Source organism: Pseudoxanthomonas daejeonensis (genome assembly GCF_010093205.1).
Classification (GTDB): Bacteria; Pseudomonadota; Gammaproteobacteria; order Xanthomonadales; family Xanthomonadaceae; genus Pseudoxanthomonas; species Pseudoxanthomonas daejeonensis.
In genome coordinates this window covers 170,422-225,861 of the sequence record NZ_PDWN01000005.1, presented here as the reverse complement: position 1 = coordinate 225,861, position 55,440 = coordinate 170,422, and the positions used below count along the sequence as shown (strand labels likewise).

Below are 55,440 nucleotides of genomic sequence, written 5' to 3'. Positions count from 1 at the left end.
TACATCGGTGCAGCGGTGCAGGAACAGGTATCGGGCAGCCTGATCGAGCGCGGCATGCAAGTGGTCGACGGTGTGCGCACCTATGATTTCGGCCCGGTGATCTGGTTCTGGATCGGATCCTCGGTGGTTTCCATGCTGCTGGCGGCCAGCCTGTGGCGTACCCGCTTGCGCGACTGATCCGTAGCGCGGCTGAACAGCGATCGAGGCGGTGAAGTGATGAGCGACGTGCTGCAGGCTTCCGACGAACTGAAGGCGATGATCCAGGCCGCGCAGGCGGCCGGTGCCGGGCTGCAGGCGCATTTCGCGCGCCTGTCCGAGCTGGGCGTGCGCGCCAAGAGCGGCCCGGCCGACCTGGTGTCGATCGCCGATGAGGAGGCCGAGCGCACCACGCGCGCGATCCTGGCCCAGGCGCGCCCGGATTACGGCTTTCTTGGCGAGGAAGGCGGCACCTTCGGTGGTGGCGATACACGCCATCTGTGGATCGTCGATCCACTCGACGGCACCACCAACTTCCTGTTCGGCAATCCGCTATGGGGCGTCAACGTCGCGCTGGCCCGCGACGGCCAGGTGATCGCCGGGGTGACCTGGCTGCCGATGATCAATGAGCTGTACGTGGCCGAGCAGGGCAAGGGCTGCTGGCTCAATGGGCAGCGGATCCATGTGTCCGGGCGGGGCACGCTGATCGAGTCGGTGCTCGCCTGCGGCATTCCGTTCGCCGGCAAGCCCGACCATCCGGTGTTCGCGCGCGAGATGGCCCTGCTCAGCGCCAATGTCGCCGGCATCCGCCGCACCGGTGCCTGCGCGGTGGACATGGCCTGGGTCGCGGCCGGGCGCTGGGATGCCTATTGGGAACGGGCGCTCAACGCCTGGGACATGGCACCAGGCGTGATCCTGGTGCAGGAGGCGGGCGGTGTGGCCACCGCGGTGGATGGATCGCCGCTGGACCTGCACGGACAGAACGTGTGCGTTTCAAACGGCGCCGTGCATGGCGTGCTGATCGACGCGCTCAACCAGGCACGGGACGGGCACGCATGAAGGTTTCCCGACGTGGTTTCGCCAAACTCGGTGGCCTGGGTGGCTTGGTTGCGCTGCTGGGCCCATGGGCGCGCGCGCAAGCCGAAGCGATCGGCTATCCGCGCGCGCTGCAGGGGCCGATGATAGGCGCGCCCGGGCCGGATCATTTCAGCGTGTGGGTACGCGCCAGCGGCCTGTTCGACGTGAGCCTGGAGTACTCAACCAATCGCGACTTCGCCACGTTCGTCACCGGCCCGACGGTACGCGCCCGCGCCGACGACGAAGCCTGCGTCGTGCTGCGCGCCACCGGCCTGAAACCCGATACCGCGTACTGGTACCGGCTGCGGTTCGACGGCGAGCTCGATCGCTTCCAGCCGCTGCCGCACCGAACCCGCACTGCGCCGGCCGGTGCGGCCGATTTCAGGATTGCGTTCGGCTCATGCTGCCGGCTGCAATACGACGCCGACCAGCGCATCTGGAACGCGGTGCGCGCGCTGGAGCCGGACATGTTCATCTGGTTGGGCGACAACATCTATGCCGACAGCGACCAGGTTTCGACCCTGGTCGACCTGTACGGCCGTGGCCGCGCGGTGGAGCGGCTGGAGCCGCTGCTGCGCTCCACCCCGCAGCTGGCGACGTGGGACGACCACGACTTCGGCTTCAACGATTCCGACGGACGCAGCCCGTTCAAGGCGCAATCGCTGCGCGTGTTCCGCAACTTCTGGGCCAATCCGTCGTATGGCGAGTCCGACAACCCCGGCGTCTACTTCAAGCAGCACTACGGCGGCGTGGATTTCTTCGTACTGGACGGGCGCTACCACCGCGACCCGACCGACCAGGTCGACGACGCCAACAAGACCATGCTCGGCGCCCGCCAGAAGGCCTGGCTCAAGCGCGAGCTCAAGGCCTCGCGCACGCCGTTCAAGGTGCTGGCCATCGGCGGCGGCTGGTCGTCGGCGGAGAACGAGGATGGCGGCGATTCGTGGGGCGTGTACCTGACCGAGCGCAACGAGATCTTCGACTTCATCCGCGACGAGAATATCGGCGGGGTGGTGTGCATCTCTGGCGACTCGCACATGGGCGAGCTCAACTGCATCCCGCGCTCGGAGCAGGGCGGCTACGACATCTACGATCTGTGTTCCTCGCCACTGGCGCAGATGCCGGCCAACAAGAACATCCGCCAGGTGCCGGAAGTGCGCGTTCGCGACACATGGACACGCTCGGTCAACGTTGGCCTGATGCGCTTCGACATGACCGGCGATACGCCGACTCTGACCTACGCCCTGCACGACGTGATGGGCGAGGCGGTCTGGGATCCGCTGGTGCTGACCCCGGACGACCTGCGCAACGGCGTGCGCACCTGGGACCGCAAGTCCGATCCCAAGGAGCTGGAGCGGCTGCAGCGCTTCCGCCAGGGCAAGGGTTATTACGGCTTCGATCCGCCCGAAGGCTGGCCTAACCGCCCACACTACGGCGGATCGTCAGACTGACCGTTCCCGGCGAGACGCGCTTGCGCAGCTCGGTATCGGCCACCGGCCCGTCGGCGCGGGTGTCGTCCCAGTTCCAGCGCTGCTCGCGGAAGTCGCGGCCGAACAGGTCGGTGACTTCGGCGCGCAGGCGCCAGTGTTCGCCCATGCGGTGTTCGGCGAACAGGGTCCAGCCGGCATCCTCCGATTCGCGGGTGACGCGGTCGTAGCGGTACTTTGTTTCGCGCTCGCCCAGGTGTTCGAGCAGGATGCCCCAGTTGAGCCGCAGCGAGGCCAGCTCCTGGTTGAACTCGATTTCGCCTTCGAACGGTTTCTCCTCGGAGATGCCGCGCGCCTGCCAGGTTACCGGGTCGGTGACCGTGCTGGTGCGCCACAGCGCGGTGGTGCGCAGGCGCGCATTGGGCAGTACGGCGATCGGCACCGACAGGTCCAGCGAGAGGGTGTCGCGACGTCCGTCACCGATGTTGCCGGGCGCATCGAAGATCTCGTCGCCCTGCTGCACCAGCACCCGGTCGACCACATCGCTGATCCGGTCGTGGGTCCAGCCCAGGGTCAGCGCCGCGTCCTCGCTGAAGTGGTGTTCCCAGGAAAACGCGGTGCGCCAGCTGCTGTCCGGCTTGAGTTGCGCATTGCCCGCGCTGACCGTGCCGCCTTCCAGCGAGGCCGACGCGGCGAAGTCGGAGAAGTCCAGCTGGCCCACCTCGCGCGAGACCGACAGGCGCCACTGGTTGGCCTCGTCCGGATTCCAGCGCAGCGCGACGCGCGGCTTGGGATAGGTGAAGCGGCGTTCGAGGTCTTCATCGCCGGTCTGGGCCAGGTCCGATTTTTCCTGGCGCATGCCGGCTTCCAGCGTCCAGTCGTCGGCCGGCTGCCAGGTCAGGCCCACGGCCGCTTCGATGCGGCGCTCGGTCACGCGCACCTGCGATCCGGGCACCTCCACGACCTGGCCGTTCTCCAGCAGGCGGTTTTCGCGTTCCAGGAAATTGTCGGCGCCCTCGATGCTGGCGTTGAACGCGAGCGTGTCGGAGGTCGCGTGGGTCAGGTCCAGGCGGGCGATGGTTTCGCCGCTGCGTCCGTTCTCGTCAAAGCGCTCCTCGTCATCGCCCTCGCGCGACTCCTCCACGTTGTCGATGTCGGCGCGCTGGCGGCTGGCCATCATCTCCAGCGTGCTTCGGCCGCGCATCTGCAGCACGTAGCGCGCTCCCAGCTCGGTCTCGCGGTAGGTCTCGCGCTCGCGGCTGATCTGGTCGTCCTCATTGCCGCCGCTGATCGTGCCGTCGGTGTCGGTGTACTCCGCGCGCGCGGCGCCGACCAGGCTCAGCTGGCCTGTGCCGAGCGGGCGCCGCCAGCTCGCGCTGGCTTCTTCCTTGCGCTTGGTAGTGCGCGTGTCCCAGTCGCTGCGCACGCTGTCGCCGCCGACCTCCTGCTCCACGATGCTGCCCTCGCCGGTGTCGTCGTCCAGTTCCGGTTCCAGCTTCAGGCTCAGGTCCAGCGCCTGCTCGTTCCAGCGCCGGCCGTACTCCAGCTCGCCCTGCGGTGCGGTCCATCCGTTCGGGGACGCGATCATCCCCGCTTCCAGCGCCAGCTCGGTGCTGGCTTCGCTGCGGCGCACGACATTGGCCAGCACCGGATAGCCGCCCATGTCCACGCCCGGGGTGCCGGCCTGGATCAACTCGATGCGCTCCACCGAGCGCGCCGGGATGCGCTTGAGCAATCCGGACAGGCTTTCGCGCTTGCTGGTGGGACGCGTGCCGTCGAACAGCACATTGCCCGATGCGCCGGCATAGCCGCGCACGTCGGCATCGGCTTCGACCAGGGTGAAGCCGGGCAGGCGCAGGACCATGTCGTAGGCGTTGGCGGGCGCCGCATCGGCGAAGTAGGCGGCTTCGTAGACATTGCTGCATTCGTCCGCGGCGGCCGCTGCGGTCTGCGCCTGCGCCGGAAGCGCACAGGTGGCGACCAGACAAAGGCAGGCGTGCAGGTGGAAAGGAAGCGTGTGCTGCCGCATGGCCGGCGAATTCCCTGGAGAATGGCCGGCAGGCTAGACTGGCCCGGCTGACATGCCGTCGACGCCGCATGTCAGGTCGCTGTCAGCAAGCCTTCCCCATGCTCGGCGCCATGAACACGACCTCCCTGATCCGACGCCGCTATCCCCTCCTGCTCGCCGCCGTGCTGCTCGCCCTCGTGCCCGCGCACCACGCGATGGCCGACAAGGACGACCACATCGAAGCGCGCGAACTGCTCCAGCGCGGCGAGATCCTGCCGCTTGCGCGCATCCTCACCGTGGTCCAGCAGCGCGTGCCGGGCGACGTCATCGAAGTCGAGCTGGAACGCGAGGACGGCCGCTGGGAGTACAAGGTCAAGGTGCTCACTCCGACCGGACTGGTGCGCAAGCTCTACCTGGATGCGCGCAACGGCGCGGTGCTGAAGATCAAGGATGATTGATGCGCTGCCTGGTGGTCGAGGACGAACCTGACATCCGTGCCGACCTGGCCCGCGCGCTCGAGTCGGCGGGGTTCTCGGTCGACGCGGTCGGCGACGGCGAATCGGCCTGGTTCCAGGGCGACGTCGAAGACTACGACGCAGTGATCCTCGACCTGGGCCTGCCGCGCCTGGACGGCCTGAGCGTGCTCAGGCGCTGGCGTGGGGCAGGGCGTGCGTTCCCGGTGATCGTGGTGTCCGCGCGCGGCGACTGGACCGAGAAGGTGGAAGGTATCGAGGCCGGCGCCGACGACTACCTGGCCAAGCCTTTCCAGATGGGCGAGCTGGTCGCACGCGTGCGCGGTCTCGTGCGGCGCGGCGCGGGCAAGCTTTCGCACACCGTGGTGGCCGGCCGCCTGCGACTGGATACCGTGCGTATGAGCGCGACCTTCGACGGCGCACCGGTCCGCATTTCACCGCTTGAGTTCAGGCTGCTCGACCACCTGGCGCACCAGTCCGGACGGGCGGTGTCGGCCGGCGAACTGGCCGAACATCTCTATGGCGTGGATGGCAGCGGCGATGCGAACGCCATCGAGGCGATCGTCGCGCGCCTGCGCCGCAAGTTCGGCAACGACCTGATCCGCACGCGCCGCGGCTTCGGCTACCTGCTGGAGGACTCGTGATCGCGCGCTCCCTGCGCTGGCGGCTGTTGCTGGCCGCGGCCGGCGCGATCCTGCTGGCGCTGGCCCTGGCTTGGGTGTTCATGACCCTGCTGTTCGAGCGGCACCTGGAGCGGCGGCTCGAAGCGGAGATGACGCGCGATGCGCTCGGTCTGGTCGCTGGCCTGGCATTCGACGCTTCGGGGACCCTGCTCCTGGATCGCCAACCCGGCGACGCGCGCATGGAGAAACCGGCGGGCGGCTACTACTGGCAGGTGTCGTCGGCCAGTGGCGCATTGCGCTCGCGGTCGCTGTGGGACAGCGCGCTGCCCGTGTCCCCCGATGTTCCCGGCGACGCCTGGCGCCTGCAGCGCCGATCCGGTCCGTTCGACCCGTCGATCATGGTGCTGGAGCGCAAGCTGGTCATCGACTCCGATCGCCCTGCCGTGGTGGTGCAGCTGGCGCAGGACACCGCGCCCCTGTCCACTGCGCGTGGCGAATTCGGTCGTGAGCTGGCGCTGTTCCTGCTAGTGCTGTGGGGGGTGTTGACGCTGGCGGCGTGGCTGCAAGTTAGCGTCGGCCTGCGTCCCCTTCGGCGCATTCCCACCGAACTGGCTGCGCTCGAACGCAGTGCCGGTGCACGCCTCCCGCCGCAGGTCCTGCGCGAGGTACAGCCGCTGGTCGATTCGATCAACGCCTTGGCCGATGCGCGGCAGAAGGATCTGGAGCAGGCGCGCCGCCGCGCCTCGGACCTGGCGCACGGATTGAAGACGCCGCTGGCCGCACTCGCTGCGCAGAGCCGTCGTGCGCGTGAATCGGGCGCACCCGATGCGGCCGACGGCATGGAACAGGCAATTTCGGCGATCAAGCTGGTCGTGGATGGCGAGCTGGCGCGTGCGCGTCTGTCGCGGCTGGGCAGGAGCCGTGGTGCCAGCGCCGATGTCAGCGAAGTGGTGGAGCGCCTGGCCAGCGTGATCGAGCACACGGAGAAGGGCGAAACGCTGGCGCTGGGGATCGATATTCCTGCAGGCTTGCGCCTGCCGTTCGAGCCGGAACAGCTGTCCGAGATCATGGGCGCGCTCATGGAGAACGCGGCCCGCCACGCCGTCCGCCAGATCCGGGTGACGGCCGAAAGGGCCGGGGGCAGCGTGCGGATGACCGTGGAGGACGACGGGCCGGGCTTGCCGCCGGAGCGGCTGCAGGCCCTGCAAGCCGACGCCGGCGAATCGCTGGATCGCAGTGGATATACCGGCGGCGGCCTGGGCCTGCTCATCGCGCGCGACCTGGTCCGTTCGAGCGGGGGGGTCTTGCGCTTCGGTACCTCGTCGATCGGTGGCTTGCAGGTGGCGATCGATTGGGCGGCGACCGCATCGGAACCGCCGCCGGCACGGCGCTAGCAGCCGCGTTGCGGCGAAAGGCGATCCATACAAAAAAACCCCGCGCTGGCGGGGTTTTCGGGTCTCTCCGGAGTGGTGGCTATGGGTGGACTCGAACCACCGACCCCAGCATTATGAGTGCTGTGCTCTAACCGGCTGAGCTACATAGCCACGCGGAGAACCGCGAATTTTTCACCTTCCGGGCCGCGCTGTCAATGCGCCGCTTGTCGGCCCGCCGGGGGCATGGCAGAGTCGGGTCAGTCGAAAATTTCTGGAGTCCGCATCGTGATCGATCCGGACGGATACAGGCCGAACGTCGGGATCGTGCTGATGCGCCCGGATGGCCAGGTGTTCTGGGCGCGCCGTGTGCGCCGGGACGGCTGGCAGTTTCCGCAAGGGGGAATGCGCAGCGACGAGACTCCCGCCGAGGCCATGTACCGTGAGTTGCATGAGGAGACCGGGCTGCTGCCCGAGCATGTGGAGTTGCTCGGAGCGACGCCTGGCTGGCTGCGCTATCGGCTCCCGGGGCGGGCCGTGCGCCGCGGCGACGGGCCGATCTGCATCGGCCAGAAGCAGGTCTGGTTCCTGCTGCGGCTGGTGGGCGATGAATCCCTGGTGCACTTCGATGCCACCGAAACGCCGGAATTCGACCATTGGCGCTGGGTCGACTTCTGGTATCCGGTCGAACATGTGGTGACCTTCAAGCGGGGTGTTTACGCCCGTGCCCTGCGCCACCTGGCCCCTCTTGCCGAGGGGAGCGGCGCAGTAGTGCGTGAGATGCCCACCGCCGCACAGGAGGCCTGGTTGCCGGGCAACACCGCCGGTAACGACCGTCCGCGCAGGCGTCCGAATAACCGGGGCCGCCGTTCATCTGCCTGAACGAAAAGCGGTGCCGTGGGCTGGGATGCGATCACCTCGCAATTGACAGCCATTCTCATTCTTGATGGAATGGCGGCGTTACTCCAGCAGGACCCGCCCGTGTACGTCTGCCTCTGCAACGGTGTCACCGATCGTCAGGTTCGCGAAGCCGTGGACAACGGCTGTGGCAGCGTCGGCGAACTGACCATGCGTACCGGGTGCGGCGCCAATTGCGGTTCGTGCCTGGAGATGGCCGCCTCGATGATCGCCGAGATGCAGGCCGAACTGCCGCTGCCGATCCTCGCCTGCGCGGCCTGACAGGCTGCCGCGCCCGGCGCAGCCGAAATGAACACGATTCGCGTTACTTCGCCTTTGCCCACGGCGCGCTAGAGTGCGCCCGATTCCGGAACATGGAGCGGGCCAATGAAGGGCGACGCCAAGGTCATCGAATTCCTCAACAAGGCTCTGTACAACGAGCTCACAGCGATCAACCAGTACTTCCTGCACGCCAAGATGCTGAAGAACTGGGGCCTGAAGGAATTGGCCGAGCACGAGTACAAGGAATCGATCGACGAGATGCGCCACGCCGACTGGCTTGCCGAGCGCATCCTGTTCCTCGAGGGCCTGCCGAACTTCCAGGCGCTGGGCAAGCTGCGCATCGGCGAGACGCCACGCGAACTGCTCGAATGCGACCTGGCGCTGGAGATGGAGGCATTGCCGCTGCTGCGCGACGCGATCGCCCACGCAGACTCGATAGGCGACTACGTCAGCCGCCAGTTGTTCGTGAAGATCCTCGATTCGGAGGAAGAGCACGTGGACTGGCTGGAAACCCAGCTCGACCTCATCGCCCGCATCGGCGAGCCGAACTACCTGCTGAGCAAGCTCGAGGACTGAGTGGTCGAGGCGGTCGTCGAGAGCCAGCCCTGAAGGGCCACGCGCGCACGCGCGTACTCGGCGATCAGCAGGGCCACCGCCACCGCGGGCCGCTCCAGCGCATGCGCGCGCGCGCCCAGTTCGATGCGCTTGGCCGCGGCCGAAAGCGCCAGTGCGCCGACATTGGCGGCTGACGATTTCAGCGCATGCGCGGCTTCGCGCATCACTTCCAGGTCGGGCATCGCCGACGCCTGTTCCATCAGTCGGACCAGGCGCGGGGCATCCTCGAGGAACAGGTTGACGATCGAGATGGCCTCGTCGCCAGCGATCTCGCGCAGCTCATCCAGCATCTCCGGTTCCAGCACCGGCGGCGGTGGGGCCTGTGCGGAGGGCGCTTCTTCCATGCGCACCTCGGACGTTTCCGGCGGCCTACCCGCGGCGGGGACGAAGATGGGCATGTCCGGTGTCATGGCCACGGCCGGTTTCTCGCGTGTCGCCGCCGGTGGCGGTGTCGGCAAGGTGGCTACGGCCCCCACGACGGGTGTCGCGGGTACTGGCGGGGTGGCCGGTGCGGAGGGTGGCGCGACGGCTTTGGCAGGGGCGGGCGACGGTGACGGGACTGGCGCGGATGGTGTCTCCACGACCGGCTCGGCTGCCGAGGGGGCGCCAGTCACCGCCGTGGATGCGCGCGTTGCGCTGCGCGCCGGTGCCATGCGCAACCAGCGGCGCAGGCAGGTGTCGAGCTGGTCGCGTGCCACCGGCTTGGAAAGGTAGTCGTCCATGCCCGCGTCCAGGCAACGCTGGCGGTCGCCGGCCATCGCGTTGGCGGTCATCGCCACGATCGGCAGGCGCTTGCCTGGTGCCTGACCGGCTTCGTGTTCGCGCCAGCGGCGGGTGGCCGAATAGCCGTCGAGCACCGGCATCTGGCAATCCATCAGGACCAGGTCGTAGCTGCCACTGGCCATGTGCGATAGCGCCACTTCGCCATTGGGCGCCGTGTCGCATTCGTAGCCAAGCACCGAGAGCAGCTTCTGCGCCACGAGCAGGTTGACCGGATTGTCTTCCACCAGGAGCAGGCGCGCTGGCGGAGCCGGATGGCTCGGCTCCAGGGCAGCCGGATCCGGTGCCGCGGGTGTCGGCGCGCCGAAGAGTTCCTTCGGGCTCTCCGCGACGGGCTGCGGCTCGAGCAGGGCGCCGCGCAGGTCCGCGTCCGGCGCCAGCCGCGGCAGCAGGCCGGTACCCTCGCGCAACTCTTCCGGAATCTCTTCTTCGCCGTACAGCCAGAGCAGCTTGACGTCGGCGTAGGCAGGGGTGCGCAGCAGCGCCCGATGGAGGGCGCGTGCGCTGTGGCGCAACCCGTCGTAGTCGGCGATGACGGCCACGAAATTGGCGGACTGCCCGGGCGCGGTCTGTTGCCGCAAGCGCTCCAGCGCTTCCTGTGTGGTCTCCACGATGCTGACGGTCATGCCCCAGTTGGGCAGCAGCAGGGCAATGCGCTGGCGCAGGCGCAGGTTCGGGGTAATGGCCAGCACGCGCCGGGCGTCATGCGCGGTCTGCCGGATCTGTACGTCGCCGATGACCTTCAGCAGCGGAGCCTCGAACCAGAAGGTCGAACCCTGGCCAGGTTCGGACTGCACGCCGATGCGTCCACCCATCAGGTCGACGATGCGCTTGCAGATCGCCAGGCCCAGGCCGGTGCCGCCATACAGCCGCGTGGTCGAAGCATCGGCCTGGGTGAACGCGCTGAACAGGCGCGCCTGCTGCGCGTGGCCGATGCCGATACCGGTGTCGCGCACTTCGAAGCGCAGCATGTGCTGGGCCGCGGTTTCGCCCAGGCGGCGCACGGTGAGCTGGATGCCGCCGCGCTCGGTGAACTTGACCGCGTTGCCGATCAGGTTGGTCAGTACCTGGCGCATGCGGACCGGATCACCGCGCACCGGCAGTCGCACGTTGGGGTCGATCTGCAGTTCCAGGCGCAGGCCCTTGCTCTCGGCCGGGCGCTGCATCAGCTGCAGTACCGCCTCGAGCAGTTCGCGCAGGTTGAAACTGGTGATCTCCAGCTCCAGCCGGTTGGCCTCTAGCTTGGAGTAGTCGAGGATGTCGTCGACGATGCGCAGCAGCTGCAGCGAGGATTCGTGCGCGGTGCGCAGCATCTCGCGCTGGTCCGGGGCCAGGTTGCCGCGCGCCACCAGGTCGAGCATCGGGATGATGCCGTTCAGGGGCGTGCGGATCTCGTGGCTCATCGTGGCCAGGAATTCACCCTTGGCCAGCGCCGCCGACTCGGCCGCGCGCTTGGCCTGCAACAGCTGCTGCTCGAGCTGGTCGTGGCGGTTGACGTCGCGCTGCAACAGCGTGCATTCGTCCTCGGCAGCCGCAGCGCGTGCATGCGCTTCGTTGAGGTCGCGTGCCTGCGCGCCGCTCGAGAACAGCGAGCCCAGCGCGAACGCGACGGTCAGCAGCGCCAGCCCGGCCGCCACCGTCCACCACGACGGCGTGGCGTTGCCGCTCAGCACCAGTCCGACGGCCAGCAATGTGCACGCGCCGGCCATCGCGGTGAGCACGGGCCACACGCGGCGCTGCGCCGGGGCTGCCATCAAAGCACCGCGTTCTGGAAGTCGAAGTCCAGGTCGGTGCCGACCGAATGCACCAGGTTGCCCTGGATGTAGTCGATGCCGCCCATCCACATCGCCGCGGCGGCCTGCGGGTCTTCGATCTGCTGGCCGATCACCTGCAGGCCGAGGCGATGGGCCTGGTCGATCACGCCGCGCAGCTGGTCGCGCAACTGCGCGTCCGCATGCGCACCGGCGAAGCGCGCCGCCATGCGCACGTACCCGAGCGGCAACTGGTTGAGCAGCGCATCGGCCTCCGGGCCCGGCTCGAATTGGCTCAGGCAGAATTGCACGCCTGCGCCCATCAGGCGGCGACAGAACTCGGCCAGGGTGACGCTGTGGATCAGTGCATCGCCCAGGCGGAGGTCGATGACCACCGAAGTGCCGTCGATGCTGCGCGCAGCGATGGTCTGCAGCAGCCATTCGGCGAAGACTTCGCGCGCCAGCGTGCGCGGCGACTGCGAGACGAACAGGCGCAGCGGGGTGCCACTGGCGTTGCGCTGGGCGATCATGTCCAGCGCATGCTCCATCACCTGCTGGTCCAGGTCGGCGATGCGGCCGCTCGCCTCGGCGGCGGGCACCACCTGGCCGGCGGACAGCAGCGTGCCATCGGGCTGGCGCAGACGCAGAAGCACCTGGTACTGGGCCTGTTCATTGCCGGCGACCGCCACGATCGGCTGGTAGGCCAGCTCGAGCTGGCCTTCTAGCAGCGCCATGCGTTCCTGCGCCTCGGTATCGCTGGGCGGCACGTAGGCGGCGACGCCCTCGCTGTGCAGGCGCGCCTGCAGCGCGCTGCGTTCGGTCGCCTCCAGCGCCGGACCAGCGCCTTCGAAACCGATCGACAGCGCGGTGTAACCGACCGCGCTGCGCAGTTGCACCTGTTCCTCGTCGCGCACGGTGAAGGCCTGCTCGGCGAGGCCGGCGCGCAACCGCTGCGCGTGCTGATCGAGCCCGGACTCGTCGAGGTCGCGCATCAGGGTCAGGAAGCTGTTGTCGTTCAGGCGGGCCACCGGTGCCGGTGCGCCGATCCGCGCCAGGCAGCTGCCGGCCTGGGACATGAGGCGCTCGAACGCTGCGTAGCCGTAGCGCTCGCGCAGGCCGAGGGCGCTGGCGATCTCGACGAAGAACAGTCCACCGACGGTGCTCTCCTGCAACGCCTGGTCGACCTGCTGCAGCAGCCAGCCGCGGGTGGCCAGGCCGGTTTCCGGGTGGCTGCGCAGCATCGCGTTGGCTTGCGGCGCGGGCTGGCGCAGCTGCGCACGGGTGCGCTGGATCCGGTTGGAGACCGCTGCGATCAGGTGTCGCGGGCGGATGGGTTTGGTCAGGAAGTCGTCGGCGCCGCTCTCCAGCACCTCGAACTGGCGCTCCGGGTCCGGATCGCCGGTCAGGAACACGATCGGCAGCAGCTGGAACTGCGGCTGCTGCCGGATCAGCGAAGTCAGGCGCATGCCATCGAGGCCCGGCATGTGCAGGTCCATGAGGATCAGGTCCGGGTCGAAGCGCTGGATCGCGTCGATCACGCCTTCCGGTTGCATCTGCACTTCGGCCTTCATGCCGGCGCCATGCAGCACGCTCTGCGCGAACAGCGCCTGGGTGCGGTCGTCCTCGACGATCAGGATGCGATAGGGCGATTCGGCGGCATCTTCGGGCGGGCCCCCTTTCGCCGTGGTGGCCGTGGCCTTGGCCTTGGCGGGCAGGTCGCTTCCGGCCGGCGGCTTGCCGCTTGCCATGGTGGTGGCTTCGTCCTTCGCATCCTGCGTCCAGCGACGCCAGTAATGCGGTGGTGGCGTTTCGACGCGCGGACGCTGGCGCGCAGCCGGATCCTCCGGCAACGAAGCGGGTTCTCTTGCGGCCATCAGTATTCCCCCTGCTGGGACCGCATTATGTGGCCAAGTACGCTCACGAGGACAAGCCTGTACGACATCGCCGGTCAGGCCGGTGGTGTTGCGAACAGGCGGCGCACCCCGCGGCTGAGCGTGCGCCAGATCCACCACACCAGCAGGGCGCCGAGCAGGCTCGAGCCGACCACCAGCAGCAGCGCGACCCACGGATGCGCCATGGCCAGTGCCAGGCCACCGATGACCACGGTGTCCTCGGCGGTCGATGCGACCCAGTTGCTGGCAGGCTCGGGAGACGTGTTGAGCAATGCGCGCGAGCCGGCCTTGAGGCCGTGGCTGGCCAGGGCCACGCCGGCCCCGGCGACCAGCGCCCCGGTACCGAGCTGGCCATCGGGCGACAGCGTGGCCGCGGCCAGGAAGGCGCCGGCAGGCACCCGGGCCAGGGTCTGCACCAGGTCCCACACCGAGTCTACGCCCGGGATCTTGTCTGCGAAGAACTCGGCCAGGGCCAGTGCGCCCGACGTTCCCAGCACCCACCACGACTGGGTGGCCTGCAGCGCCGGCGGCAGGTCGACCCAGCCCAGCAGGCCGGCCAGTCCCACGCCGAACACGGTCAGGTAGGCGCGGATCCCCGCCATCCAGGCGAGCAGGATTCCGATCACGTAGATGTGGGCCTCGGTCATGAGGCGATCCTCCCTCGGCCGCGATAGCGCGGGTGATGTGGCCCCGCATCGGGCGGACGCTACACTAGCGGACCCGTCCGAACCGCAGTATAGGCAGAATCGGTCCGATGCCGGCCCGTGCCATCCCGCCATGACAGAACCCTTGTCCCGCTTCCGTGTGGTGCCGCGCCAGCCCGGTTTTTCGGGCCGCGGCTGGTTGATCGCCATCGTTGTCGCCTGGCTGTTCTCGCTGGTGGCGGTATGGGCACTGGCGACCTGGCGCGCCGCGCCGGGCCTGGGCGATACCCGCGGGCAGCTGCGCACCGCCGAACGCACGGCCGCGCTGCAGAAGCGCCAGCTCGACGAGGTGAGCCAGCGCCTGGTCACGCTGTCGCGCTCGGACCAGATCAGCCGCGCCGCGAACAGCGAACTGCAGTCCTCGCTGGCCGAGCGCGACGAGGAGATCGCCGCGCTGCGCGCCGACGTGGCCTTCTATGAACGACTGGTCGGCGCAACGGCCCAGCGCAAGGGCCTGAACGTCCATTCGATCGAGTTCGCACCGACCGAGGCGGGCACCTGGAACTACCGCGTGATCCTGACCCAGAACCTGAATCGCGGCGCGATCAGCCAGGGGCAGCTGCGCTTCTCGGTCGAGGGCGTCCGCGCCGGCAAGCTGGCCACGGTCAGCTGGGACGACCTGCACCAGAAGCCATCCAGCCCGGGCCAGGAGTATTCGTTCCGGTATTTCCAGGAACTGGGTGGCAACGTGATGCTGCCCAAGGATTTCACCCCGCAACGTGTGCGAGTCTCCCTGCGAGGCGGCGCGGGGGGCACCGACCAGACTTTCGACTGGAAACTCGCGGGTAGCGGGGGAGGTAGATGAACGTGTTCAAGAACAAATCGACCCAACGTGACGGCTTCGCCATCGATACCCTGATCGGCCCGGACGTGGTCATCCGCGGCGACCTGGAATTCAGTGGCGGCCTTTACGTGGAGGGCCGCATCGTCGGCAAGATCACCGCGGCCGAGGGCCGGCCGGCCAGCCTGGTGCTCGCCGAGCAGGGTTCGGTCGAGGGCGAGATCCATGCCCCGGTGGTGATCATCAACGGCACGCTGGCCGGCGACGTGCATGCCAGCGAGCGGATCGAACTGGCGCAGAAGGCGCGCGTCGAAGGCAACGTCCACTACACCGTGGTCGAAATGAGCGCCGGTGCCCAGCTCACCGGGCGGCTGGTCCACGTCCAGGCGCAGGCGCGCGTGCTGACGGTGCCGGAAGGGGCCACGCCGATCACCGCCGCCAAGGCCGCCAAGGCTTGATCGAAGGGCTCCCCGGCCCCATCTTGGCTCCATGGATATCCTGCCCAGCTACCAGCAACTCGAGCAGCCGTTGCGCTTCAGCACGGCCGCGGCCTCCAAGGTGCGTGAACTGATCGCCGAGGAAGGCAATGCGGAGCTGAAGCTGCGCGTCTACATCCAGGGCGGCGGGTGTTCCGGCTTCCAGTACGGTTTCGAGTTCGACGAGAACCGGGCCGAGGACGACATGGCGGTCAACACCGACGGGGTGACCCTGCTGGTCGATCCGCTGAGCCTGCAGTACCTGATGGGTGCGGAAGTCGACTACAGCGAAGGCCTGAGCGGCGCGCAGTTCGTGATCCGCAATCCCAACGCGCGTACTACCTGCGGCTGCGGCAGCAGTTTCAGCGTCTGATACCGCCGGGCCGGCGCCATGCCTTACCCGGCCACCCTCGAGGGTTTCGCGTTCCAGTCCATGGGGCTGGATCGCGCCGACGCGTTGCGCGGCGATGCCGGCGCCTTGCGTGACCAGTGGCCCGATGCGTGGCTGATCGTGCTCGATGGCGAAGGCCGCGCGGCGGCTGGTGCCGACGGCATGCCGCTTCCGTTGCGGGGTGCGGCCTTCGGCGGTGGACCCGGTACCGCCATCTTCCTCGGCCGGACCGACACCCAGGCGTGGTTCGCCCTCGAGGCCTCCGCACTTCCGGCGCTGGACGTCGCGCAATGGGTCGACCTGCGCCGGGCGGCGGCGGACTGGCCCGCCGACCTGGCCAGTACCTTCGCCTACGCCCGCGGCATGCTGTACTGGCATGCCCGCAACCGCTTCTGTGGGGTTTGCGGAGGCGGAGTCACGTTCGACCGCGGCGGCTTTGCAGGCCACTGCGCGCAATGCGGCAACGACCACTATCCACGGGTCGATCCGGCCGTGATCGTGGCGGTCAGCGATGGCGAGCGGTTGCTACTCGGTCGCCAGCCCGGTTGGGCGGCGCGGCGGTGGTCGGTGCTCGCCGGCTTCGTCGAACCCGGCGAGACGCTCGAACAGACCGTGGTGCGCGAGGTGCATGAAGAGGCGGGCGTGCGCGTGCTCGGGTGCCGCTATCTCGCCTCGCAACCCTGGCCGTTCCCCGGGGCGCTGATGCTGGGATTCGAAGCGCTGGCGGCAGGCGACGAGCCACGCGTGGATGGCGAACTGGAGGCGGCGCGCTGGTTTACCCGGGAAGAGATCGGCCGGGCCCTGCGCGAGGATGGCCCCGGGACGGACGGCATCGTGCTGTCGCCAGGAATCTCGATCGCGCGCGCGCTGATCGTGCACTGGTACGGCCAGGGGACCACGCTCACGCGCACTTAGCGCCCGCCGCGGCGGCGTCCAGCTAGAATCGCCGCAGGGAGGGTCCACTCGATGTTCACTACGCTGGTCGCGGTCATCGTTGCACTGGTGCTGGGCCATGTCGCCCCGGCGCTGGGTGCCTCATTGCGCCAGTTCCACTGGTACAGCCACTGGCTGGAGTGGCTGGGATCGCATGTGGCCGAGGGCGGCTTCTGGCGTGGACGGCACGGCATCTGGCTGGCGCTGCTGCCCCCGGTACTCTTGGTGGCCTTGCTGCAGTTCACCCTTTCCGGGCGACTGATGGGGCTGGTCAGCCTGCTGTTCGGCGTGGTCGTGCTGGTCTGCACCTGGGGTCCGCGGGACCTGGACATCGACGTGGAAGCCACGCTCGATGCGAGCGATCCGGAAAGCCGGCGCGCGCGCCTGGCGCAACTGGCGCCGGAGCCGGGCATGGTGGTCGCCGAAGGTCCGGCGCTGCCCGGGCGGGTGATGCGCAGCGCGCTGCGGCGCTGGTTCGCGCCACTCATGTGGTTCTTCCTGCTGGGGCCGGCCGGCGCGCTGCTGTATCGACTGGTCGAACGCGCCGCGGTGGCGGATGCGGCGCTGTTGCCGGCCGAGAACGCCGCCGGCACGCGCGTCGTGCTGGGCTGGCTGGAATGGCCGGTGGCGCAGTTGATGGTACTGGCCCTGGCTCTGGCCGGAAATTTCGACCTGGTATTCCGCGCATGGCGGGCGGGCGGCGGCGATCGCTGGCAGGCTGCCAGCGGCTTCCTGGAGGCCTGCGGCCGCGCGGCCGTGCGCGGCGAGCTGGCCGAAGAAGCTGCGGATTACCTGAGCGAAGGCCAGTTGCCGGTCGCCGGCGAGTTGCTCGAACTGCGTGACGCGATGAGCCTGGTCTGGCGCATGCTGCTGCTGTGGCTGGCGTTGCTCGCGCTGCTGGTGATCGCCGGCTGGGTGAGCTGAGTCCGGCAGGGCGATTCGCGACCTCGCAATTGCGCGCTCGGAACCATTAGGCATCGCCTGCATCGACGCCTTCGGCGTCGCGGTCATGCCCGCTCCTGCGACAGCGGGGCCAGCGACCTGGAAGGAGTGCGGGGCTGCGAGTGATCCGCGCCCGCGCGCGCCGTGCGCCATGGCGCTGCCGTTGAAGCCTTTCAGCCCGGCGCGAGCAGCGTGAACGGAAACCAGGGCAGGTTGCGGGCGATCCAGTACCCCGGCAGCAGCCACAGCCACAGCTTCGGTTCCATCACCACGTCCATCAGCGGCCGCAGCCAGCGCGGCTGCCAGCCTTGCGACCAGGCGACCATCAGCCCCACCAGTGGCAACACCAGGACGCCCAGCGGATTCATCGACAGCGCGCCGGGCAGGTCGCCATGGACCAGCGCGTGCAGCGCGCGGGTCAGGCCGCAGCCGATGCAGTACAGGCCGGTGAAGGCGTGGAACATGCAGGGCGGGAAAGGATTTCCCGCCACGTTCGGGTCATAGGTGCGCAGCAGCCATACGCCGGCGCCGGCCGCGATCGCGGCCGACGCCATGCCTGCGATGTGCAGGGGGCGCAGGACAGCCATCTCCGTTTACTGCGCGGCCTGGATCTGCTCCAGCATCTGCTGGTACTCGGCCATGCCACCGGTAGAGACGAAGTAGATGTTCATCAGCAGCCCGATGATCGCCAGCGCGGTGGCAACCCAGCACCAGGTCTTGGCGTTGGCCGAGGCGCGGCGGGCGCCTTCGATGTCGCCTGCGCGCAACAGGCCGTTGACCTTGGCCGAGAACACGATGGCGACGATGCCGAGCAGGCCCAGCGGGCAACACAGGCAGGTCGCCAGCACGGTCGCGATGATTGCCCAGGCCAGGTGGTTGGGCACCGGCTCGTGGACCTGTGCGGCGTTGGGGGTGGGCGGCGGGACGTAGCTCATGACAGTGCCTCCTGGCGGTTTCGGGCGAACGGTTTTAGGGAGAAGATCGTGCGTTACAAAGATGAGGCTTCGCCGGTCGCATGGCACGACAGGCGCGAAATCCAACGCGCCGGCCATCCAGGGCTCGGCGTCGCGCCCCCCCGGCGCGTTGCAGCAAGCCTAACCGACCCATTGCCGCGGGCAAAGACGCGTGCGGTCATGCGGCGTCGCCACGCAACGCCCGCACCCGGGCTTCAACGTCCTCGGCCGACGGTTGTCCCTGCACCGGTGCGGCGGCGGCCACCTCCACCAGCGCCCGGAAACGCCGCGGCACGCGCATCCGGCCCAGGCGGCTGTCGCGCCGGCTCCACATGCTGGCCCACATGCCGCGCAACGCCATCGGCACCACCGGCACCGGCCGGCCCGCGGCGGCGGCGCGCTCCAGGATCTTCCCCACGCCGGACTTGAACGGTGCGATCCCGCCATCCCGGGTCAGCGCGCCCTCGGGGAAGATGCAGACCAGCTCGCCCTCGGCCAGGGTCGCGTCGATCTCGTCGAACGCGCGCTGCATCAGCGCCGGGTCCTCGCGCGCGCCGGCGATCGGGATCGCCCTGGCGGTGCGGAAGATCCAGCGCATCACCGGGATGTTGAAGATCCGGTAGTACATGACGAAGCGCACCGGGCGGGGAATGCTGGCGGCCAGGATCAGCGCGTCCATGTAGCTGACGTGGTTGCAGACGATCAACGCGGCGCCCTCGTCGGGCACGTGCTCCTCGATGCCGTGCAGGCGCAGGCGGTAAAGCGCGCGCACCATCAGCCAGCTGAGGAAACGCATCAGGAATTCGGGAACGATCGTGAAGATCCACACCGCCACCAGCACGTTGGCGATGGACAGGCCCAGCAGTACCTGCGGGGTGGTCCAGTGCAGGACCTCCTGCAGTGCGATGCCGACCAGCGCGGCCGAAACGATGAACAGCGAGTTCTGGATGTTTACCGCGGCGAACACGCGCGACATCTGCGAGGCCGGGGTCCGGCTCTGGATCAGCGCGAACAGCGGCACCACGAAGAAGCCGGTGAACATGCCGATGCCGAGCAGGTCGATCACCAGGCGCACGCTGCCCGGCTGGGCGAGGAAGCCGGCCACGTCCAGTCCGGAAACCGGCGCGGCCCCCGAGCGGGCGAAGTACAGGTCCAGCAGGAACGCGCTCATGCCGAACGCGCCGAGCGGCACCAGGCCGATCTCGACCGTGCGCGCGGAGAGCCGCTCGCACAGGAGCGAACCGGTGCCCGTGCCGATCGAAAACAGCGCCAGCGCGAAGATGTACAGCGAAGCCGAGCTGGCGACGCCACCGAGGTTGACCTCGGCGTAGGCGGGCAACTGCGAGGTCAGCAGGGTGCCGAAGAACCAGAACCACGACACGCCGAGGATCGCGTTGCGCACCGCCGGCTGGCGCCGGGCCATGCGCAGCACGGCCAGCGATTCGGGCAACGGATTCCAGTGCACTTTCAGGTCGGGCGCCCCGGCATCGACCCGCGGGATGCGTCGCGCGACCAGATTGCCGGTCACCGCCAGCAGGATGATCGCGGTCGCCGCGACCGCCGGTCCCTGCGCGCCGGCAAGCTGGAAGATCAGGCCGCCGAAGATCATCCCGCACAGGATCGAGATCGAGGTGCCCATCTCGACCAGGCCGTTGCCGCCGGTCAGTTCCTCGGGCTTGAGGATGGCCGGCAGCACCGAGTATTTCACCGGGCCGAACAGGGTCGACTGCACGCCCGTGCAGAACAGCGCCACCAGCAGCACCGGCATGTTCTGCAGCAGGAAGCCGAGCGCGGCCAGCGACATGATCACGATTTCCATCGCCGTGGTGATCACGATCAGCCGCTGCTTCTCCAGCTTCTCGGCGACCTGCCCGGCGATGGCCGAGAACAGGAAGTACGGCAGGATGAAGATCGCCGGCGCCAGCATCGCGTACAGCGAGCGCTCCTCGGTGGTCACCCCGAGGAAGAACAGCAGGCCGATGATCGCCTGGCGGTAGACGTTGTCGTTGAAGGCGCCCAGCGCCTGCACGATGAAGTAGGGCAGGAAGCGGCGCTGGGTCAGCAGCGCGAACTGGCTGTGGCCGGACATGCAGGTCTCCGCGGGACTGCGCGGAGACTAGCAGAGCGCGTTGGCGGCCGGTTGACGGCCATCGGCCCGTACGGAAGGCGACGGTGCGTTGCAGGCATGGGCACGCCGGCCATGGCCCCTGTTGCTAGAGTGGCGCAGTCGTCGCTACCGGAGGCCCGGAATGACCGCCCATCCGATGCCCGCCGCGTTCCTCGGCCATGGCAGTCCGATGAATGCACTGGAAAGCAACCGCTTCACCGAGGCCTGGCGCAGCTTCGGTGCCTCGGTGCCGAAGCCCCGCGCGATCCTGGCCGTGTCGGCGCACTGGTACGTCAATGCCACCGCGGTCACCGCGATGGCGCAACCACGCACGATCCACGACTTCTACGGATTCCCCCAGGCGCTGTTCGACGTGCAGTACCCGGCGCCCGGCCTGCCCGAGCTGGTCGAGGAGGTCTCCGAGGCGGTCAAGCCCGACCATGTCGGCGCGGACATCGACGGCTGGGGAATCGACCACGGCACCTGGTCGGTGCTGGTGCATGCCTTCCCCGACGCAGACATCCCCGTGGTGCAGCTGTCGATCGACGCGCGCAGGCCGCCGGAGTGGCACCTGGCGCTGGGCGCGAAGCTGGCCGCGCTGCGTGAGCAGGGTGTCCTGGTCGTGGGCAGCGGGAACGTGGTCCATAACCTGCGCGCGATCGACTGGCAGCAGCCCGATGGCGCGTTCGACTGGGCGCGCCGGTTCGACGAGCATGCGCGCGAGCTGATGATCGAACGCCCGCACGACATCCCTTCGCTGGTGTCGCATCCGGATTTCCGCCTGGCGGTGCCCTCGCCCGACCATTTCCTGCCGCTGCTCTACATCGCGGGCCTGACCGCCGCATCCGGGCGCGAGGCCGAGGTGCTGGTGGACGGCTATGCCTACGGTTCGCTGTCGATGACTGCCTACACCCTGGATGCGCGATGCCCGCGGCCGGTCGCGGGTGACCTTGATGGCGCGGCGTCGCTGCAGACGCGGATGCCACCGGAAGACGCGAACATCTGATCCGGCGGGGACATGCTACGGCGCACGACCGCGGGTGGCGGCCTGCGGAACGGCTCAGTACGTGGTGAACGCGGTCGTGACGGCGGCGGCGACGGTCATCAGCACCAGCCCGAAGCCGACCCGCCATCCGTAGCCGGCACCGCCGCTGGTGAACGCCAGCAGGGTCTTGGCCAGCGTCGTGGAGGCGAGCAGCGCGACCAGGGCCCAACGCGCCTCCACCGGGGAAATTTCGCCGAGGCTTGCCAGCCGGGCGATGGTGGCGCCGGCGGCGTGCAGTTCGGCCAGCGCCGCGATCGCCGCGCCGAGCATCGCTCCCGCTTCGCCGAACAGCCGCAACAGCACTTCGGAAAGCAGCATCACCAGCGCGATCAGCAGGGCGATCAGCATCGCGTGGGTCAGGTGGAAGGCGCGCGCACTGGAATCCCCCTGCGGGTCGCCGGTTTCCGTGCTGCGCAACAGGCCGGTGGCGGCCACGAGCAGCAGGCCGGCGGCGGCGGCGGCCATCGGCCAGGCTGCTGCCAGCGCCAGCGCAGGGGATACCGTGCCGACCACCGCCACGAGCAGCAGCAGCGAGGCCAGGTTGGCCAGCAGCGCGGCCGCCGCCGCGGGGCGCTGCATCGCCGGATGCTTGCGCCCCCGTTGGCCGAAGCTGACCACCGCCGCGGTCGAAGAGGCGAAACCGGAGAAGAAGCCCGCCACCGGCAGGCCGCGTCGCGTGCCGACCGCGCGGCCGGCGACGTGGCCAAGCATGCCCACCGCCATGATCAACACCACGATCCGCCACAACATCGACAACTGCAGGACACCCCACGGATCCACCGGCTCGTCCGGCAGCAGCGGCAGCACGACCAGCGCGGCCGCGGCCAGCACCAGCCCATCCTGCATCTCCGTTTCACTGATCAGGTCGCGGCTGAGCCGGCGCAGCGGCGCCTTGGCCCAGAGCAGGATCGCCACCACCACGCCCAGCGCAGCGGCCAGCGCGTGTGCCTGCTGCGCCAGCGCGCCGAGCAGCACGGTGACCAGCATTGCGACCTCGCCGGTCAGGCCGGGATCACGCTCGCGGCTGATCCGGTAGCTGGCAAGGCCCAGCAGCGCGACCGCCAACAGCGTCACCAGTAGTGTCGCGGTTCCGAAGCCGGCCGCCAGCGCGCCGGCCAGGGCCAGCAGCGTGTGCGTGCGCACGCCGGCCATGCCGATGCGCTCGGCATGTTGCCGCTCGCGCACCGCGCCGATCAGCAGGCCGATGCCCAGGGCCGTGGCCAGGCCGGTGGGGGCTGCGTTCCAGTCCATCGCCATTGCCGGCCTCAGCCGCGTTCGCGCTCGATCGCGCGCCAGCCGATGTCGTTGCGGTGGAACTCGTTGGCCCAGTGGATCGCGTCGACGCCGGCATATGCACGTTCCTGCGCATCGGACACCGAGTCGCCCAGCGCGGCCACGCACAGCACGCGGCCACCGGCGCTGACCACGTTCCCGGCCGCATCCAGCGCGGTGCCGGCGTGGAACACTTTCGCCCCGACCGGGACGGCATTCAGGCCGCCGATCACGTCGCCGGTCACCGGGCTTTCCGGATAGGGGCGCGCGGCCATCACCACGCCCAGCGAAGGACGCCGATCCCATTGCGCCTGCGTCTCGTGCAGGCGGCCGTCGATCGCCGCCTCGACCAGTTCGACCAGGTCCGACTGCAGGCGCAGCATCACCGGCTGGGTCTCCGGATCGCCGAAGCGCACGTTGAACTCGATCACCTTCGGCGCGCCGGAGGCGTCGATCATCAGGCCCGCGTAGAGGAAGCCGGTGAAGGGCACGCCATCCTCGATCATGCCCTGCACGGTCGGTTCCACGACCTCGCGCATCACCCGCGCATGCACGTCGGCGGTAACCACCGGCGCGGGCGAGTAGGCGCCCATGCCGCCGGTATTGGGACCGGTGTCGCCGTCGCCAACGCGCTTGTGGTCCTGGCTGGTCGCCATCGGCAGCGCGGTGCGACCGTCGACCATCGAGATGAAGCTGGCCTCCTCGCCTTCGAGGAATTCCTCGATCACCACGCGCGCGCCGGCTTCGCCGAATGCATTGCCCGAGAGCATGTCGCGTACCGCGGCCTCGGCCTCGTCCAGGGTCATGGCCACGATCACGCCCTTGCCAGCGGCCAGGCCGTCGGCCTTGACCACGATCGGCGCACCCTTCTCGCGGAGGTAGGCGAGCGCGGCATCGATGTCGGTATGCACCGCATAGAACGCGGTCGGGATGCCATGGCGGGCGAGGAAGTCCTTGGCGAACGCCTTGCTGCCTTCCAGCTGCGCGGCGGCGGCAGTGGGGCCGAAGATGCGCAGGCCCGCCGCGCGGAAGCGGTCCACCACTCCGGCCACCAGCGGTATCTCCGGGCCGACCACGGTCAGCGCCACGCCTTCGTCCTGCGCGAGCTTCAGCAATCCGTCGATGTCGGTGACCTTGACCGGTACGTTGCGGCACGCCGCCTCGGTGGCGGTACCGGCGTTGCCCGGTGCGACGATCACCTCCGACACGCGCGGCGACTGCGCCAGCTTCCACGCCAGCGCGTGCTCGCGGCCACCGGATCCGATCACGAGGACTTTCGACATGCGGGCTGACTCGGCACCAGGGGGAGCGCGATTCTAGCGCGGTGGACGCGTCTCCCGGCCGGCGCGGCACGGGTTCGAAACTGTTTCAGTCGTACTCGTGGTGGCCGAACGCCGCGTGCAGCACGACTTCCCCGGCCGAACCGGCATCGGTGAAGCGCAACGCCTGGAACGCGCCCTCCGGGCTGGCGGGCAGGGTCAGCAGCGGGTCGGGCCGGAAGCCGAAGCGCCCGTAGTACTCCGCATCGCCCAGCACGACGCAGCCGTTGGCTTCGCGTTCCTCGAGCATGCGCAGGCCGGCCCGGACCAGCGCGCCACCGATGCCGTGGCCCTGGTCGGCTGGATCCACCGCCAACGGGCCGAGCACGTACCAGCGGTCGCCATCGCGCGACGGGCGCGCCGGCGAGAATGCGATGTGGCCGGCGACGCGACCATCGATGTCGGCCACCAGCGATACGACCAGCGCATGGTCGGCGCGCAGGGTGTCGACCGTGCGGCTTTCCAGCTTGCCCTCGCCCGGACTGCCGGCGAAGGCCTTGCGGACCAGGTCATGGATCGCATCGATGTCGTCCGGGCTTTCCTCGCGGATCCACATGGCGACCGCCTCCACAGGATGGATGCGGCAAGCCTAGCCGGTCACGCGCCCCGGCGCGTTACGCCGGCGGTACGACGCGGGCGTGGCGCCGGCGCCAGGAGCGCGGCGCAGGCCCAAGGCGGCCAACCTCAGTGCCGGAAATGCCGCACGCCGGTGAACACCATGGCGATGCCATGCTCGTCGGCCGCGGCGATGACCTCGGCATCGCGCATCGAGCCGCCGGGCTGGATCACCGCCTTGATCCCGGCCGCGGCGGCGGCGTCGATGCCGTCGCGGAACGGGAAGAACGCATCGGAGGCCATCACCGAGCCTTCGACCACCAGGTCGGCGTCGGCAGCCTTGATCCCGGCGATGCGCGCCGAATACACCCGGCTCATCTGCCCGGCGCCCACGCCAATGGTGCGCAGGTCCCTGGCGTAGACGATCGCGTTGGACTTGACGAACTTGGCCACCCGCCAGGCGAACAGCAGGTCGCCCAGTTGCGCCTCGGTCGGGGCGATCTTCGTGACCACCTTCAGCTCGCCCGCGCTCATGCCGCGGTTGTCGGAGGACTGCAGGAGCAGGCCCGATCCCACGCGCTTGGAGTCGTAGTTGTTCAGGCCGGCGCCGTGCGGAATGCGCAGCACGCGCACGTTGGCCTTCTTCTTCGCGTAATCCAGCGCGCCGTCCTCGTAGTCCGGCGCGATCAGCACCTCGACGAACTGGCGGTCCAGGATCGCCTTGGCGGTGGCCGCATCGAGGCGGCGGTTGAAGGCGAGGATGCCGCCGAACGCAGAGGTCGGATCGGTGGCGTACGCCAGTTCGTAGGCCTGGCCGACATCGGCCGCCACGGCCACGCCGCATGGATTGGCATGCTTGACGATCACGCAGGCCGGCACGTCGAACTGGCGCACGCATTCCCAGGCCGCGTCGCTGTCGGCCAGGTTGTTGTAGCTCAGCTCCTTGCCCTGCAGCTGGGTGAAGGTGGCCAGCGTGCCCGGCACCGGATGCAGGTCGCGGTAGAACGCGCCGGACTGGTGCGGGTTCTCGCCATAGCGCAGGTCCATGACCTTCACGAAGGTCGAGTTCATCTGCGCCGGGTATTCGCTTCGCACCGGCACCTGGGCCGCGGCGTCGGCGACGGCCGACAGGTAGTTGCTGATCGCAGCGTCGTACTGGGCGACGCGGTTGAAGGCGGCCACCGACAGGGCGAAGCGGGTCGCCGACGACAGTGCGCCGCCGTTGGCCTGCAGTTCGGCCACTACGGCTGCGTACTGGTCGGGCGTGGTGGCCACCGCCACGCGGGCGAAATTCTTGGCCGCCGAGCGCAGCATCGCCGGGCCGCCGATGTCGATGTTCTCCACCGCGTCGGCCAAGGTGCAATCGGCCTTCGCGGTGACCGATTCGAACGGATACAGGTTGAGCACCAGCAGGTCGATCGCGCCGATGCCGTGCTGGGCCATGACCGCGTCGTCGATGCCGGCGCGGCCGAGCAGGCCGCCGTGGACCAGCGGATGCAGGGTCTTGACCCGTCCGTCCATCATTTCCGGGAAGCCGGTGACCTCGGCCACGTCCTTCACCGCCAGTCCGGCTTCGCGGATCGCCTTGGCCGTGCCGCCGGTGGAGAGCAGTTCGACGCCCTGGGCAGCGAGCGCGTGGGCCAGCTCGAGCAGGCCGGTCTTGTCGGAAACGGACAGCAGTGCCCGGCGCACGGGCAGGAATTCGGCAGTCATCGGAAAGAGGCGGTGCGGGGGAGGAGCGGAATTATAGCCGCCCGGCCGCCGCCGGCCCTGGACTGCACGCCGCCCGCGGCGGCGCGGCCGGCTCAGGCCAGGCCGTAGTCCTTCAGCTTCTTGCGCAGCGTGGCGCGATGGATGCCCAGCAATGCCGCGGCCCGGCTCTGGTTGCCCTCGCAGTGGTTGAGCACCTCCACGAACAACGGGATCTCCATTTCGCGCAGGACGATCTCGTAGACGTCGTTGGCGTCCACGCCATCCAGGTCACGCAGGTAGCGCCGGACCGACTGGGCCACGTGCTCGCGCAACGGCGGACGGGAAGCGGTGCGACCGGCGTCGGCACGGGAGGTGGCGTTCTGCTGCACGGAAGGTCCAGAGGAAAGCGGCGCGCGAGCGCGGGCCGGTGGAGCGGGGCAGGGGAGTCTAGCGCGGGAATCCGGTCGCTGCCATTGGCGGCGACGACCGGTCGCGCGTTCAGCGGAACTGGAACGAGAACGCCACTGTGCCCGGTGCCGGTTCCTGCACCACAAAGGTGATCTGGGCACTTTGTCCTGGAGCCAGCAGCGTGGCCGGTGCCGTGCCCAGGTAGTCCTGCGGCAGGAACACGCGGCTGCCGAGGACGCGGCCATCGGCATCGGAGAGTGCGAGTTGCAACGGCGGCCACGCCTGCGACCAGCGTGCGTCGTTGCGGAACGTCGCGTCCACGCGCAACGCGCCGGATGCGTGCGTCGCCGGCCGCACCTTGCGGTCGAGCATGGTGAATGCCGTGGGCTCGTGCCAGGGCGGCAGCGCGCAGCCCAGCGTTCCGCACACCGCTTCCACCAGCGGGCGCCAGCGCGGGTCTTCGGCCAGCCGTGCACGGTCGGCAAGCAGGATCTGCAGCGCGAGCAACAGCCCCAGCAGGACGATAAGGGGCCAGCGCCAGTGCGCGCGCCGGCGTGGCGCACCGGGCGACGCGAACGTGACGGCGGGCGCCGGGCCTGGGACCACGGGGGTCGCTTCCACGGTCGCAGTATTCGCGGCACCGGTGGATTCGCTCGCCACGCCGCCTTCGGCAGGTGCTTCCGCGGCATTGTCCGCGCTTGCGGGGTCGTCGAGCGGCCTGCCGTCCGACAGCAGCGCGGCCGTGTCGATCGTTGCGGCGCTGCCATGCTCCGGTCCGGTGTCCAGTCCCGATTCGGCGGACGCGACCGGTTCGCCGTCGGCCTGCAGCGCACGCCCGCATCGCGGGCAGTCCGCCGGCAACGGCCGCAGCTGCGGATGGTGGGCGACGAGGAACTGGCAGTGCGGGCAGGGAACGAACATGCGGCCTATTCAAACACGTTCAGGGATGTCGTCGATGGCGATCCTGGACGAAGCGGCACGCTCAGCGGCGCACGCCCTCGATCCGCAGCCAGTCCTCGTCGGTGGCGACCTGCAGGTCGTCGAACCAGGTGGCATAGCGCTGCAGCAGTTCCGGCTCCTGGCCGCGCAGGATGCCCGACAGGGCGATGCGTCCCCCCGGGGCGACGCGTGCGGCGAGGACTTCGGCCAGTGCATCCAGCGCGACGGCCAGGATGTTGGCCACCACCACCGGATAGGTCGCGGCCGGTTCGTCCTGCGGCAGGTACACCGCGAAGCGCTCGCCGACGTCGTTGCGCCGGGTGTTGTCCAGGCTGGCCAGCAGCGCCTGCGGGTCGTTGTCCACGCCTACCGCCTGCGCCGCGCCCAGCTTCAACGCGGCCAGGGCGAGGATGCCCGAGCCGCAACCGAAATCGAGCACGCGCGCGTCGCGCAGCAGCCCATCGCCGGCCAGTCGGTCGAGCCAGCGCAGGCACAGCGCCGTGGTCGGGTGCGTGCCCGAGCCGAAGGCCAAGCCCGGATCCAGGCGCACCACTGCCGCGTCGGCCACATCGGCTTCCGCGGGCAGCTCATGGTCCCAGGGCACGATCCAGGTGCGTGCGCCGAATCGCATCGGCTGGAACTGGTCCAGCCAGGCCCGTTCCCAGTCCTGGTCCTCGACCTTGCGGAAGGAGGCGGTGCTCCAGTCCAGGTCGGGATCGAAGGATTCCAGCGCGGCCAGCAGCGCGAGCGCATCGGTGTCCGCGTCGAACAGCGCATTGAGCACCAGCGCCTTCCACACCGGCGTCTGGCCCACGCCCGGCTCCAGGATCGCGCGTTCGTTGGGTGTGTCGGCGTCGGCGTCGAGCAGGGTGACCGCGAGCGCGCCCACATCCTCCAGCGCGCGTTCGTAGCGGGGCTGTTCGGCCTCGGTGCTGCGCAGGCTCAGTTCAAGGTAGGGCATGTCGGCGACGTTGCGTGGGCGGGTGCCGATTGTCTCACGCGGGATGCCCTGCCCCGCGCATCGCGAAGCCGGCGGGGTGATGGCTCGCTCCGCGCGCGGCGGAGCGGGCGAGCCCGCGCGTCAGCCCAGCGCGATCGACTTGTTCTTGCGTTCGGCCAGGCGCTTTTCCAGGTAATGGATGTTCTGGCCGCCGGCCTGGAATCCCTGGTCGCGCATGATCCTTTGCTGCAGCGGGATGTTGGTCTTGATCCCGTCCACCACCATCTCGCTCAGCGCCACGCGCATGCGTGCGATCGCCGTTGCGCGGTCGGGCGCGTGCACGATGAGTTTTCCGACCATCGAGTCGTAGTTCGGCGGTACGCGGTAGCCCTCGTAGATATGGGTGTCCACGCGCACGCCCGGGCCGCCCGGGGCATGGAAATGCTGGATCAGGCCGGGGCTGGGGATGAAGGTCTCCGGGTCCTCGGCGTTGATCCGGCACTCGATGGCGTGCCCTTCCATGACCACGTCCTCCTGCCGGATCGACAGCTTCCGCCCGGAGGCGATGCGCAGCTGTTCGGCCACCAGGTCGATGCCGGTGACCATCTCGGTGACCGGATGCTCGACCTGGATGCGGGTGTTCATCTCGATGAAGTAGAAATGGCCGTCCTCGTACAGGAACTCGAAAGTGCCCGCGCCGCGGTAGCCGATGCGCAGGCACGCTTCCACGCAGACCTTGCCGATCTGCGCGCGCTGCTCGGGGGTGATGCCCGGCGCCGGCGCCTCTTCGACGACCTTCTGGTGGCGGCGCTGCATCGAGCAGTCGCGTTCGCCCAGGTGGATCGCGTTGCCCTGGCCATCGGCGAGCACCTGGATTTCCACGTGGCGCGGATTCTCCAGGAACTTCTCCATGTAGACCTCGCCGTTGCCGAACGCGGCCTTGGCTTCGGTCTTGGTGGTCTCGATCGCGGCTTTCAGCGCGGCTTCGGCGTGGACCACGCGCATGCCGCGACCGCCGCCGCCACCGGCCGCCTTGATGATCACCGGATAGCCGATCTCGCGGGCGATCTTGGTGTTGGCGACGATGTCCTCGCCCAGCGGGCCGCCGGAGCCGGGCACGCAGGGCACGCCGGCCGACTTCATCGCCCGGATCGCCTCTACCTTGTCGCCCATCAGGCGGATCGTGTCGGCCTTGGGACCGATGAAGACGAAGCCGGATTGCTCGACGCGCTCGGCGAAGTCGGCGTTCTCGGAAAGGAAGCCATAGCCGGGGTGGATCGCCTGCGCGTCGGTGACCTCGGCCGCGGCAATGATCGAGGCCATGTTGAGGTAGCTGTCGGTCGAGGGCGCAGGACCGATACAGACCGACTCGTCGGCCATGGCCACGTGCTTGAGGTTGCGGTCAACGGTGGAGTGCACGGCGACGGTGCGGATGCCCATCGCGTGGCAGGCGCGCAGGATCCGCAGCGCGATCTCGCCGCGGTTGGCGATGACGACTTTGTCGAGCATGGGGTGCTCCTCAGCCGATCACGAACAGCGGCTGGTCGAACTCGATCGGCTGGCCGCTCTCGCACAGGATCGCGACCACGGTGCCGCCGACGTCGGCCTCGATCGGGTTGAACATCTTCATCGCTTCGATGATGCCGAGGGTCTCGCCGGCCTTGACCTGCTGGCCGACCGACACGAAGACCGGCTTGTCCGGGGCCGGGGCCGAGTAATAGGTGCCGACCATCGGCGCGCGGACCACGTGGCCCGGGGGCAGGTCGGCGCCGGGCTTGGCGGTGCCGCCGGTGGCCGATTCGGTCGGCGAGCTCATCGGCATCGGCGCGGCGGCAGCCACGGGCGAGCGCACTTCCAGCGCGGCGGCCGGGGCGGCCACGGCCACGCCGGTCGGGATGCGCGACAGGCGCACGCTCTCCTCGCCTTCCTTGATCTCGATTTCGGCGAGGTTGGATTCTTCGAGCAGGTCGATGAGTTTCTTGATCTTGCGCAGGTCCATGGTGGCCTCTGGGTGTTGCAGGAAGTTGGGAATCAGCCCGGCAGCCGCGCCAGCGCGGCGTCCAGGGCGTAGCGGTAGCTGTCGGCGCCGAAGCCGCAGACCACGCCCACCGCCTTGTCGCTGAAATAGCTGTGCTGGCGGAAGGGTTCGCGGGCGTGCGGGTTGGACAGGTGGATCTCGATGAAGGGGATGGCCACCGCCGCCAGCGCATCGCGCAGGGCGACCGAGGTATGGGTGAAGGCGGCCGGGTTGATCAGGATGAAAGCGGTGCCGTCGGTGCGGGCGGCCTGGACGCGATCGACCAGGGCATGCTCGGCATTGGACTGGAAGGACTCCAGCGCATGCCCGGCCGCAGCGGCGCGGGTGGCCAGGGCGGCATCGATGTCGGCCAGCGTGGTGCGCCCGTAGACCTCCGGCTCGCGGGTGCCGAGCAGGTTGAGGTTGGGGCCGTGCAGGACCAGCAGTTGGGCCATCGGGGTTGCGGAACCGGAAAGGGCGGCAGTCTGCGCGAAGGCGCCATTACTGTAAAGTTCGACGAAGATCAGCGTGTTTCAAGCAAATGCTTGAATCCGCGGCGGCGTCCGGCGCAGCGCTTTGCGGGGGCGGATTTCAGTCGTGAAGCCTCGATGGAGCCCGAAAACGCGGCATCGCTACCGGGCCGACACCGGTGTTCCGGGGCGAGCTCGTGGCCTCGGGCAGCGTGGGTCCAGGTGCCGCCCTTGGCGCGTCCGGTCGCGGTCATGCCCGCTTCCGCAGGCGCAAGAACGGGTTCAGGGCTCAGTGCCTGGCCCAGCCCTCGATCTCGCCGTGCTCGAACGGACCCAGTTTCTGCTTCACCACGCGACCGCTCGCATCGACCAGCACGGTGTAGGGCAACAGGCCGCGGGTATTGCCGAGCCAGACGCTGGCATCGGCCGGACCCGGGGTCTCGAGCAGGATCGGGTAATCCACGGGCACGCGGGCCAGGAAGCCAGCGACACCTTCCGGCGTATCCAGGGCCAGGCCGACCACCTGCACGCCGGTCGGGCCTTGCGCACGGGCGTAGCGTTGCAGCTCCGGCATCTCCTCGACGCAGGGACCGCACCAGCTGGCCCAGACGTTGACCAGCAGCGGGCGCCCGGGCGCGATCGTGGCCAGTTCGACGATCTTCCCGTCCATTCCGGCGAGCCGGATGTCGGGGAGCGGGTCGCCGGGCCGGGCGGGCTGGACATCTGCGGGCGGCTTCGGGGCGGTGGCGTCGGCCATGGCCTGCAGCGCGCGCTGCCCGGCTTCGCTGTCCTGGAGCGGGCTGCGTCCATGCCACAGGCCGGCGAGCAGGCCGATCGCGCCGGCGCCTGCGGCGACCAGCAGCAGCCGTCGGGAGGGGCTCACCGTGCGGCCGCGCGCAGCAACGCGTCCTCGGCGATCGCCTGGGTCAGTACCGGCGGCAGCACCGCCGGCGGTGCGCCGGGACCATAGACCACGTAAAGCGGCACGCCGACCGCCTTGTGTTCCTCGAGGAAGGCGCTGATCGCCGGATCGGCATTGGTCCAGTCGCCGCGCATGTAGGTCGCGCCGGTGCGCGCGAGCAGGTCCCCGAAGGCCTGGCTGGACAGGACGCTGCGCTCGTTGGCCTTGCAGGTCACGCACCAGTCGGCGGTCATGTTGACGAACACGACGCGGTTGTCGGCGCGCAGGCGGTCCAGCGCTTCGGACGAGTAGGCGAGCACGCCGCTGTCGCTGGCCTTTGCCGCCGGCGGTTCCAGCCGGGTCACCGCCCACACCGGCACCAGCGCGACCAGCGCCAGTCCCAGCGCCAGTCCGGCCGCCACGCGCGGTCCGCGCCAGCGGCTGCGTTCGAACCACCACAGCGCCAGCGCCAGGACAGTGATGCCAACGAGGACCAGCGCCACCGCGTCCACCCCGCGCTGGCGACCCAGGATCCACAGCAGCCAGATCGCGGTCAGGTACATCGGGAAGGCGAGCAGCTGCTTGAGCGTCTCCATCCACGCGCCGGGCTTCGGCAGCCGCCGTGCCAGCGCGGGAACGAAGCCGATCAGCAGGAACGGCAGCGCCAGCCCCAGGCCCAGGGCCAGGAACACCAGCATCCCGGCCAGCGCCGGTGCGGCGAACGCATAGGCCAGCGCAGGGCCCATGAAGGGGGCGATGCACGGGCTGGCCACGACGCAGGCCAGCACGCCGGTGAGGAAGTCGCCGGCCGGCCCGCTGCGTGGCGCCGCCAGGCCGCCGCCGATGCCGCCGCCCAGGGTGAACACGCCCGACAGGCTCAGGCCGACCGCGAACATCAGGTAGGCCATCGCCGCCACGAACCAGGGCTGCTGCAGCTGGAAGCCCCAGCCGGCCGCCTGCCCGGCGGCACGCAGCGCCACCACCAGCGCGCCGACCGCGGCGAAGGCGACCAGCACCCCGGCGGTGTACCAGAGCGCATGCCGGCGCGCGTGCTCCGGGCTGCCGCCGCTCTGGGCCAGGCCGAGCGCCTTGAGCGAGAGGATCGGCAGCACGCAGGGCATCAGGTTCAGCAGCAGGCCGCCGAGCAGGGCCAGCAGCAGGATGCCGGCGAGCCGGGGCGGGGCGGTGGTCGGTGGCGCGCGCGTGCGCAGCTCGTTGCCGGCCGAGGCATCGGGGCGGGTCGCCTCGGTGGCCCCGTCCTCCGATGGGGTCGGGAGCGGTGCCGTCGCCGGGCCAGCATCCTCCGTGCTGGCAGGATCCGCGACCGCCACGCCTGCATCGTCCGCGCCGGGCGCTATGGCATCGGTATCCACGCGTCCCGCCGGCAGGTCCACCGGCAGGCGCCGGGTCATCGGCGGATAACAGATGCCGTCGGTCTGGCAGCCCTGGAAGGTCGCCACCAGGGTGACCTGGGCCGGTCGCGGATGGGTGCGCCGCACCGGCAGGTCCACCTCGACCGGTTCGAAGAAGACCATCACCTCGCCGAAGTGCTCGTCCCGGTGGCGCGCGCCCTGGGGCCAGCGTGGTGGCTGCGCGTGCAGGCCGGGATCGCCTTCCAGTTCGAAATGGCTGCGGTCGCGATAGATGTAATAGCCGGGCGCCGGCTGCATCCGCACCAGGATCCGGTTGCCGCCGTCGGCGATCGCATCGATGGCGAACGCCTGTGCCTCGGGCAATGCCTGCTGGCCCGGCAGCTGCAGGCCGCGCGCCGGGCCGCTCGCGCCGGTCAGGCCCGGCAAGCCTTTCTGCGAGGCTGGCGTGGGCAGGCCCGCCTGCGGGGCAGCGCCCCCGGCCGGCAGCGCCACCTGCAGGCGCCGTGTCTGTGGCGGATAGCAGATCCCGATGTCCGCGCAGCCCTGGTACTTGACCTCCAGCTGCACGGGACCGGGCCCCGTGGCATTGCCGGGCAGGGTGGCGACCAGTTCGCCGCGGTAGGTTTCCACCGGGCCGAAGAACTCGTCGGTGTGGCGCGCACCGTCGGGCAGCTGCAGGGCGCCTGCGGCGAAACCGGCGCCGGCCTTCACCGCGGTGCGGTGCCGGTACAGGTAGTAGCCGTCGGCGACCTTCCAGCGGACTTCGATGCGGTCGCGGGACGGCGCGCTTGCGGTGAGCACGAAGGCCTCGTCGACCGGTAGCAGGTCGTTCCCGTCGACCGCCAGGGCCGGCAGCGCGGCCAGCAGCACGGGCAGGGCCAGCAGCAGGCGCCGCAACGGAGCGGGGATCAGGCAACGGAGCAGGGCAGGCATCGGATGGGGTTCACTCACGAGTGGCGTCGGCCACCCAGTCGAGGTAGGCGGGCAGGCCGGCGGCGGCTTCGACCGCCACGATTTCGGGGAGTTCATACGGATGCAGCTCGCGCAGCCGTTCGACCAGCGCGGGCAACTGCTCGGCCGGTGTCTTGGCCAGCAACAGCACCTCGTCGGCCTGCTCGACCACGCCCTGCCAGCGATACACCGAGCGCATCGGCGGCAGCACGCTCACGCAGGCGGCCAGCCGCGCCTCGACCAGGGTGGTGGCCAGGCGCTGGGCGGTATCGGGGTCGGGGCAGCTGCAGAACACGAGGTGGACCGGCATGACGGGAAGTGTACCGGGCCGCTGGGCGATCCCAGACGCGCGCGCCTCGCGCATCGCCCCTTGAAAGGCCGGGGCCGGCGCCCCATCTGCTCCTGCATCCGGTCAAGACCGGGTCCTGTCCGCCCGCGGTGCTGGCAGTCGCTGTGTCCGAGTGCTAGTCTAGCCGCCCTTTTTCCAACCCAGTCAATCACTTGAGAGGGATTGAAACATGAGCAACATCAAGCCGCTGTACGACCGCGTCGTCATCAAGCGTACCGAGGAAGAGAAGGTGTCCGCCGGGGGCATCGTGATTCCGGACTCCGCCACCGAGAAGCCGATCAAGGGCCAGGTCGTCGCCGTGGGCGAGGGCAAGGTGTTCGACAACGGCAACGTGCGCGCGCCGAAGGTCAAGGTCGGCGACCAGGTGCTGTTCGGCAAGTACGCCGGCACCGAGGTCAAGCTCGACGGCACCGAGTACCTGGTGGTGAAGGAAGACGACATCTTCGCCGTGCTGGGCTGAGCGCCCGCCGCTTCCCGCCTTTCAAATCCGCATTCACAGAACTGAGGTAATTCGACAATGGCTGCCAAGGAAATCCGTTTCGGTGAAGACGCCCGCGCGCGCATGGTGCGCGGCGTCAACATCCTCGCCAACGCCGTCAAGGCGACCCTGGGCCCGAAGGGCCGCAACGTCGTGCTCGAGAAGAGCTACGGCGCCCCGACGATCACCAAGGACGGCGTGTCCGTCGCCAAGGAGATCGAGCTGGCCGACAAGTTCGAGAACATGGGCGCGCAGATGGTCAAGGAAGTCGCTTCCAAGACCTCCGACAACGCCGGCGACGGCACCACCACCGCCACCGTGCTGGCCCAGGCGCTGATCCGCGAAGGTTCCAAGGCGGTCGCCGCCGGCATGAACCCGATGGACCTCAAGCGCGGCATCGACAAGGCCGTCGTGGCCGCCGTGGCCGAGCTGAAGAAGATCAGCAAGCCCACCGCCGACGACAAGGCGATCGCCCAGGTCGGCACCATCTCGGCCAACTCCGACGAGTCGATCGGCAACATCATCGCCGACGCGATGAAGAAGGTCGGCAAGGAAGGCGTGATCACGGTCGAGGAAGGCTCGGGCCTGGAGAACGAGCTGGACGTGGTCGAGGGCATGCAGTTCGACCGCGGCTACCTGTCGCCGTACTTCATCAACAACCAGCAGTCGCAGAGCGCCGACCTGGATGACCCGTTCATCCTGTTGCACGACAAGAAGATCTCCAACGTGCGCGACCTGCTGCCCGTGCTCGAGGGCGTGGCCAAGGCCGGCAAGCCGCTGCTGATCGTGGCCGAGGAAGTCGAGGGCGAAGCCCTGGCGACCCTGGTGGTCAACACCATCCGCGGCATCGTCAAGGTCGTGGCGGTCAAGGCCCCGGGCTTCGGCGACCGTCGCAAGGCGATGCTGGAAGACATGGCCACCCTGACCGGCGGCACCGTGATTTCCGAGGAAGTGGGCCTGCAGCTGGAGAAGGCCACGATCAAGGACCTGGGCCGCGCCAAGAAGGTGCAGGTTTCCAAGGAGAACACCACCATCATCGACGGCGCCGGCGACACCGCGGCGATCGAGTCGCGCATCAAGCAGATCAAGGCGCAGATCGAAGAGACATCTTCGGACTACGACCGCGAGAAGCTGCAGGAGCGCGTGGCCAAGCTGGCCGGCGGCGTGGCGGTGATCAAGGTCGGTGCCTCGACCGAGATCGAGATGAAGGAAAAGAAGGCGCGCGTCGAAGACGCCCTGCACGCGACCCGTGCGGCCGTCGAGGAAGGCGTGGTCCCGGGCGGCGGCGTGGCCCTGGTCCGTGCGATCAGCGCGATCGGCGACCTGAAGGGTGCCAACGAAGACCAGACCCACGGCATCCAGATCGCCCTGCGCGCGATGGAAGCCCCGCTGCGCGAGATCGTCACCAACGCCGGCGAAGAGCCCTCCGTGATCCTGAACAAGGTCAAGGAAGGCACGGGCAACTTCGGCTACAACGCCGCCAACGGCGAGTTCGGCGACATGGTCGAGTTCGGCATCCTGGATCCGACCAAGGTCACCCGTTCGGCGCTGCAGAACGCCGCTTCGATCGCGGGCCTGATGATCACCACCGAAGCGATGGTGGCCGAGGCCCCGAAGAAGGACGAGCCGGCGATGCCGGGCGGCGGCGGCATGGGCGGCATGGGCGGCATGGATTTCTGATCCAGTCCCACCCGCGACAACGTGACATGGAAACCCCGCCGCAAGGCGGGGTTTTCTTTTGCTGGTGCGGCATGTCCCCGGATGCATTCCGCACCCTCGATGTTGCCCCTGAAACGGTTGCGTGGCCTGGAGGCGGCTGTTATCAATGGCCCCGTGAACACGCCGTGCGCCCGCTTTTATCGCTGGTATTACTTTCCCAAGCCACCGGCGGAGGAAGGGGTACGCGCGTTCTGAAGTTCGATCCACAGAACACATCCCCTGAAAGCCGCCAGAGACCTGGCGGCTTTTTTGTCGCCAGTCTCCGGCGGGAAACGAGACAAGCCCCCAGGAGCATTCCCCCATGGCCCCCCACACCGACGACCTGCGCATCCGCCGCATCGATGCGCTGGTTTCCCCCGCGCAGCTGATCGCCGAGCTTCCCTGCAACGACGAAGCTTCCGACACCGTCGCCGATGCGCGGCGCGCGCTGCACCACATCCTGCACGGCGAGGACGACCGCCTGGCGGTGGTGATCGGTCCGTGCTCGATCCACGACCCGGTCGCGGCGATGGAGTACGCGCGCAAGTTGCGCCCGTTGCGGGATGCGCTTGGCGATGCACTGGAGATCGTGATGCGCGTGTACTTCGAGAAGCCGCGCACCACCGTGGGCTGGAAGGGGCTGATCAACGATCCGGACCTGGATGGCAGCTTCAACATCAACAAGGGCCTGCATGTCGGCCGCGCGCTGCTGCGCGACATCAACCTGCTCGGTTTGCCCGCCGGTTGCGAGTACCTGGACACGATCTCGCCGCAGTACATCGCCGACCTCGTCGCCTGGGGCGCGATCGGGGCGCGCACCACCGAGAGCCAGATCCACCGCGAGATGGCCTCGGGCCTGTCGTGCCCGGTCGGCTTCAAGAACGGGACCGACGGCAACGTGCGCATTGCCGCCGATGCGGTCATGGCAGCGTCGCATCCGCATCATTTCCTGGCGGTGACCAAGGACGGACGTTCGGCGATCGCCGCCACCGCCGGCAATCCGGACGGCCACGTGATCCTGCGCGGCGGCAAGGCACCCAACTACGACGCCGCCGGGGTGCAGGCCGCCAGCGACGCGCTCGCCAAGGCCGGCCTTCCGGCACGCCTGATGATCGATGCCAGCCACGCCAACAGCGGCAAGAATCCCGACAACCAGCCCGCCGTGGTCGAGGACATCGCGCGCCAGGTGGAAGGCGGCGACCGGCGCATCATCGGAGTCATGGTCGAGAGCCACCTGGTCGGTGGCCGCCAGGAACTGGTCGACGGCGGCGTGCTCGCCTACGGCCAGAGCATCACCGACGGTTGCCTGGACTGGGAGCGTTCGCTGGGCGTGCTCGAGCGGCTCGCGCAGGCAGTGCGCGTGCGGCGCGCCAGCGCCGGCGGCGTGGCGGCCTGAGCCTGCCGGCAGGCCGGGGGCGGCCTGCGTAGTTCTACGCATGTGCGCAGCACCTGCATTCGCGGTAGCGTGAACACGCCCCGCCGCAGAAAGGTCGTTGGCCATGGAAGCACGCGCTTGGACGTTTGACGCGGTACGGGAGAAGGCCCGCCAGGGCAGGACCCGATGGCGGATGTTCTGGAACGATCGGCCACGCTGGCTTCGGCGCACGGTCTGGACGCTGCTGGTCGCCTACGGGGCCTATTTCCTGCTGGGCAACCTGTTCCTCAACACGCCACTGGGCCCGTGGGCGGCCAACCGCAAGCCGGAGAAATTCCAGGCGCAGTGGGGTCGGGCGCTCACGCTCTATCCCGGTCACGTCATCGCGCGGGATGTCCGCCTGCAGGGGCAGGTCCGCAAGCTTTCCTGGGACGTGCAGGCGCAGCGCGTCAGCGGGCGCCTGGCGTTGTGGCCGTTGCTGCGCAAGGAGGTTCGCGTACCGTCGATAGCCGCCACCGGCGTGGCTGGCGGTGCGCGGCATGTCGCACGCAACCTCGAACCGCCACCGCCACGCGAAGGTGGATGGACGCTCCTGTTCGACCGGATCGCGGCCGACCACGTGCTGCGCGGCCACTTCGACGAACTCGTGCTGGAGGGGGACGGCCAGGCCGTGTTCGGGTTCTCCAAGCAGTTGCGCGGCGGGGCGATGCAGATCCTGCCTTCGTCGGTGCATTTCGACAGCGTGCGCCTGCTTGCCGATGGCGACGAGCTGCTGGATGGGGTGCGCCTGGACGGCAGCTTCTCGATGAAGCGCCACACGCGTGCGCAGGCGCCGGGCATGCGCAAGCTGGCGCTGACCGACGGCGCGCTGTCGATCGATGGCAAGGGTTCTTCGCTGCGCGGCTACTTCGACCCGCAAGGCAAGTTCCGGATCACCACCACGCCAGGCGGGGGCGAGCTGCATGCACAACTGGAAATGCGCGATGGGGTGCTCCAGCCCGGCGGCACGTTGAGCTGGACCGCGCCCATGCACGGCGTCGGCGTGACCGGTGCGCCGCTGGGCGGCGCGCTGCAGGTGCAGGCCAGCGTGGACCAGGACATCGCGCTGCGACTGCAGGTGCCCCAGCGCGAGGGCGGCATCCTGGACCTGGACGCGGAGCTGCGCTTGCAGGGCCGCGAATTGCCGACCCAGGACGGATTGCTCTCCGTGCTGCCACGCGCCTCGGGGCACCTGGTCGGGCACTGGCACTTCCCGTCGCTGGGGTGGGTCACGACGATGTTCAACGCGCCGCCGTGGTTGAGGCTGGACGGTTCCGGCGACCTGATCGCCGACCTGCGCCTGGACGAGGGCCGGCCGGCGCCGGGCAGCCACATCGAGTTGCCGCAGGTCGCGGTGGCGGCCACGGTCATGGACAACCAGATCAGCGGCCAGGGTCGCGTCCGTGCCGACCTGGTCACTTCAGCCGAAGGCACGCTGCAGACCCAGCTGGCCGTGCACCTGGATGGATATTCGATCGCAGGCGGTCCTGCGGCGGCGCCGTATGCCAAGGGCACCGACCTGCAGCTGGACCTGACCGTCGACGGCATGCCCGCGCGCGGGGAGGCGCTGGGCGCGACCACCGCGCACCTGCGTTTCGCCGGCGCGCAGGTGCCGGACCTGCGGGTCTACAACCGGTTCCTGTCCGAGCAGATGCGCATCGAAGGCGGCAGTGGTACCGCCAGCGCGGACCTGAAGCTGGATGGCAGCGGCGGCATCGGCCATGGCGTGGTCAGTGTGCAGGGACACGGCGCGCGGATGTCGATGGGCGGGCATGCGTTGAAGGGCGATGTCGAACTGGATGCGCGCCTGCAACGTGCCGATCTGCAGCAACGCCAGTTCGACCTCGATGGCAGCCAGGTGCGGCTGCACAACGTGAGCTTCCGCAATGCGGACGGGCAGTCGCGCACGGGCTGGTGGACCAAGGTCGACCTGCCCAGTGCGCGGATCGATCTGGCCGCATCCAGTTCGGTATCCGGCAAGGTCGAAGTGCAGGCGCGCGACGTGGGCTTCCTGATCGACCTGTTCGGCAGCGGGCGCAGTTACCCGCGCTGGATGGACCGGCTGGTCGATTCCGGGCAGGTCCAGGCCCGCGCCCGCGTGCACTGGCAGGACGAGGCGCTGGTACTGGACAGGGTGCACGCCAGCAATGACCGCTACGAGGTCATGGCGCGGCTGCGATTGGCCGGCGGCGAACGGAAGGGGCAGCTGTTCGCGCGTTCGGGCCTGCTTTCGGCCGGCGTCGACCTTCGGAACGGCCAGCGCGAGATGCACCTGATTCGTGCCCGGGAATGGTTCGACGCGCAGCCGCACCTGCTCCAGTGACCCCGTTCGAACGCCCTGTCACCGGTGTCAATTTGCGGATTGTGCCTATTCAGTTTTAAGGGGAAAAACCGCAGAAATTGAACCTGCCGGTGCTGTTTTGCAGTGCAGCGTGCAATGCATCTAACGAGTCCTTCACGATGGTCCCGCATCCCGACGTGGGGGAGGGAGCAGGCCCGCTGGCAGTTCGCTGCAAGCGGGCTTTTTTTTCCCGCGCCCCGGCAAGGGGCCTTTCCGGAAGCTGGCCGGGTGCCCGGAGACGCCGGGGCTGCATGCCACAATCGCGGCGATGAGTACGCCGCCCGGACCCACGCCCGACCCGCCTTCCGATGTCCGCGAGCGCATCGGCGCCCGCGCGCTGGCGACGCTGGCGGCCTCCTCGCCGCGCCACGGCGCCCTGCTCGAAATGCCGGGCCTGCGCGAGCGCGTGGCACGCGTGGCGCTGGCCAGCGATTTCGCGATCGAGACCCTGCGTCGCCAGCCGGCACTGCTCGAGCACCTGGCGCAGGCCGATCCGGGTCCGTTGCCCGAGCCGGTCCTCGATCCCGCACGGCCGCCGGACTGGCCGGCGCAGCTGCGCCAGTACCGGACAGCCATGTCCACGCGACTGGTCTGGCGCGACGTGCTGGGCCTGGACGATGTCGACGCCACCCTGGCCGGAAGCACGCGGCTGGCAGAGGACTGCCTGCGCCTGGCGCTGGAGGCGGTCGAGGGCGAGTTCGCCGAGCGCCACGGCGTGGTGCGCGATGCCGGCGGCACTGCGCAGCGACTGGTCGTTTTCGGCCTGGGCAAGCTGGGCGGCGCCGAGCTGAATTTTTCGTCGGACGTCGACCTGGTCTACGCCTATCCCCACGATGGCGAGTCCGATGGCCGTCGCGCGCTGGCCGCGGAGGACTACTTCGCGCGGCTCGGGCAGCGCCTGGCCAAGCTGCTCGACGAGATGACCGCCGACGGCTTCTGCCATCGCGTCGACCTGCGCCTGCGGCCCTTCGGCAACGCCGGCCGGGTGGCGTGGTCGTTCGCGGCGATGGACCAGTACTTCCAGCGCGAAGGCCGCGACTGGGAGCGCTACGCCTGGCTCAAGGCGCGCACGGTGGCGGGCGACATCGCCGCCGGCGAGGCCTGGCTGGAGACGCTGCGGCCCTTCATCTACCGCCGCTATCTCGACTACACCGCACTGGACGGACTGCGCACGATGAAGGCCGCGATCGTGGCCGAGATGCAGCGCCGCGACATGGCCGACGACCTCAAGCGCGGCCCCGGCGGCATCCGCGAGATCGAATTCCTGGTGCAGTCGCTGCAGCTGATCCGCGGCGGGCGCGAGTCTTCGCTGCGCGGACGCCAGTTGCTGCCGGCGCTGCAGGCGCTGGTGGACGCCGGGCAGGTCGCGCCCGAGCATGGGCTCAACCTCGCCCGGGCCTACTGTTTCCTGCGCCGGCTCGAGAACCGGGTGCAGATGCTGCGCGACGCGCAGACCCACGCGCTGCCCGGCAGCGACGAGGATCGACAGCGCCTGGCGCTGGCCCTCGATTACGCGGGCTGGGATGCGCTGCAGCAGGACCTGGCGCAGTGCCGCGCCGGCGTGTCGGCGGAGTTCGACGCGCTGCTCGTGCCGCGGCGTGGCGAAGCGGCGCCCGATGCGCTTGAAAGCTACTGGCGCGCGCTGCCCGAGGGCGGTGAGCCGCAGGTGCTGGCCGATTCGGGCTTCGGCGATGCGGCCGCGGCCGACGCCTCGCTGCGCGACTTCGCCCGTGGCAACGGCGTGCGCGCCCTGTCCGATGCGGCGCGTGCGCGGCTGGACCGGGTGGTGCCCGCTTTGCTGGGTGCGGCCGCCCGCTCGGCGCAACCCGACGCCGCCCTGCGGCGGCTGCTCGGCCTGTTGCAGGCGATCCTGCGCAGGGCGAGCTACCTGGCCCTGCTCGACGAACAACCCAGTGCGCTGGCGCGCCTGGTCGACGTGCTCGCACGCAGTGCCTTGCTGGCCGAGCGCATCGCCGCCTATCCGCTGCTGCTCGACGAACTGCTCGACACGCGGGTGGCCGGCGCGATGCCCGATGCCGCGGCGATGCGTGCGGCCTGCGCCGGCGCGGTGCAGGCCCAGGGCGACGATCCGGAAGCGGCGCTGCGCGCGCTCAACGAAGTACGCCTGGCGCTGAGTTTCCGCATCGCCCTGGCGACCCTGGACCGGCGCCAGCCCGCCGAGGACAGTGCGCGCCAGCTGGCGACATTGGCCGATGCGGTCGTCCTCGAAGTGCTGGGCATGGCCGATGCCGAAGTCACCCACGCGCATGGCGCGATGCCGGGGGGGCGTTTTGCCATCGTCGGCTACGGCAGCCTGGGCGGCAGGGAGCTGGGCTTCGGCTCCGACCTGGACCTGGTGTTCCTGTACGACGCCGATCCGGCGGCGATGTCGGACGGGAAGCGACCGCTTGAACCGGCGCGCTGGTACGCGCGCCTGGCGCAGAAGATCGTCGCGTTGCTCGGTGCGGTGACCAGTGCCGGTCGCCTGTACGAGACCGACATGCGCCTGCGCCCGGATGGCGGCAAGAGCCTGCTGGTTTCCTCGCTGGCCAGCTACGCGGATTACCAGCTGCAGCGCGCATGGACCTGGGAGCACCAGGCCCTTGTGCGTGCGCGGCAGGTCGCCGGCGATGCGTCGCTGTGCGCGGACTTCGGCCAGGTACGCGCACGCACGCTGGGCCAGACGCGCGACGTCGCGGTACTGGCGGGCGACGTCGGCCAGATGCGCCAGCGCATGCGTGCCGAGCTGGACCGCAGCGACGCGGCGCGGTTCGACCTCAAGCAGGGCGCGGGCGGGCTGGTCGATCTGGAATTCCTGCTGCAGTTCGGCGTGCTGGCGGGTTCGGTGGACGTCGCCGCGCTGCTGGAACCGCGTGACACGCCAGGCCTGCTGGATGCGCTTGCCGGCTGTGGCTGGCTCGACGGCGAGGATGCGAACGCCCTGCATCGCGCGCATGCGGTGCTGCTGGAGGCCGGCTTGGCCTGCACGCTGGATCGCAGGCCGCGGCTGGCGACGGAAACCGAAGCGATCACCGTGGCACGCGCCGACATCGGGCGCGTGGTGGAGCGACACGGCCTGGGGTTCGATCCGCCGGGAGTGGGCCGGTAGCGATCAGCGTGGCGTGGCGGGTCGACCGGAATCGAGGCCGAGCCGGCGGGCGACTTCCGCGGCCACCCGTGCGGTTTCGCGCAGCGGAGCGACGCGCGGGTGGTCCGGGCCTGCATCCATCGTGGCGATCCGGCCACGGCCCTGCAGTGAGGCGAGGAAAGCGGCGATCCGGCCCCTCGCTCGGGCGGCTTCGAGGACCTGCACCGGCAAGTCCGTCGCGCAGGCTTCCGACAGCATGTTCACCGAGTCGGGCGTGCAGACCAGCTGGTCCGCGCACGCCAGCATCCCCGGGTACGGATTGGTTCCGCTGCCTTCCCACAGCAGGCCGGGCACGTCGCGCAGCTGCCGGCGCAACAGCTCCAGCGTCGCCGGGGGCGTGCGTCGTGAAACGGTGGCCAACAGGCTTCCGCCCTCCGCAAGCACGCGCTTGCGCAGTCGCTGCAGGACCGCTTCCAGCGCGGCTGCGGCCCACGGCGCGTTCCGCGTCGGCCCGCCGACCAGCAGCACGATGCGCGGGCGTGGCAATGCCAGCAGCGAGGGGAAGCGCAAGGCCGCCTCGGCCAGCCAGGCATCGTCCACCGGGTTGAGGCTACCCAGCATCGGGATGACGTTGGCACCGTGCAGCCCGTCGTGTTCGGGAGCGACCACCAGGTCCCAGTGCCGAGGATCGATGCGCGGGTCCAGGATCTGCACCGTGCGCGCACCGCGTTCGCGCAACAGGCGCGTGGCCAGCGCCCCCTGTCGTCCGCAGCCGATGGCGAGCGATGGCGCGTGGCCTGCCAGGGCGGCAGCGAAGGAGGGGCCGAACGCGCGCCCGTCACCGGGCAATCGGCGGGGCGCGAGCCAGCGCCAAGGTGCGGCCGGCTCCAGGGGCGGTGCCGCGGTTGACTGGCCCAGCGCACGGGCGAGCGCTTCGGCCTGGCGCACGTTGCCGGCATGCCCGTCAGTGAGCAGCCAGGTGGTGGAAATCAGGGTGGTTTGTTGCGGAAACGACATCAATTCGTTCCGGAATGGGTTCACAAAACCATGGGTGCAACAGTCTACACTGGCGCCCAGCCTGAAAGGCCGGGTTTCACCGACCGGCCCCTCCGACCCAAGGACCGATAATGCCGCACCCGCTGAACGATGCCGCGCTCGACCAGCTGTTTCGCACCGCCCGCACCTATAACGCTTTCACCGGCGAGGTCAGCGATGCCACCCTGCGCCAGCTCTATGACCTGCTGAAGTTCGGTCCGACCCAGGCCAACACGACGCCGGCGCGCCTGGTCTTCGTGAAATCCCCGGAAGCCAAGGCCAAGCTCGGCCCGACCCTGGCCGAGGGCAACTACGCCAAGACCATGGCCGCCCCGGTGACGGTGATCATCGGCCGTGACGAGGATTTCCACGAGAAGCTGCCGTACCTGTTCCCGCACGCCGACGCCAAGGCCTGGTTCGACGGCCCGCGCGAGGGCCGTGAAAAGCCGTCGCTGCGCAACAGCTCGCTGCAGGCGGCCTACCTGATCGTCGCCGCGCGGGCGCTCGGCCTGGACGCCGGTCCAATGACCGGCTTCGACAACGCCAAGGTCGACGAGGCCTTCTTCACGGGCACGAGCATCAAGTCCGACATCCTGATCAATCTTGGCCACGGCGATCCGGCCAGCATCTATCCGCGCTCCCCGCGCCTGTCGTTCGATGAGGCCGCGCGCATCGAGTAACGCGCGCTGCCACGACCCACCCGTCTGCTTTCCAGGAGCCCTCCCATGCGTATCCGCCTGCTTTCCGCCGCCGCCCTGCTTGCCTTAGCCGTCGCCCCGGCCTTCGCCGCGCCGGTTACCTACAAGCTCGATCCTACCCACACCAACGTGCTGGCCCAGTGGAACCACATGGGCTTCTCCAACCCGTTCGCCAACTTCGGCAACGTCGAGGGAACGCTGGTGTACGACGCCGCCAATGTCGGCAAGTCCAGCGTCGTGGTGAACCTGCCGCTGTCGGGGCTGGAGGGCTTCAGCGCCAAGTTCAACGACCACCTGCGCAGCGCGGACTTCTTCGATGCGACCAAGTTCCCGAACGCCACCTTCAAGAGCACCAAGGTCGAGTCCGCCGGCGAGGGCAAGCTCAAGGTCACCGGTGACCTGACCATCAAGGACGTGACCCGGCCCGTGGTGCTGGACGTGACCCTGAACAAGGTCGGCGAGCATCCGATGAGCAAGGCCAAGGCGATCGGTTTCGATGCCACCACCACGATCAGCCGCACCGAGTTCGGCGTGGGTGCCTACGTCCCCAATGTCGGCGACCAGGTCACCCTGCGCATCACTACCGAGGCCTCGGTGCCGAAGGCCAAGTAAGTCTGGCCAGGTAAGCCGGCGGGTCTCCCTCCCCACCGCCGCGCGCGCCGGCCCGTTTCGACGGGCCGGCGTTTTTTTTATTGCCCGGCGTCGTGCAGGGCAGGGCTATTTTCGGTCCGCCGACCCCGCCCGGGCGGCGGGCGGCTAGAATTGGCGCCTGCTTCCGCATCGCCAGTAGCCCGCCATGACCACCACTGCCAACGCGCCCGCCAACGCCGAGAAGCGCTACACCGTCCACCGCGCCGACCTGCCGCTGAGCTGCCCGACGCCGGAGATGGCGCTGTGGAACTCGCATCCGCGCGTGTACCTGCCTATCGAGGACGACCCGGGCCACCAGGCCCAGTGCCCGTACTGCGGCGCGATCTACCAGCTGGTCGACTGACGCCATCGCCTACGTGCAGGCCGGCCTCCCCGTGCGACGCCGCCTGACCGTGGTCCAGCTGCTGCCGGCGCTCGAGTCCGGCGGCGTCGAACGGTCCACCCTCGAAATCACCGCCGCGCTGGTCGCGGCCGGGCATCGCGCGATCGTCGTCTCGGCGGGCGGCCGGTTGCTGCTGGCACTGCGCGAATGCGGCGGCGAACACGTGACCCTGGACATCGGCCGCAAGTCGCTGGCCGTGATGCGCCACGTGCCCGCATTGCGTGCACTGTTCGAACGCGAGCGGGTGGACATCGTGCATGCGCGCTCGCGGCTGCCGGCATGGCTGGGGCGGCTGGCGCTGGCCACGTTGCCCGCACCAACGCGGCCGCGCTGGATCACGACGGTGCACGGACTCAACTCGCCGGGCCGCTACAGCGCGGTGATGGCCAGCGGCGAACGCGTGATCTGCGTGTCGGACACGGTGCGCGACTACGTGCTGCGGCATTACCCGAAGCTCGATCCGGCGCGGCTGCGGGTGATTCCGCGCGGGATCGATCCGGCCCAGTTCCCGCGCCGCCCGCATCCGGACGATGGGGCGCGCGCACGACTGGGTGCCGAGTCCCCGCCACTCGCAGGCCATGGTCCGCTGCTGCTGTTGCCCGGCCGCGGTACGCGCCTGAAAGGCCATGCCGACGCGCTGCAACTGCTGGCGGCGCTGCGCGCCGGGCCATTCCCTGAAGCGCGGCTGTGGCTGCCCGGCGCGCGCGAAGCCGGGCGCGAAGCCTACCTCGACGAACTCCGGAGCCAGGCCGTCCAGCTGGGCGTGGCCGACGCGGCGCTGTTCACCGCACCGACCTCGCGGATCGCCGAGGCCTATGCGGCCTGCGACCTGGTGCTGCAGCTTTCGCGCAAACCCGAGGCCTTCGGCCGCACCGTGGTGGAGGCGCTGTCGGTCGGCAGGCCGGTGCTGGGGTGGGCGCACGGCGGAGTCGGCGAGTTGCTGCAACACCTGCAGCCGCAGGGCGCGGTGGCACCCTTCGATGCCACTGCCCTGGCTGCCACGGCGGCCTCGCTGCTGCGTGCCCCGCCGCAACCGCCCGATGGCGTTCCCTACACGCTGGACGCGATGCAGCAGGCGACCCTGGAGACGTATGCCGAACTGGCCGGCTGACGACGCCACGCACGCGCGCGCTTTCGCCTGGACGCCCTGGTGGTTGCTGGCCTTCGTCGCGCTGTGGCCGCTGCCCGGACCGGCCGAAGGCGTGCTCGCGCTCGGTGCGATGGCGCTGCTGGCGCAACTGCTGTTCGCCATCGCACGCCGCCGGGTGTTGCCGCTGGACCGGCGCGCGGCGTGGCTGGCGACGGCGCTGTTCGCGGTGTACTGGCTGCCGGAGCTGCTCTCCGCGCCGGACGCACTCGATCGCGGGCGCGCGCTGAAGGAAGTCGCCGCCGACCTGCGCTACCTGCCATTCCTGTGGGGCGTGGCGATCGCCGTGCACGCTGCGCGCGGGCGGAAGATCGTGTTCGCCGGCCTGGCGCTGATCGTGGGTGCATGGACGCTGGATGCGTTGACGCAGGCCTTGCTGGGCGCCAGCCCGCTGTTCTGGAGCCTCGACGCGCTCAAGCGCGGCATGGGCGGCGAGGCGTTCTGCAGCGCCGCCGAAGTCATGGCCGCCGACCGCCTGGGCGGTGTGTTCGGTCCGTGCAACCTGAAGCTGGGGCTGGTGCTGGCGAGCCTGTCGCCGTTCCTGCTGTCGGCGGCATCGCGTCGTTCCGGCGTATTGGGCTGGTGCGTCGCCGCGCTGGCGCTGGGTATTGCGATCGTGCTCGGTGGCGCGCGTGCGGCCTGGCTCACCTACGCGCTCGTGCTGGTGTTCTCAGGCTGGCGAGCGCTGGGTGCGCGCAGGCTGTCTGCATTCGCCGCCGCTAGCCTGCTCGGCATCGCCGCGCTGTACCTGGTGTCGCCGCAGCTGCAACAGCGCGTGGCGCGGACCACGATGGCCCTGCAGGCGGACGGGTCCGGCGTGGATGGCGCGTTGTCGGGACGCGCCCGCATCTGGCAAGGCGCGGCCTGCATGGCACGGGAGCACCCGCTCAACGGAGTCGGTGTGCGCGGCTTCCGCGTCGCCTGGCCGCAGTGCGATCCGGCACCGGCGCAGGCACCGGCCTGGGGCGGCGGCGAGGCCTACCACGCGCACCAGCTGGTGCTGGAGCTGCTCAGCGAGACCGGCCTGTCCGGCCTGCTGCTCTGGCTGGCGGGTGCCGGCCTGGTCTGGCGCAGCTGGCGCAGGGCCGATCCGATAGCGCGGGATCGCGCGCGTCCGGCGCTGCTGGCGCTGGCGGTCACGGTGTTCCCGCTCAACACCCACCTGGCGTTCTACTCGACCTTCTGGGGCGGGCTGGTGCTGTTGCTGGCCGGACTCTATGCCGGGGCGCTGTACGGCCGTGCAGGCGTCTACGCGGGCGGAGTCGAAGGACGTTCGTAGTAGGTGCTGCGGCCCTGCGGCTGGCGCTTGAAGCGGCGATGGATCCACAGGTACTGCGCGGGTGCCTCGCGCACCATCGCCTCGATAGCGGCGTTCACCTGGCCGGTGTCGGCGACCACGTCCTCGCTCGGGAAGTCCGGCAGCGGGGCAGCCACGCGCAGGATGTAGCGCCCGCCTTCGCGACGGTGGAAGAACGGCACCACCGCGCAGCCGGTCAGCCGCGCCAGCTGGTGGGTGGCGGTGATCGTGGATGCGGGCATGCCGAAGAACGGCGCGAACACCGTGTCCTTGCCGCGCATGTCCTGGTCCGGCGCGTACCAGAGGAAGCCGCCGCGCTTGAGGTGGCGCACCGCGCCACGGATGTCGCCATTGCCGAACATCGCGCTGGCGTAGCGCAGGCGGCCGCGCTTGACCGCCCATTCCATCACCGGATCGCGATGACGGCGGTACATGCCGGCCAGGGGCACTTGCTCGCACATCAGCCGCCCGCAGATTTCCAGGGTCATGAAATGGCCCGACACCAGCAGCACGCCGCGGCCTTCGGCCTGCAGCGCGCGCAGGTGCTCGAGCCCCTCGATGCGCAGGCCCTGCCGCATCGGTTTCACGCTGCCCCACCAGGCCCGCGCGAATTCGAACAGGCCGATGCCCAGCGCCTCGAAACTGTCGTGCAGCAGGCGCCGGCGCCATGCGGGCGACTGCTCGGGGAAGCACAGGTCGATGTTCACCTCGGCCGCGCGCCGGCGCGTGCCGGCCAGGCGTAGGGCCAGCCAGCCGATGCCGCGTCCGATCGCCCTTTGCCACAGCCATGGCAGGTGCGCGGCGGCGGTCAGCACGCCCAGGCCGATCCACATCGGCCAGTGGCGTGGCGTGAAGGGTGGACGCGGTGGCGGCGAGTCGGGCGCTGTCATGGGGCGATTCTACGGCTTCATCCATGATGGCGGCCCAGCGGCTCGGCTATGCTGCGCGCATGCCGAACGAAGCCATGCGGAAGGAACCGGGCGAAGGCGCGTTGCGCGCGCTGTATTCGTTCGCCCTCTACCTGCTTTCGCCGTTCACGCTGTACCACCTGATCTCGCGCGGTTTCCGCGTCCACGAGTACTTCCGTCGCTGGGACGAGCGCTACGCCACCTACGGCGCGGAGCCGGGGCGGCCATGCGCGTGGCTGCACGCGGTCTCGGTGGGCGAGGTGAACGCCGCCGCGCCACTGGTCAATTCACTGCTCAAGCAAAGGCCCGACATCCACTGGGTCATCACCACGATCACGCCGACCGGTTCGGACCGGGTGCGCGCGCTGTGGGGAGAGCGGGTCGAGCACGTCTACCTGCCCTACGACCTGCCGGGCAGCACCGCGCGCTTCCTGCAGCACTTCCGTCCCAGCCTGGCCCTGATCATGGAGACGGAGCTGTGGCCGAACATGCTGTTCGGTTGCCGCAACCTGGGCATCCCCGTGTACATCCTCAACGCGCGGCTGTCGGCGCGCTCGCTGCGTGGCTACCGCCTGTTGCGCCCGCTGATCGGCCGCGCCTTGCGCACGGTCAAGTGCGTGGCCGCGCAGTCGGTCGCCGACGCGCGCCGCTTCCAGAGGCTCGGCGCCGGCGCCGAGCAGGTTCAGGTGCTGGGCAACCTCAAGTACGACGTGGCCGTGCCGGAAGGGCTCGATGCGTTCCGCTCCGCGTTCGCCACCGCGCTGGGCTCCGCGCGGCCGGTGTGGCTGGCGGCCAGCACCCACGAAGGCGAGGAAGCGGACGTGGTCGCGATGCACCGGCGCCTGCGCGCGCGCTGGCCCGACCTGCTGCTGCTGTGGGCGCCGCGCCATCCGGAACGTTTCGCGCGGGTGCAGGCACTGGCGACGGAGGCCGGCTGGAAGGTCGGCGCGCGCAGGCGCGACACCTGGCCACGTCCGGACGATGGCGTGTTCGTGATCGACACGCTGGGCGAACTGATGGCGTTCTACGCCTGCGCCGACGTGGCCTTCGTCGGCGGCAGCCTGCAGCCGATCGGCGGCCACAACCTGCTGGAGCCGGCGGCGGTCGGCAGCGCGGTGGTGACTGGTCCGCACCTGCACAACTTCGCCGAGATCTCCAAGCGCATGGAAGAGGCCGGGGCGCTGCGCATCGGTGACAGCGCCGATGCGGTGGCGACCCTGCTGGAAACCCTGCTGGGCGATCCGGCGGCGCGCGAGGTGATGACCGATGCGGGCGGAACCCTGGTCGACCAGGGCCGCGGCGCGCTGCAGCGCACGCTCGAGCTCATCGCCGGCGACCTGCCGGCCGCCGCGGTCGAAACCGTGCCCGCCGGTGGTGTCGCAGCGGCGCGCTGAGCACGAAGCGGCCGCCTGTCCCTGCTGGAAATGGAAAGGGCCGCCCAAGGGCGGCCCTTTCGCTGCGGCGCGAACGCCGGCGTGGCGTTACTGCTGCGTCTGCGGATTGGCCAGTTGCGCTTCGGCATCCACGGTGAGCATGTTGTTGACCGTACGCAGCTGCTCGATATCCAGCTCGCCCACGGCCTGGGCCAGCAGCAGGCGGTTGAGCAGGAAGTTGTAGCGCGAGCGCGCGTACTCGACCTGCGCCTGGAACAGCGTGCGCTGGTTCTGGACCACGTCCAGCACGGTACGGGTACCGACTTCCAGGCCGACCTGCGAGGCGTCGAAGGCGCTCTGGCCCGAGACCACCGCCAGGCGGCGGGCCTCGACTTCGCTGACGCCGGCGACCAGCGCCTGGTACAGGGCGCGGGTATTGCGGTCCAGCGCACGGCGCTGCTGCTCGTACTGGTCCTGGGCCACGTCGCGCTGGGCCAGGGCCTGGCGCACGCGCGACTGGGTCGCGCCGCCGGTGAAGATCGGTACGCTCAGGGTCAGGCCGATGCTGGTGCCGGTGCTGTCGCCGGTGGAACCGCCACCGCCGCCGACGCTGTCGCCCCAAGCCGCGTCCTTGCCCCAGCCGCCGCCCAGCGAAAGGGTCGGGTAGTGGTTGCCGCGCGCGGTCTGCACGCTGGATTCGGCCGCGTCGCCCTGCAGCTGCGTCGCACGCAGGGCCGGGTTGTTGTCGATGGCGCGGGCGACCCAGGCATTGGCATCGGCGTGCTGCGCCGGCAGCTCGGGACGGAAATCGCTCGGCAGCGCGCGCAGGCTGTTCACCGGCTGGCCGGTGAGCTCGGCCAGCGCCTGGTAGGCGTCGGCCAGCGCGTTGCGGACCAGGATGGTGTTGGCGCGGGCGTCGTCGTACTGGGCGCGGGCTTCGTGCACGTCGGTGATCGGCGCCAGGCCGACTTCCAGGCGCTTGTCGGCGTAGTCGAACTGGCGCTTGCCGGCGGCCTCGTTGGTCTCGGCGGCGGCCAGCGACTCGATCGCGACCAGCACGTCGAAGTAGGCCGCGGCGGTGCGCACCACCAGGTCGTCGTTGGCGGCGTCCAGGGTGTAGTCGGCGGCCTGGCTCAGCGAGCGCTGGGTGCGCAGGCTGGAGAACTGGCTCCAGTTGAACAGCGTCTGGCTGGCGTTGACGCCATAGCTGCGCGCGGTGCCGGTGAACGAGCCACTAATGCCGTCGTACTCGGTGCGCGACTTGCGCAGCGAGGCGTCGCCGGAGACCTGCGGCAGCAGCGCGGCGCGGGCCTGGACCTCGCCTTCCTTGTCGTACAGCGTGTTGGATTCGGCGATCGCCAGCTGCGGATCACCGTTGCGGGCCATCTCGTAGGTCTGCAGCAGGTCGGCTGCCTGCGCGGAACCGGAGGCCAGTGCGGCGGCCAATGCCAGGGCGAGGGAACGGCGGATCATCAGCGGCTTCCTTTCTAGGTATGCGGCCTGCGCTGGAATGCAGGTCGTCGGGGGGAATGTCGTGCCGACCGCGCCTTGGCGCCGGTCAGAACAGGAACTGCGGGACCGGCTCGGCGCCGTGCAGATAGCCCAGCTCGGTCTCGAACAACGATTCTGTGGCGGCGGCGTTGACCGTATCGCCCTTGACCAGGCGAACGGCTTCCATCACCGGAGCCTGGCCGCGGACCACGAACAGGCGACCGCCCGGGCGCAGCCACTGCAGGAACCGGGCGGGAACCTCGGCGACCGCGGCGGTGACGCAAACCGCGTCGAACTGCCGGCCGCCCTCGTACTGCAGCGCGTCGGCCACCTCGATGCGGACATTGGTGCCCAGGCCGGTGGCATCCAGGCGCGCACGTGCGGCGGCGGCCAGTTCCGGTACCCGTTCCAGGCTGACCACTTCGCGCGCCAGGGCGCCGAGGCAGGCACTGATGTAGCCGCTGCCGGTGCCCACTTCCAGCACGCTGTCGCCCGGCTGCAGCTGCAGCGCCTGCAGCATGCGGCCCTCGACGACGGGCTTCATCATCGTCGCGCCATGGCCCAGGGGCAGTTCCATGTCGGCGTAGGCCAATGCCCGGTACTGCTCGGCCACGAACCTCTCACGCGGCAGGCGGCCGACCACGTCAAGCACGGCCATGTCCAGCACGTCCCAGGGCCGGACCTGCTGTTCCACCATCAGTTCACGGGCGCGGGCGTAGTCGATCGTCATGGGGAGTCATCCAACGCGGGAGGCCGGGCATTCTACCGGGCCGGACCGCCCCTTGCCGGCAAGGATCGCCTTGGCCGGCGGGACCGTCGCAGTGCCGGAAGTCACCGCGACCTCCATCCCCGCCCGGTGCTGGCACAACTCAGGCCGCATACGCGCGCAGGAAGAATTCGACGGTGGCATCGATGTGGCGCGCCACTTCGGCCGGCCCCGGATCCACGCACAGGCCGCAGGCCATCATCGGATGCAGCTCGCCCTTGAGCAGCGAGAAGAACTGCGAGGACGCCAGGGCGACGTCGTCGATCCGCAACTGGCCCTGGTCCATGCGCGCCTGCAGGAACTGCCCGAAGACCTCCTGCACGCGGCGCGGGCCGGCGTTCCAGAAAAGTTCGCGCAGGGTGTGCTCGGCGGTGCCGGGGGTGTTCATCATGCGGTGCATGCTGATCGCCTCCTCGCTGGTGATCAGCGCGAAGAAGGCGTGGCCGATCGCGCGCAACTGTTCGTGCAGCGGTCCTTCCGGCGGGCTGACGAACAGGTCGTCCGGCAGCACTTCCTGGCACTTGGCCGTGATCGCCTCGGAGAACAGCGCTTCCTTGTCGCCGAAGTGGCTGTAGACGGTCAGTTTCGACACGCCGGCGGCGGTGGCGATCTGGTCCATGCTCACGCCCTGGTAGCCCTGCTCCAGGAACAGACGCTTGGCGGCCTCCAGGATCGACGCGCGCTTGCCCAGGTCCTTCGGACGACCGGGGCCGGGAGCCTTGGACGGGGCGGCGGGGGTAGTGGTGGCGGCGTTCTTCGGGATCATGCGGTAATACTGGACTACTCGGTTTTCTATTTATACCATACCCGCTGGTTCAATATTGAACAGCAGGATGGCGGCGATGAAGAACGGATTCCGGATGGCCGGCGTGTCGGCCATGGTACTGGTCGCAGCCGCGCTTGCCGGGTGCGGCGGCAAGGAAGAAGCCGCCACGGCGCCACGGCCGGTGTGGGTGGTGCAGCCCCAGGCCGGCGGTGCCGGTGCGGCGCTGGCCTTCCCGGGTGAGGTGCATGCACGCGAGGAGAGCCCGCTCTCGTTCCGCGTCGGCGGCAAGCTCGTGCGCCGCGCGGTGGATGCCGGTGCGCGGGTCGAGCAGGGCCAGGTACTGGCCGAACTGGATCCCGCCGACCAGGCGCTGCAGGCCCAGGCCGCGCAGGCCCAGCTCGCTGCAGCCGAGGCCGAACTGGCCCGCAGCAAGGGCGACCTGGACCGTTACGCGAAGCTGGTCGAGCAGCAACTGGTCAGCCGTTCCACCTATGACGCGCAGAAGGCCGCGTACGAAGCCGCCGCCGGCCAGGCCCGCGCGGCGCGCGCGCAGCGCGACGTGACCCGCAACCAGGCCGGCTACACCGAACTGCGTGCCCCGCGTGCCGGCGTCATCGCCTCGCGCCAGGCCGAAGCCGGGCAGGTGGTCGCCGCGGGCCAGACGATCTTCGTGATGGCCGCCGACGGTGGCCGCGAGGTCGCCATCGACCTGCCGGAAGACCGCATCCGCCAGTTCAAGGTCGGCGACACCGCACAGGTCGAGCTGTGGAGCGCGCCTGGCCAGCGGTTGCCCGGCACGATCCGCGAGATCGCCGCGGCTGCCGACGCGCAGACCCGCAGCTTCGCCGCGCGCGTCGCGCTGGACGCCGCCTCGCAGGGCGAGGTCGAACTGGGCCAGAGTGCGCGCGTCTACCTGCCCCAATCGAATGGCGACGCCAGCCTGCACGTGCCGCTGTCGGCACTGCAGCGTGGCGAAGATGGCGCCGCGGCGGTCTGGGTCGTGCGCGAAGGCAAGGCACTGCGCGTGCCGGTGGATACCGGCAAGTTCGGCAGCGAAAGCGTGCCGGTGACCGGCGCGCTGCAGGCCGGTGACTGGGTGGTCGCCGCGGGCGGCCACTTGTTGCGCGAAGGCGAGCCTGTCGCGCCGGTGGACCGCGAGAACCGCCCGGTTGCCGTCGCCGCTTCGAAGCCGAAGGCGGACTGACCGGTGCGCCGCTT

53 protein-coding genes and 1 tRNA gene (2 of these 54 cut by a window edge) are annotated in these 55,440 nt (G+C 69.6%); 28 read left to right on the top strand and 26 right to left on the bottom strand.

Annotation, left to right across the window (positions count from 1 at the left end):
• The 3 genes in view from CSC65_RS07135 to CSC65_RS07125 are tightly spaced (at most 39 nt apart) and all read left to right on the top strand, a layout consistent with a single transcriptional unit that may run on beyond the window.
• On the top strand, positions 1–177 hold the 3' portion of the coding sequence (locus CSC65_RS07135) for an MFS transporter (protein WP_162409859.1). Its footprint begins 1,167 nt before the window's first position; the window shows 177 of its 1,344 coding nt (coding positions 1,168–1,344); its start codon lies beyond the left edge, outside the window; its stop codon occupies positions 175–177.
• A gap of 39 nt (positions 178–216) precedes the next feature.
• The gene (locus CSC65_RS07130; protein WP_202922841.1) at positions 217–1,035 is read left to right on the top strand and encodes an inositol monophosphatase family protein; all 819 of its coding nucleotides are present in this window, start codon (positions 217–219) and stop codon (positions 1,033–1,035) included.
• Positions 1,032–2,504, top strand: a complete 1,473-nt coding sequence (locus CSC65_RS07125; protein WP_162409858.1) for an alkaline phosphatase D family protein — start codon at positions 1,032–1,034, stop codon at positions 2,502–2,504. Before CSC65_RS07130 ends, CSC65_RS07125 begins: the two co-directional genes overlap by 4 nt.
• On the opposite strand, the gene CSC65_RS07120 is transcribed toward CSC65_RS07125, so the two are convergent.
• Positions 2,470–4,509 carry a TonB-dependent receptor plug domain-containing protein gene (locus tag CSC65_RS07120; protein ID WP_162409857.1) on the bottom strand — a complete coding sequence of 680 codons (2,040 nt, stop codon included), beginning with the start codon at positions 4,507–4,509 and terminating at the stop codon, positions 2,470–2,472. The genes CSC65_RS07125 and CSC65_RS07120 overlap by 35 nt on opposite strands.
• 110 nt (positions 4,510–4,619) lie before the next feature.
• On the opposite strand from CSC65_RS07120, the gene CSC65_RS07115 reads away from it, so the two are divergent.
• Genes CSC65_RS07115 through CSC65_RS07105 form a run of 3 tightly spaced genes read left to right on the top strand, consistent with a single transcriptional unit; the run spans position 4,620 to position 6,978 of the window.
• Positions 4,620–4,946 (top strand): PepSY domain-containing protein, encoded by a 327-nt coding sequence (locus tag CSC65_RS07115; RefSeq protein ID WP_162409856.1) that lies wholly within the window; start codon positions 4,620–4,622, stop codon positions 4,944–4,946.
• Positions 4,946–5,605: a response regulator transcription factor gene (locus tag CSC65_RS07110; RefSeq protein ID WP_162409855.1), complete on the top strand. Its 660-nt coding sequence runs from the start codon at positions 4,946–4,948 to the stop codon at positions 5,603–5,605. Before CSC65_RS07115 ends, CSC65_RS07110 begins: the two co-directional genes overlap by 1 nt.
• On the top strand, positions 5,602–6,978 hold the full coding sequence (locus CSC65_RS07105) for an ATP-binding protein (RefSeq protein WP_202922840.1): 1,377 nt from the start codon (positions 5,602–5,604) through the stop codon (positions 6,976–6,978). Before CSC65_RS07110 ends, CSC65_RS07105 begins: the two co-directional genes overlap by 4 nt.
• A gap of 73 nt (positions 6,979–7,051) precedes the next feature.
• On the opposite strand, the gene CSC65_RS07100 is transcribed toward CSC65_RS07105, so the two are convergent.
• Positions 7,052–7,128, bottom strand: a tRNA-Met gene (locus tag CSC65_RS07100).
• Positions 7,129–7,242: 114 nt separating this feature from the next.
• Here CSC65_RS07100 and CSC65_RS07095 point away from each other — a divergent pair.
• The 3 genes from CSC65_RS07095 (at position 7,243) to bfr (ending at position 8,709) form a co-directional block, all read left to right on the top strand.
• Complete coding sequence (locus tag CSC65_RS07095) at positions 7,243–7,836, top strand: RNA pyrophosphohydrolase (protein WP_162409854.1); 594 nt, start codon at positions 7,243–7,245, stop codon at positions 7,834–7,836.
• A 99-nt stretch (positions 7,837–7,935) separates the two neighbouring features.
• A complete protein-coding gene (locus tag CSC65_RS07090; protein ID WP_162409880.1) occupies positions 7,936–8,133 on the top strand; it encodes a (2Fe-2S)-binding protein in 198 nt (65 codons plus the stop codon).
• A 105-nt stretch (positions 8,134–8,238) separates the two neighbouring features.
• Entirely contained in the window at positions 8,239–8,709 is a 471-nt protein-coding gene (gene bfr, locus CSC65_RS07085; protein ID WP_162409853.1) for a bacterioferritin, read from the top strand.
• Here bfr and CSC65_RS07080 read toward each other — a convergent pair.
• The 3 genes from CSC65_RS07080 to CSC65_RS07070 all read right to left on the bottom strand — a co-directional run bounded on the left by CSC65_RS07080 (position 8,682) and on the right by CSC65_RS07070 (position 13,818).
• Positions 8,682–11,282: a hybrid sensor histidine kinase/response regulator gene (locus tag CSC65_RS07080; RefSeq protein ID WP_238390307.1), complete on the bottom strand. Its 2,601-nt coding sequence runs from the start codon at positions 11,280–11,282 to the stop codon at positions 8,682–8,684. The genes bfr and CSC65_RS07080 overlap by 28 nt on opposite strands.
• Positions 11,282–13,153, bottom strand: coding sequence for an EAL domain-containing protein (locus CSC65_RS07075; protein ID WP_162409852.1), 1,872 nt, complete (start codon positions 13,151–13,153; stop codon positions 11,282–11,284). Before CSC65_RS07075 ends, CSC65_RS07080 begins: the two co-directional genes overlap by 1 nt.
• 74 nt (positions 13,154–13,227) lie before the next feature.
• On the bottom strand, positions 13,228–13,818 hold the full coding sequence (locus tag CSC65_RS07070) for a DUF4126 domain-containing protein (RefSeq protein WP_162409851.1): 591 nt from the start codon (positions 13,816–13,818) through the stop codon (positions 13,228–13,230).
• Between the two features lie 130 nt (positions 13,819–13,948).
• Between CSC65_RS07070 and CSC65_RS07065 the strand changes: the two genes are divergently transcribed.
• The 5 genes from CSC65_RS07065 to CSC65_RS07045 are packed head-to-tail and all read left to right on the top strand — an operon-like array spanning position 13,949 to position 17,380.
• On the top strand, positions 13,949–14,680 hold the full coding sequence (locus tag CSC65_RS07065; RefSeq protein WP_162409850.1) for a DUF6776 family protein: 732 nt from the start codon (positions 13,949–13,951) through the stop codon (positions 14,678–14,680).
• Between the two features lie 2 nt (positions 14,681–14,682).
• Entirely contained in the window at positions 14,683–15,114 is a 432-nt protein-coding gene (locus tag CSC65_RS07060) for a bactofilin family protein (protein WP_425501319.1), read from the top strand.
• Positions 15,115–15,145: 31 nt separating this feature from the next.
• On the top strand, positions 15,146–15,505 hold the full coding sequence (gene erpA / locus CSC65_RS07055; protein WP_162409846.1) for an iron-sulfur cluster insertion protein ErpA: 360 nt from the start codon (positions 15,146–15,148) through the stop codon (positions 15,503–15,505).
• A gap of 18 nt (positions 15,506–15,523) precedes the next feature.
• Positions 15,524–16,438, top strand: a complete 915-nt coding sequence (nudC, locus tag CSC65_RS07050) for an NAD(+) diphosphatase (protein WP_162409844.1) — start codon at positions 15,524–15,526, stop codon at positions 16,436–16,438.
• 51 nt (positions 16,439–16,489) lie between these two features.
• Positions 16,490–17,380 (top strand): hypothetical protein, encoded by an 891-nt coding sequence (locus CSC65_RS07045; RefSeq protein WP_162409842.1) that lies wholly within the window; start codon positions 16,490–16,492, stop codon positions 17,378–17,380.
• 191 nt (positions 17,381–17,571) lie between these two features.
• On the opposite strand, the gene CSC65_RS07040 is transcribed toward CSC65_RS07045, so the two are convergent.
• From CSC65_RS07040 to CSC65_RS07030, 3 genes are all read right to left on the bottom strand, one after another.
• Positions 17,572–17,985, bottom strand: coding sequence for a DUF2752 domain-containing protein (locus CSC65_RS07040; protein ID WP_162409840.1), 414 nt, complete (start codon positions 17,983–17,985; stop codon positions 17,572–17,574).
• A gap of 6 nt (positions 17,986–17,991) precedes the next feature.
• Positions 17,992–18,333, bottom strand: coding sequence for a CD225/dispanin family protein (locus CSC65_RS07035; RefSeq protein ID WP_162409838.1), 342 nt, complete (start codon positions 18,331–18,333; stop codon positions 17,992–17,994).
• A 196-nt stretch (positions 18,334–18,529) separates the two neighbouring features.
• Complete coding sequence (locus tag CSC65_RS07030; RefSeq protein ID WP_162409836.1) at positions 18,530–20,440, bottom strand: MFS transporter; 1,911 nt, start codon at positions 20,438–20,440, stop codon at positions 18,530–18,532.
• A 160-nt stretch (positions 20,441–20,600) separates the two neighbouring features.
• Here CSC65_RS07030 and ygiD point away from each other — a divergent pair, with 160 nt between their 5' ends.
• On the top strand, positions 20,601–21,464 hold the full coding sequence (gene ygiD, locus CSC65_RS07025) for a 4,5-DOPA-extradiol-dioxygenase (protein ID WP_162409834.1): 864 nt from the start codon (positions 20,601–20,603) through the stop codon (positions 21,462–21,464).
• A gap of 54 nt (positions 21,465–21,518) precedes the next feature.
• On the opposite strand, the gene CSC65_RS07020 is transcribed toward ygiD, so the two are convergent.
• From CSC65_RS07020 to cutA, 13 genes are all read right to left on the bottom strand, one after another.
• On the bottom strand, positions 21,519–22,754 hold the full coding sequence (locus CSC65_RS07020) for an MgtC/SapB family protein (RefSeq protein WP_162409832.1): 1,236 nt from the start codon (positions 22,752–22,754) through the stop codon (positions 21,519–21,521).
• Positions 22,755–22,768: 14 nt separating this feature from the next.
• Positions 22,769–24,058, bottom strand: coding sequence for a phosphoribosylamine--glycine ligase (gene purD, locus CSC65_RS07015; RefSeq protein WP_162409830.1), 1,290 nt, complete (start codon positions 24,056–24,058; stop codon positions 22,769–22,771).
• Between the two features lie 85 nt (positions 24,059–24,143).
• Positions 24,144–24,650: a GNAT family N-acetyltransferase gene (locus tag CSC65_RS07010; RefSeq protein WP_162409828.1), complete on the bottom strand. Its 507-nt coding sequence runs from the start codon at positions 24,648–24,650 to the stop codon at positions 24,144–24,146.
• Positions 24,651–24,778: 128 nt separating this feature from the next.
• Positions 24,779–26,362, bottom strand: a complete 1,584-nt coding sequence (purH, locus tag CSC65_RS07005) for a bifunctional phosphoribosylaminoimidazolecarboxamide formyltransferase/IMP cyclohydrolase (protein ID WP_162409826.1) — start codon at positions 26,360–26,362, stop codon at positions 24,779–24,781.
• A gap of 92 nt (positions 26,363–26,454) precedes the next feature.
• A complete protein-coding gene (gene fis / locus CSC65_RS07000) occupies positions 26,455–26,730 on the bottom strand; it encodes a DNA-binding transcriptional regulator Fis (protein WP_162409824.1) in 276 nt (91 codons plus the stop codon).
• 109 nt (positions 26,731–26,839) lie between these two features.
• On the bottom strand, positions 26,840–27,670 hold the full coding sequence (locus CSC65_RS06995; protein ID WP_162409822.1) for a DUF3426 domain-containing protein: 831 nt from the start codon (positions 27,668–27,670) through the stop codon (positions 26,840–26,842).
• Positions 27,671–27,731: 61 nt separating this feature from the next.
• Positions 27,732–28,649, bottom strand: coding sequence for a 50S ribosomal protein L11 methyltransferase (gene prmA / locus CSC65_RS06990; RefSeq protein WP_162409820.1), 918 nt, complete (start codon positions 28,647–28,649; stop codon positions 27,732–27,734).
• Positions 28,650–28,769: 120 nt separating this feature from the next.
• Positions 28,770–30,137 (bottom strand): acetyl-CoA carboxylase biotin carboxylase subunit, encoded by a 1,368-nt coding sequence (gene accC, locus CSC65_RS06985; RefSeq protein WP_162409818.1) that lies wholly within the window; start codon positions 30,135–30,137, stop codon positions 28,770–28,772.
• Between the two features lie 10 nt (positions 30,138–30,147).
• The gene (gene accB, locus CSC65_RS06980) at positions 30,148–30,627 is read right to left on the bottom strand and encodes an acetyl-CoA carboxylase biotin carboxyl carrier protein (protein ID WP_162409816.1); all 480 of its coding nucleotides are present in this window, start codon (positions 30,625–30,627) and stop codon (positions 30,148–30,150) included.
• Between the two features lie 32 nt (positions 30,628–30,659).
• Positions 30,660–31,100: a type II 3-dehydroquinate dehydratase gene (gene aroQ, locus CSC65_RS06975; protein ID WP_162409814.1), complete on the bottom strand. Its 441-nt coding sequence runs from the start codon at positions 31,098–31,100 to the stop codon at positions 30,660–30,662.
• Between the two features lie 304 nt (positions 31,101–31,404).
• On the bottom strand, positions 31,405–31,998 hold the full coding sequence (locus CSC65_RS06970) for a TlpA family protein disulfide reductase (protein WP_238390306.1): 594 nt from the start codon (positions 31,996–31,998) through the stop codon (positions 31,405–31,407).
• On the bottom strand, positions 31,995–34,322 hold the full coding sequence (locus CSC65_RS06965; RefSeq protein WP_162409812.1) for a protein-disulfide reductase DsbD family protein: 2,328 nt from the start codon (positions 34,320–34,322) through the stop codon (positions 31,995–31,997). Before CSC65_RS06965 ends, CSC65_RS06970 begins: the two co-directional genes overlap by 4 nt.
• A gap of 10 nt (positions 34,323–34,332) precedes the next feature.
• Complete coding sequence (gene cutA / locus CSC65_RS06960; protein WP_162409810.1) at positions 34,333–34,650, bottom strand: divalent-cation tolerance protein CutA; 318 nt, start codon at positions 34,648–34,650, stop codon at positions 34,333–34,335.
• A gap of 208 nt (positions 34,651–34,858) precedes the next feature.
• Between cutA and groES the strand changes: the two genes are divergently transcribed.
• The 5 genes from groES to glnE all read left to right on the top strand — a co-directional run bounded on the left by groES (position 34,859) and on the right by glnE (position 43,729).
• The gene (groES, locus tag CSC65_RS06955) at positions 34,859–35,149 is read left to right on the top strand and encodes a co-chaperone GroES (protein ID WP_052631102.1); all 291 of its coding nucleotides are present in this window, start codon (positions 34,859–34,861) and stop codon (positions 35,147–35,149) included.
• A 57-nt stretch (positions 35,150–35,206) separates the two neighbouring features.
• Entirely contained in the window at positions 35,207–36,847 is a 1,641-nt protein-coding gene (gene groL / locus CSC65_RS06950) for a chaperonin GroEL (protein ID WP_162409808.1), read from the top strand.
• Positions 36,848–37,187: 340 nt separating this feature from the next.
• A complete protein-coding gene (locus CSC65_RS06945; RefSeq protein WP_162409806.1) occupies positions 37,188–38,261 on the top strand; it encodes a 3-deoxy-7-phosphoheptulonate synthase in 1,074 nt (357 codons plus the stop codon).
• A gap of 172 nt (positions 38,262–38,433) precedes the next feature.
• Positions 38,434–40,602, top strand: coding sequence for an AsmA family protein (locus CSC65_RS06940; RefSeq protein ID WP_162409804.1), 2,169 nt, complete (start codon positions 38,434–38,436; stop codon positions 40,600–40,602).
• Between the two features lie 286 nt (positions 40,603–40,888).
• Positions 40,889–43,729, top strand: coding sequence for a bifunctional [glutamate--ammonia ligase]-adenylyl-L-tyrosine phosphorylase/[glutamate--ammonia-ligase] adenylyltransferase (glnE, locus tag CSC65_RS06935; protein WP_162409802.1), 2,841 nt, complete (start codon positions 40,889–40,891; stop codon positions 43,727–43,729).
• A 3-nt stretch (positions 43,730–43,732) separates the two neighbouring features.
• Here glnE and CSC65_RS06930 read toward each other — a convergent pair whose 3' ends face one another.
• Entirely contained in the window at positions 43,733–44,725 is a 993-nt protein-coding gene (locus CSC65_RS06930; RefSeq protein WP_162409800.1) for a mitochondrial fission ELM1 family protein, read from the bottom strand.
• Between the two features lie 110 nt (positions 44,726–44,835).
• Between CSC65_RS06930 and CSC65_RS06925 the strand changes: the two genes are divergently transcribed.
• From CSC65_RS06925 to CSC65_RS06905, 5 genes are all read left to right on the top strand, one after another.
• Positions 44,836–45,423 carry a malonic semialdehyde reductase gene (locus CSC65_RS06925; RefSeq protein ID WP_162409798.1) on the top strand — a complete coding sequence of 196 codons (588 nt, stop codon included), beginning with the start codon at positions 44,836–44,838 and terminating at the stop codon, positions 45,421–45,423.
• 45 nt (positions 45,424–45,468) lie between these two features.
• Entirely contained in the window at positions 45,469–46,053 is a 585-nt protein-coding gene (locus CSC65_RS06920; protein WP_162409796.1) for a YceI family protein, read from the top strand.
• Positions 46,054–46,237: 184 nt separating this feature from the next.
• Positions 46,238–46,435: a zinc-finger domain-containing protein gene (locus tag CSC65_RS06915; protein ID WP_162409794.1), complete on the top strand. Its 198-nt coding sequence runs from the start codon at positions 46,238–46,240 to the stop codon at positions 46,433–46,435.
• 31 nt (positions 46,436–46,466) lie between these two features.
• Positions 46,467–47,585, top strand: a complete 1,119-nt coding sequence (locus tag CSC65_RS06910; RefSeq protein WP_162409792.1) for a glycosyltransferase — start codon at positions 46,467–46,469, stop codon at positions 47,583–47,585.
• Positions 47,566–48,900 carry an O-antigen ligase family protein gene (locus CSC65_RS06905; RefSeq protein ID WP_162409790.1) on the top strand — a complete coding sequence of 445 codons (1,335 nt, stop codon included), beginning with the start codon at positions 47,566–47,568 and terminating at the stop codon, positions 48,898–48,900. The genes CSC65_RS06910 and CSC65_RS06905 overlap by 20 nt, the downstream gene beginning before the upstream one ends.
• Here CSC65_RS06905 and CSC65_RS06900 read toward each other — a convergent pair.
• Entirely contained in the window at positions 48,870–49,808 is a 939-nt protein-coding gene (locus CSC65_RS06900) for an LpxL/LpxP family Kdo(2)-lipid IV(A) lauroyl/palmitoleoyl acyltransferase (RefSeq protein WP_162409788.1), read from the bottom strand. The genes CSC65_RS06905 and CSC65_RS06900 overlap by 31 nt on opposite strands.
• Positions 49,809–49,882: 74 nt before the next feature.
• Between CSC65_RS06900 and waaA the strand changes: the two genes are divergently transcribed.
• Positions 49,883–51,220, top strand: coding sequence for a lipid IV(A) 3-deoxy-D-manno-octulosonic acid transferase (waaA, locus tag CSC65_RS06895; protein WP_162409786.1), 1,338 nt, complete (start codon positions 49,883–49,885; stop codon positions 51,218–51,220).
• An 87-nt stretch (positions 51,221–51,307) separates the two neighbouring features.
• Here waaA and CSC65_RS06890 read toward each other — a convergent pair whose 3' ends face one another.
• From CSC65_RS06890 to CSC65_RS06880, 3 genes are all read right to left on the bottom strand, one after another.
• Complete coding sequence (locus CSC65_RS06890; protein WP_162409785.1) at positions 51,308–52,672, bottom strand: TolC family outer membrane protein; 1,365 nt, start codon at positions 52,670–52,672, stop codon at positions 51,308–51,310.
• 85 nt (positions 52,673–52,757) lie between these two features.
• Positions 52,758–53,420: a protein-L-isoaspartate O-methyltransferase family protein gene (locus CSC65_RS06885; RefSeq protein WP_162409783.1), complete on the bottom strand. Its 663-nt coding sequence runs from the start codon at positions 53,418–53,420 to the stop codon at positions 52,758–52,760.
• Positions 53,421–53,559: 139 nt separating this feature from the next.
• Positions 53,560–54,222, bottom strand: a complete 663-nt coding sequence (locus tag CSC65_RS06880) for a TetR/AcrR family transcriptional regulator (RefSeq protein ID WP_162409781.1) — start codon at positions 54,220–54,222, stop codon at positions 53,560–53,562.
• 76 nt (positions 54,223–54,298) lie between these two features.
• Here CSC65_RS06880 and CSC65_RS06875 point away from each other — a divergent pair, with 76 nt between their 5' ends.
• Entirely contained in the window at positions 54,299–55,426 is a 1,128-nt protein-coding gene (locus tag CSC65_RS06875; protein WP_238390305.1) for an efflux RND transporter periplasmic adaptor subunit, read from the top strand.
• 3 nt (positions 55,427–55,429) lie between these two features.
• Positions 55,430–55,440 carry the start of an efflux RND transporter permease subunit gene (locus CSC65_RS06870; protein WP_162409779.1) on the top strand. It continues 3,154 nt past the right edge of the window, so 11 of the gene's 3,165 nt are visible here — the first part of the coding sequence; its start codon is at positions 55,430–55,432; its stop codon lies off the right edge, out of view.

Excerpts from the sequence above, each read along its gene's own strand:
- CSC65_RS07130 (WP_202922841.1), top strand. The coding sequence starts at position 217 with ATGAGCGACGTGCTGCAGGCTTCCGACGAACTGAAGGCGATGATCCAG.
- CSC65_RS07125 (WP_162409858.1), top strand. The coding sequence starts at position 1,032 with ATGAAGGTTTCCCGACGTGGTTTCGCCAAACTCGGTGGCCTGGGTGGC.
- CSC65_RS07120 (WP_162409857.1), bottom strand. The coding sequence starts at position 4,509 with ATGCGGCAGCACACGCTTCCTTTCCACCTGCACGCCTGCCTTTGTCTG.
- CSC65_RS07115 (WP_162409856.1), top strand. The coding sequence starts at position 4,620 with ATGAACACGACCTCCCTGATCCGACGCCGCTATCCCCTCCTGCTCGCC.
- CSC65_RS07110 (WP_162409855.1), top strand. The coding sequence starts at position 4,946 with ATGCGCTGCCTGGTGGTCGAGGACGAACCTGACATCCGTGCCGACCTG.
- bfr (WP_162409853.1), top strand. The coding sequence starts at position 8,239 with ATGAAGGGCGACGCCAAGGTCATCGAATTCCTCAACAAGGCTCTGTAC.
- CSC65_RS07080 (WP_238390307.1), bottom strand. The coding sequence starts at position 11,282 with ATGGCAGCCCCGGCGCAGCGCCGCGTGTGGCCCGTGCTCACCGCGATG.
- CSC65_RS07075 (WP_162409852.1), bottom strand. The coding sequence starts at position 13,153 with ATGGCCGCAAGAGAACCCGCTTCGTTGCCGGAGGATCCGGCTGCGCGC.
- CSC65_RS07070 (WP_162409851.1), bottom strand. The coding sequence starts at position 13,818 with ATGACCGAGGCCCACATCTACGTGATCGGAATCCTGCTCGCCTGGATG.
- CSC65_RS07065 (WP_162409850.1), top strand. The coding sequence starts at position 13,949 with ATGACAGAACCCTTGTCCCGCTTCCGTGTGGTGCCGCGCCAGCCCGGT.
- erpA (WP_162409846.1), top strand. The coding sequence starts at position 15,146 with ATGGATATCCTGCCCAGCTACCAGCAACTCGAGCAGCCGTTGCGCTTC.
- nudC (WP_162409844.1), top strand. The coding sequence starts at position 15,524 with ATGCCTTACCCGGCCACCCTCGAGGGTTTCGCGTTCCAGTCCATGGGG.
- CSC65_RS07045 (WP_162409842.1), top strand. The coding sequence starts at position 16,490 with ATGTTCACTACGCTGGTCGCGGTCATCGTTGCACTGGTGCTGGGCCAT.
- CSC65_RS07040 (WP_162409840.1), bottom strand. The coding sequence starts at position 17,985 with ATGGCTGTCCTGCGCCCCCTGCACATCGCAGGCATGGCGTCGGCCGCG.
- CSC65_RS07035 (WP_162409838.1), bottom strand. The coding sequence starts at position 18,333 with ATGAGCTACGTCCCGCCGCCCACCCCCAACGCCGCACAGGTCCACGAG.
- CSC65_RS07030 (WP_162409836.1), bottom strand. The coding sequence starts at position 20,440 with ATGTCCGGCCACAGCCAGTTCGCGCTGCTGACCCAGCGCCGCTTCCTG.
- ygiD (WP_162409834.1), top strand. The coding sequence starts at position 20,601 with ATGACCGCCCATCCGATGCCCGCCGCGTTCCTCGGCCATGGCAGTCCG.
- CSC65_RS07020 (WP_162409832.1), bottom strand. The coding sequence starts at position 22,754 with ATGGACTGGAACGCAGCCCCCACCGGCCTGGCCACGGCCCTGGGCATC.
- purD (WP_162409830.1), bottom strand. The coding sequence starts at position 24,058 with ATGTCGAAAGTCCTCGTGATCGGATCCGGTGGCCGCGAGCACGCGCTG.
- CSC65_RS07010 (WP_162409828.1), bottom strand. The coding sequence starts at position 24,650 with ATGTGGATCCGCGAGGAAAGCCCGGACGACATCGATGCGATCCATGAC.
- purH (WP_162409826.1), bottom strand. The coding sequence starts at position 26,362 with ATGACTGCCGAATTCCTGCCCGTGCGCCGGGCACTGCTGTCCGTTTCC.
- CSC65_RS06995 (WP_162409822.1), bottom strand. The coding sequence starts at position 27,670 with ATGTTCGTTCCCTGCCCGCACTGCCAGTTCCTCGTCGCCCACCATCCG.
- prmA (WP_162409820.1), bottom strand. The coding sequence starts at position 28,649 with ATGCCCTACCTTGAACTGAGCCTGCGCAGCACCGAGGCCGAACAGCCC.
- accC (WP_162409818.1), bottom strand. The coding sequence starts at position 30,137 with ATGCTCGACAAAGTCGTCATCGCCAACCGCGGCGAGATCGCGCTGCGG.
- accB (WP_162409816.1), bottom strand. The coding sequence starts at position 30,627 with ATGGACCTGCGCAAGATCAAGAAACTCATCGACCTGCTCGAAGAATCC.
- aroQ (WP_162409814.1), bottom strand. The coding sequence starts at position 31,100 with ATGGCCCAACTGCTGGTCCTGCACGGCCCCAACCTCAACCTGCTCGGC.
- CSC65_RS06965 (WP_162409812.1), bottom strand. The coding sequence starts at position 34,322 with ATGCCTGCCCTGCTCCGTTGCCTGATCCCCGCTCCGTTGCGGCGCCTG.
- cutA (WP_162409810.1), bottom strand. The coding sequence starts at position 34,650 with ATGCCGGTCCACCTCGTGTTCTGCAGCTGCCCCGACCCCGATACCGCC.
- groES (WP_052631102.1), top strand. The coding sequence starts at position 34,859 with ATGAGCAACATCAAGCCGCTGTACGACCGCGTCGTCATCAAGCGTACC.
- groL (WP_162409808.1), top strand. The coding sequence starts at position 35,207 with ATGGCTGCCAAGGAAATCCGTTTCGGTGAAGACGCCCGCGCGCGCATG.
- CSC65_RS06945 (WP_162409806.1), top strand. The coding sequence starts at position 37,188 with ATGGCCCCCCACACCGACGACCTGCGCATCCGCCGCATCGATGCGCTG.
- CSC65_RS06940 (WP_162409804.1), top strand. The coding sequence starts at position 38,434 with ATGTTCTGGAACGATCGGCCACGCTGGCTTCGGCGCACGGTCTGGACG.
- glnE (WP_162409802.1), top strand. The coding sequence starts at position 40,889 with ATGAGTACGCCGCCCGGACCCACGCCCGACCCGCCTTCCGATGTCCGC.
- CSC65_RS06930 (WP_162409800.1), bottom strand. The coding sequence starts at position 44,725 with ATGTCGTTTCCGCAACAAACCACCCTGATTTCCACCACCTGGCTGCTC.
- CSC65_RS06925 (WP_162409798.1), top strand. The coding sequence starts at position 44,836 with ATGCCGCACCCGCTGAACGATGCCGCGCTCGACCAGCTGTTTCGCACC.
- CSC65_RS06920 (WP_162409796.1), top strand. The coding sequence starts at position 45,469 with ATGCGTATCCGCCTGCTTTCCGCCGCCGCCCTGCTTGCCTTAGCCGTC.
- CSC65_RS06915 (WP_162409794.1), top strand. The coding sequence starts at position 46,238 with ATGACCACCACTGCCAACGCGCCCGCCAACGCCGAGAAGCGCTACACC.
- CSC65_RS06905 (WP_162409790.1), top strand. The coding sequence starts at position 47,566 with ATGCCGAACTGGCCGGCTGACGACGCCACGCACGCGCGCGCTTTCGCC.
- CSC65_RS06900 (WP_162409788.1), bottom strand. The coding sequence starts at position 49,808 with ATGACAGCGCCCGACTCGCCGCCACCGCGTCCACCCTTCACGCCACGC.
- waaA (WP_162409786.1), top strand. The coding sequence starts at position 49,883 with ATGCGGAAGGAACCGGGCGAAGGCGCGTTGCGCGCGCTGTATTCGTTC.
- CSC65_RS06890 (WP_162409785.1), bottom strand. The coding sequence starts at position 52,672 with ATGATCCGCCGTTCCCTCGCCCTGGCATTGGCCGCCGCACTGGCCTCC.
- CSC65_RS06885 (WP_162409783.1), bottom strand. The coding sequence starts at position 53,420 with ATGACGATCGACTACGCCCGCGCCCGTGAACTGATGGTGGAACAGCAG.
- CSC65_RS06880 (WP_162409781.1), bottom strand. The coding sequence starts at position 54,222 with ATGATCCCGAAGAACGCCGCCACCACTACCCCCGCCGCCCCGTCCAAG.
- CSC65_RS06875 (WP_238390305.1), top strand. The coding sequence starts at position 54,299 with ATGAAGAACGGATTCCGGATGGCCGGCGTGTCGGCCATGGTACTGGTC.